Source organism: Actinomadura sp. 3N508, from assembly GCF_044326375.1.
Lineage (GTDB): Bacteria > Actinomycetota > Actinomycetes > Streptosporangiales > Streptosporangiaceae > Spirillospora.
Genome location: NZ_JBIRAX010000008.1, coordinates 227036 through 282178, shown reverse-complemented (window position 1 = coordinate 282178; position 55143 = coordinate 227036). Strand labels below are relative to the sequence as shown.

57 protein-coding genes and 1 pseudogene (2 of these 58 only partly in view) are annotated in these 55143 nt (G+C 72.5%); 23 read left to right on the top strand and 35 right to left on the bottom strand.

The features are described 5' to 3' along the window. On the top strand, positions 1 to 78 hold the 3' end of the coding sequence (locus ACH34S_RS27810) for a hypothetical protein (RefSeq protein ID WP_395955747.1). Its footprint begins 99 nt before the window's first position; only the last 78 of its 177 coding nucleotides appear in the window; its start codon lies beyond the left edge, outside the window; it ends in the stop codon at positions 76 to 78. A gap of 82 nt (positions 79 to 160) precedes the next feature. Here ACH34S_RS27810 and ACH34S_RS27805 read toward each other — a convergent pair whose 3' ends face one another. Further along, positions 161 to 1126, bottom strand: coding sequence for a DMT family transporter (locus ACH34S_RS27805; RefSeq protein WP_395955746.1), 966 nt, complete (start codon positions 1124 to 1126; stop codon positions 161 to 163). Positions 1127 to 1154: 28 nt separating this feature from the next. On the opposite strand from ACH34S_RS27805, the gene ACH34S_RS27800 reads away from it, so the two are divergent. Beyond that, positions 1155 to 2552 carry a PLP-dependent aminotransferase family protein gene (locus ACH34S_RS27800; protein ID WP_395955745.1) on the top strand — a complete coding sequence of 466 codons (1398 nt, stop codon included), beginning with the start codon at positions 1155 to 1157 and terminating at the stop codon, positions 2550 to 2552. Here ACH34S_RS27800 and ACH34S_RS27795 read toward each other — a convergent pair. Further along, positions 2535 to 2909: a VOC family protein gene (locus tag ACH34S_RS27795; RefSeq protein ID WP_395955744.1), complete on the bottom strand. Its 375-nt coding sequence runs from the start codon at positions 2907 to 2909 to the stop codon at positions 2535 to 2537. The genes ACH34S_RS27800 and ACH34S_RS27795 overlap by 18 nt on opposite strands. Further along, positions 2906 to 3193 (bottom strand): hypothetical protein, encoded by a 288-nt coding sequence (locus ACH34S_RS27790; RefSeq protein ID WP_395955743.1) that lies wholly within the window; start codon positions 3191 to 3193, stop codon positions 2906 to 2908. Before ACH34S_RS27790 ends, ACH34S_RS27795 begins: the two co-directional genes overlap by 4 nt. 126 nt (positions 3194 to 3319) lie before the next feature. Here ACH34S_RS27790 and ACH34S_RS27785 point away from each other — a divergent pair, with 126 nt between their 5' ends. The 4 genes from ACH34S_RS27785 to ACH34S_RS27770 are packed head-to-tail and all read left to right on the top strand — an operon-like array spanning position 3320 to position 7094. Beyond that, a complete protein-coding gene (locus ACH34S_RS27785; protein WP_395955742.1) occupies positions 3320 to 3877 on the top strand; it encodes a CGNR zinc finger domain-containing protein in 558 nt (185 codons plus the stop codon). Positions 3878 to 3935: 58 nt separating this feature from the next. Continuing rightward, positions 3936 to 4484 carry a GNAT family N-acetyltransferase gene (locus ACH34S_RS27780; RefSeq protein ID WP_395955741.1) on the top strand — a complete coding sequence of 183 codons (549 nt, stop codon included), beginning with the start codon at positions 3936 to 3938 and terminating at the stop codon, positions 4482 to 4484. 56 nt (positions 4485 to 4540) lie between these two features. After that, the gene (locus tag ACH34S_RS27775) at positions 4541 to 6193 is read left to right on the top strand and encodes an MFS transporter (RefSeq protein WP_395955740.1); all 1653 of its coding nucleotides are present in this window, start codon (positions 4541 to 4543) and stop codon (positions 6191 to 6193) included. A gap of 34 nt (positions 6194 to 6227) precedes the next feature. Next, positions 6228 to 7094, top strand: a complete 867-nt coding sequence (locus ACH34S_RS27770; protein WP_395955739.1) for a 1,4-dihydroxy-2-naphthoate polyprenyltransferase — start codon at positions 6228 to 6230, stop codon at positions 7092 to 7094. Here the strand turns inward: ACH34S_RS27770 and ACH34S_RS27765 are convergent. Together ACH34S_RS27765 and ACH34S_RS27760 are read right to left on the bottom strand one after the other, a co-directional pair. Next, entirely contained in the window at positions 7058 to 8077 is a 1020-nt protein-coding gene (locus tag ACH34S_RS27765; protein WP_395955738.1) for a hypothetical protein, read from the bottom strand. The genes ACH34S_RS27770 and ACH34S_RS27765 overlap by 37 nt on opposite strands. Before the next feature lie 90 nt (positions 8078 to 8167). After that, complete coding sequence (locus ACH34S_RS27760; protein WP_395955737.1) at positions 8168 to 8863, bottom strand: uracil-DNA glycosylase; 696 nt, start codon at positions 8861 to 8863, stop codon at positions 8168 to 8170. Between the two features lie 112 nt (positions 8864 to 8975). On the opposite strand from ACH34S_RS27760, the gene modA reads away from it, so the two are divergent. The 3 genes from modA to ACH34S_RS27745 all read left to right on the top strand — a co-directional run bounded on the left by modA (position 8976) and on the right by ACH34S_RS27745 (position 11483). Further along, a complete protein-coding gene (gene modA, locus ACH34S_RS27755) occupies positions 8976 to 9746 on the top strand; it encodes a molybdate ABC transporter substrate-binding protein (protein ID WP_395955736.1) in 771 nt (256 codons plus the stop codon). 121 nt (positions 9747 to 9867) lie between these two features. After that, positions 9868 to 10536 (top strand): Uma2 family endonuclease, encoded by a 669-nt coding sequence (locus ACH34S_RS27750; protein WP_395955735.1) that lies wholly within the window; start codon positions 9868 to 9870, stop codon positions 10534 to 10536. Between the two features lie 74 nt (positions 10537 to 10610). Beyond that, positions 10611 to 11483 (top strand): sigma-70 family RNA polymerase sigma factor, encoded by an 873-nt coding sequence (locus tag ACH34S_RS27745; RefSeq protein WP_395955734.1) that lies wholly within the window; start codon positions 10611 to 10613, stop codon positions 11481 to 11483. Here ACH34S_RS27745 and ACH34S_RS27740 read toward each other — a convergent pair. The 16 genes from ACH34S_RS27740 to rimP form a co-directional block, all read right to left on the bottom strand. After that, positions 11467 to 11928: a GNAT family N-acetyltransferase gene (locus ACH34S_RS27740; protein WP_395955733.1), complete on the bottom strand. Its 462-nt coding sequence runs from the start codon at positions 11926 to 11928 to the stop codon at positions 11467 to 11469. The two genes, ACH34S_RS27745 and ACH34S_RS27740, sit on opposite strands and share 17 nt — an antisense overlap. Next, positions 11925 to 12662, bottom strand: coding sequence for a 4-hydroxy-tetrahydrodipicolinate reductase (gene dapB / locus ACH34S_RS27735; protein WP_395955732.1), 738 nt, complete (start codon positions 12660 to 12662; stop codon positions 11925 to 11927). Before dapB ends, ACH34S_RS27740 begins: the two co-directional genes overlap by 4 nt. 35 nt (positions 12663 to 12697) lie before the next feature. Next, positions 12698 to 13363 (bottom strand): FMN-dependent NADH-azoreductase, encoded by a 666-nt coding sequence (locus ACH34S_RS27730; protein ID WP_395955731.1) that lies wholly within the window; start codon positions 13361 to 13363, stop codon positions 12698 to 12700. A 70-nt stretch (positions 13364 to 13433) separates the two neighbouring features. Further along, positions 13434 to 14753: a M16 family metallopeptidase gene (locus ACH34S_RS27725; RefSeq protein ID WP_395955730.1), complete on the bottom strand. Its 1320-nt coding sequence runs from the start codon at positions 14751 to 14753 to the stop codon at positions 13434 to 13436. Between the two features lie 81 nt (positions 14754 to 14834). Beyond that, positions 14835 to 17171 (bottom strand): polyribonucleotide nucleotidyltransferase, encoded by a 2337-nt coding sequence (locus tag ACH34S_RS27720; RefSeq protein WP_395955882.1) that lies wholly within the window; start codon positions 17169 to 17171, stop codon positions 14835 to 14837. 402 nt (positions 17172 to 17573) lie between these two features. Continuing rightward, entirely contained in the window at positions 17574 to 17843 is a 270-nt protein-coding gene (gene rpsO / locus ACH34S_RS27715; protein ID WP_067884254.1) for a 30S ribosomal protein S15, read from the bottom strand. A gap of 261 nt (positions 17844 to 18104) precedes the next feature. After that, positions 18105 to 19049, bottom strand: coding sequence for a bifunctional riboflavin kinase/FAD synthetase (locus tag ACH34S_RS27710; protein WP_395955729.1), 945 nt, complete (start codon positions 19047 to 19049; stop codon positions 18105 to 18107). A 156-nt stretch (positions 19050 to 19205) separates the two neighbouring features. Further along, the gene (locus ACH34S_RS27705) at positions 19206 to 19874 is read right to left on the bottom strand and encodes a hemolysin III family protein (RefSeq protein ID WP_395955728.1); all 669 of its coding nucleotides are present in this window, start codon (positions 19872 to 19874) and stop codon (positions 19206 to 19208) included. 121 nt (positions 19875 to 19995) lie between these two features. Next, the gene (gene truB, locus ACH34S_RS27700) at positions 19996 to 20868 is read right to left on the bottom strand and encodes a tRNA pseudouridine(55) synthase TruB (RefSeq protein WP_395955727.1); all 873 of its coding nucleotides are present in this window, start codon (positions 20866 to 20868) and stop codon (positions 19996 to 19998) included. 45 nt (positions 20869 to 20913) lie between these two features. Then, the gene (locus tag ACH34S_RS27695; RefSeq protein WP_395955726.1) at positions 20914 to 22158 is read right to left on the bottom strand and encodes a bifunctional oligoribonuclease/PAP phosphatase NrnA; all 1245 of its coding nucleotides are present in this window, start codon (positions 22156 to 22158) and stop codon (positions 20914 to 20916) included. Next, positions 22155 to 22694 (bottom strand): 30S ribosome-binding factor RbfA, encoded by a 540-nt coding sequence (rbfA, locus tag ACH34S_RS27690; RefSeq protein ID WP_395955725.1) that lies wholly within the window; start codon positions 22692 to 22694, stop codon positions 22155 to 22157. Before rbfA ends, ACH34S_RS27695 begins: the two co-directional genes overlap by 4 nt. Before the next feature lie 178 nt (positions 22695 to 22872). Then, positions 22873 to 23181 carry a DUF503 domain-containing protein gene (locus ACH34S_RS27685; protein WP_395955724.1) on the bottom strand — a complete coding sequence of 103 codons (309 nt, stop codon included), beginning with the start codon at positions 23179 to 23181 and terminating at the stop codon, positions 22873 to 22875. Positions 23182 to 23411: 230 nt separating this feature from the next. Further along, on the bottom strand, positions 23412 to 26498 hold the full coding sequence (gene infB / locus ACH34S_RS27680) for a translation initiation factor IF-2 (protein WP_395955723.1): 3087 nt from the start codon (positions 26496 to 26498) through the stop codon (positions 23412 to 23414). Positions 26499 to 26632: 134 nt separating this feature from the next. Continuing rightward, positions 26633 to 26917: a YlxR family protein gene (locus ACH34S_RS27675; protein ID WP_395955722.1), complete on the bottom strand. Its 285-nt coding sequence runs from the start codon at positions 26915 to 26917 to the stop codon at positions 26633 to 26635. Positions 26918 to 26921: 4 nt separating this feature from the next. Then, on the bottom strand, positions 26922 to 28052 hold the full coding sequence (gene nusA / locus ACH34S_RS27670; RefSeq protein WP_395955881.1) for a transcription termination factor NusA: 1131 nt from the start codon (positions 28050 to 28052) through the stop codon (positions 26922 to 26924). Positions 28053 to 28077: 25 nt separating this feature from the next. Next, positions 28078 to 28827, bottom strand: a complete 750-nt coding sequence (rimP, locus tag ACH34S_RS27665; RefSeq protein ID WP_395955721.1) for a ribosome maturation factor RimP — start codon at positions 28825 to 28827, stop codon at positions 28078 to 28080. A 263-nt stretch (positions 28828 to 29090) separates the two neighbouring features. Between rimP and ACH34S_RS27660 the strand changes: the two genes are divergently transcribed. The 3 genes from ACH34S_RS27660 to ACH34S_RS27650 all read left to right on the top strand — a co-directional run bounded on the left by ACH34S_RS27660 (position 29091) and on the right by ACH34S_RS27650 (position 31681). Continuing rightward, positions 29091 to 30098 carry a ferritin-like domain-containing protein gene (locus ACH34S_RS27660; protein WP_395955720.1) on the top strand — a complete coding sequence of 336 codons (1008 nt, stop codon included), beginning with the start codon at positions 29091 to 29093 and terminating at the stop codon, positions 30096 to 30098. 86 nt (positions 30099 to 30184) lie between these two features. Beyond that, positions 30185 to 30514, top strand: a complete 330-nt coding sequence (locus ACH34S_RS27655; RefSeq protein ID WP_395955719.1) for a hypothetical protein — start codon at positions 30185 to 30187, stop codon at positions 30512 to 30514. A gap of 111 nt (positions 30515 to 30625) precedes the next feature. Then, complete coding sequence (locus ACH34S_RS27650) at positions 30626 to 31681, top strand: TRM11 family SAM-dependent methyltransferase (RefSeq protein WP_395955718.1); 1056 nt, start codon at positions 30626 to 30628, stop codon at positions 31679 to 31681. A 13-nt stretch (positions 31682 to 31694) separates the two neighbouring features. On the opposite strand, the gene ACH34S_RS27645 is transcribed toward ACH34S_RS27650, so the two are convergent. Beyond that, positions 31695 to 32396, bottom strand: a complete 702-nt coding sequence (locus ACH34S_RS27645) for an HAD family hydrolase (RefSeq protein ID WP_395955717.1) — start codon at positions 32394 to 32396, stop codon at positions 31695 to 31697. A 125-nt stretch (positions 32397 to 32521) separates the two neighbouring features. Between ACH34S_RS27645 and ACH34S_RS27640 the strand changes: the two genes are divergently transcribed. Then, positions 32522 to 32791 (top strand): hypothetical protein, encoded by a 270-nt coding sequence (locus ACH34S_RS27640; protein WP_132178241.1) that lies wholly within the window; start codon positions 32522 to 32524, stop codon positions 32789 to 32791. 16 nt (positions 32792 to 32807) lie between these two features. Here the strand turns inward: ACH34S_RS27640 and ACH34S_RS27635 are convergent, their stop codons facing one another. From ACH34S_RS27635 to ACH34S_RS27610, 6 genes are all read right to left on the bottom strand, one after another. Continuing rightward, positions 32808 to 34034 (bottom strand): ROK family protein, encoded by a 1227-nt coding sequence (locus tag ACH34S_RS27635; RefSeq protein WP_395955880.1) that lies wholly within the window; start codon positions 34032 to 34034, stop codon positions 32808 to 32810. After that, on the bottom strand, positions 34034 to 34807 hold the full coding sequence (locus tag ACH34S_RS27630) for an ATP-binding cassette domain-containing protein (RefSeq protein ID WP_395955879.1): 774 nt from the start codon (positions 34805 to 34807) through the stop codon (positions 34034 to 34036). Before ACH34S_RS27630 ends, ACH34S_RS27635 begins: the two co-directional genes overlap by 1 nt. 176 nt (positions 34808 to 34983) lie before the next feature. Further along, positions 34984 to 36276 carry a sugar ABC transporter permease gene (locus ACH34S_RS27625; protein WP_395955716.1) on the bottom strand — a complete coding sequence of 431 codons (1293 nt, stop codon included), beginning with the start codon at positions 36274 to 36276 and terminating at the stop codon, positions 34984 to 34986. Between the two features lie 13 nt (positions 36277 to 36289). Next, the gene (locus tag ACH34S_RS27620) at positions 36290 to 37075 is read right to left on the bottom strand and encodes an ATP-binding cassette domain-containing protein (RefSeq protein WP_395955715.1); all 786 of its coding nucleotides are present in this window, start codon (positions 37073 to 37075) and stop codon (positions 36290 to 36292) included. A gap of 132 nt (positions 37076 to 37207) precedes the next feature. Further along, positions 37208 to 38287 (bottom strand): sugar ABC transporter substrate-binding protein, encoded by a 1080-nt coding sequence (locus ACH34S_RS27615; RefSeq protein WP_395955714.1) that lies wholly within the window; start codon positions 38285 to 38287, stop codon positions 37208 to 37210. 504 nt (positions 38288 to 38791) lie between these two features. Then, on the bottom strand, positions 38792 to 39088 hold the full coding sequence (locus ACH34S_RS27610) for a hypothetical protein (protein WP_395955713.1): 297 nt from the start codon (positions 39086 to 39088) through the stop codon (positions 38792 to 38794). Positions 39089 to 39312: 224 nt separating this feature from the next. On the opposite strand from ACH34S_RS27610, the gene ACH34S_RS27605 reads away from it, so the two are divergent. Beyond that, positions 39313 to 40014, top strand: coding sequence for a hypothetical protein (locus tag ACH34S_RS27605; RefSeq protein ID WP_395955712.1), 702 nt, complete (start codon positions 39313 to 39315; stop codon positions 40012 to 40014). Between the two features lie 54 nt (positions 40015 to 40068). After that, positions 40069 to 42600: a M14 family zinc carboxypeptidase gene (locus ACH34S_RS27600; protein ID WP_395955711.1), complete on the top strand. Its 2532-nt coding sequence runs from the start codon at positions 40069 to 40071 to the stop codon at positions 42598 to 42600. Positions 42601 to 42657: 57 nt separating this feature from the next. Here ACH34S_RS27600 and ACH34S_RS27595 read toward each other — a convergent pair whose 3' ends face one another. Next, positions 42658 to 43332 carry a peptidyl-tRNA hydrolase gene (locus ACH34S_RS27595; RefSeq protein WP_395955710.1) on the bottom strand — a complete coding sequence of 225 codons (675 nt, stop codon included), beginning with the start codon at positions 43330 to 43332 and terminating at the stop codon, positions 42658 to 42660. Between the two features lie 153 nt (positions 43333 to 43485). Here ACH34S_RS27595 and ACH34S_RS27590 point away from each other — a divergent pair, with 153 nt between their 5' ends. Together ACH34S_RS27590 and ACH34S_RS27585 are read left to right on the top strand one after the other, a co-directional pair. Beyond that, on the top strand, positions 43486 to 44556 hold the full coding sequence (locus ACH34S_RS27590; RefSeq protein WP_395955709.1) for a hypothetical protein: 1071 nt from the start codon (positions 43486 to 43488) through the stop codon (positions 44554 to 44556). 101 nt (positions 44557 to 44657) lie between these two features. Further along, entirely contained in the window at positions 44658 to 45491 is an 834-nt protein-coding gene (locus tag ACH34S_RS27585) for an SAM-dependent methyltransferase (RefSeq protein WP_395955708.1), read from the top strand. A 25-nt stretch (positions 45492 to 45516) separates the two neighbouring features. Here ACH34S_RS27585 and ACH34S_RS27580 read toward each other — a convergent pair whose 3' ends face one another. Then, complete coding sequence (locus tag ACH34S_RS27580) at positions 45517 to 46101, bottom strand: HAD family hydrolase (protein ID WP_395955707.1); 585 nt, start codon at positions 46099 to 46101, stop codon at positions 45517 to 45519. 115 nt (positions 46102 to 46216) lie between these two features. Between ACH34S_RS27580 and ACH34S_RS27575 the strand changes: the two genes are divergently transcribed. Beyond that, the gene (locus ACH34S_RS27575; RefSeq protein WP_395955706.1) at positions 46217 to 46885 is read left to right on the top strand and encodes a TetR/AcrR family transcriptional regulator; all 669 of its coding nucleotides are present in this window, start codon (positions 46217 to 46219) and stop codon (positions 46883 to 46885) included. Between the two features lie 17 nt (positions 46886 to 46902). Here ACH34S_RS27575 and ACH34S_RS27570 read toward each other — a convergent pair whose 3' ends face one another. Then, on the bottom strand, positions 46903 to 49038 hold the full coding sequence (locus tag ACH34S_RS27570; protein ID WP_395955705.1) for an MMPL family transporter: 2136 nt from the start codon (positions 49036 to 49038) through the stop codon (positions 46903 to 46905). Positions 49039 to 49320: 282 nt separating this feature from the next. On the opposite strand from ACH34S_RS27570, the gene ACH34S_RS27565 reads away from it, so the two are divergent. Then, entirely contained in the window at positions 49321 to 49551 is a 231-nt protein-coding gene (locus ACH34S_RS27565) for a hypothetical protein (RefSeq protein WP_395955704.1), read from the top strand. Here the strand turns inward: ACH34S_RS27565 and ACH34S_RS27560 are convergent. From ACH34S_RS27560 to ACH34S_RS27550, 3 genes are all read right to left on the bottom strand, one after another. Beyond that, a complete protein-coding gene (locus ACH34S_RS27560) occupies positions 49526 to 50197 on the bottom strand; it encodes a response regulator (RefSeq protein ID WP_395955703.1) in 672 nt (223 codons plus the stop codon). The two genes, ACH34S_RS27565 and ACH34S_RS27560, sit on opposite strands and share 26 nt — an antisense overlap. Positions 50198 to 50506: 309 nt before the next feature. Next, positions 50507 to 50806 (bottom strand): Dabb family protein, encoded by a 300-nt coding sequence (locus ACH34S_RS27555; RefSeq protein ID WP_395955702.1) that lies wholly within the window; start codon positions 50804 to 50806, stop codon positions 50507 to 50509. 40 nt (positions 50807 to 50846) lie between these two features. After that, a complete protein-coding gene (locus ACH34S_RS27550; protein WP_395955878.1) occupies positions 50847 to 51302 on the bottom strand; it encodes a flavodoxin family protein in 456 nt (151 codons plus the stop codon). A gap of 107 nt (positions 51303 to 51409) precedes the next feature. On the opposite strand from ACH34S_RS27550, the gene ACH34S_RS27545 reads away from it, so the two are divergent. The 3 genes and pseudogenes from ACH34S_RS27545 (at position 51410) to ACH34S_RS27535 (ending at position 53806) form a co-directional block, all read left to right on the top strand. Continuing rightward, entirely contained in the window at positions 51410 to 53140 is a 1731-nt protein-coding gene (locus tag ACH34S_RS27545; protein WP_395955701.1) for a bifunctional lysylphosphatidylglycerol flippase/synthetase MprF, read from the top strand. A gap of 37 nt (positions 53141 to 53177) precedes the next feature. Continuing rightward, positions 53178 to 53429 (top strand): annotated as a pseudogene (locus tag ACH34S_RS27540) (serine hydrolase domain-containing protein); the annotation flags it as partial. Next, positions 53399 to 53806 (top strand): serine hydrolase, encoded by a 408-nt coding sequence (locus tag ACH34S_RS27535; protein ID WP_395955700.1) that lies wholly within the window; start codon positions 53399 to 53401, stop codon positions 53804 to 53806. The pseudogene ACH34S_RS27540 and the gene ACH34S_RS27535, both read left to right, overlap by 31 nt. Before the next feature lies 1 nt (position 53807). Here the strand turns inward: ACH34S_RS27535 and ACH34S_RS27530 are convergent, their stop codons facing one another. Next, complete coding sequence (locus ACH34S_RS27530; RefSeq protein WP_395955699.1) at positions 53808 to 54554, bottom strand: SDR family NAD(P)-dependent oxidoreductase; 747 nt, start codon at positions 54552 to 54554, stop codon at positions 53808 to 53810. A 91-nt stretch (positions 54555 to 54645) separates the two neighbouring features. Between ACH34S_RS27530 and nfi the strand changes: the two genes are divergently transcribed. Further along, positions 54646 to 55143, top strand: partial view of a deoxyribonuclease V gene (gene nfi / locus ACH34S_RS27525; RefSeq protein WP_395955698.1) — the 5' portion only. Its footprint extends 183 nt past the window's final position; 498 of the gene's 681 nt are visible here — the first part of the coding sequence; the start codon lies at positions 54646 to 54648; the stop codon falls past the right edge of the window.

Below are 55143 nucleotides of genomic sequence, written 5' to 3'. Positions count from 1 at the left end.
GCCGCTCCGCAGTTCGCGATCCCCATCGGGGTGGGCGTGGGGGTCGTCACCCTGCTCGCCCAGATCGTGAAGGACTGACGCGAGACTCGGGGATGAAGTCTTCGGGGTCGGCAGGGTGACCTCGACCCCGGAGACGCAGGTCTCCGGACGGTGCCCGGAGTCATCGGCGCGTGGCGCTCCCTTGTTCCAGCGTGTGTGGTGGGCGCGCGTCCGTCGCCGCCGTCGTCCGGACGGCGTCCGGTGACCGGTCGACGCGGGTGCGCTGGGTGAGGGCCACGCAGACCAGCACGGCGACGGCGGCCAGCGCGGTCGTGGCGTCGATCCGCTCGCCGAGGAGGAGCCCCGACCAGAGCAGGGTCATGACCGGCTGGGCGAGCTGGACCTGGCTAGCGCGCGCGATCCCGGCCCGCGCCAGGCCCTCGTACCAGGCGAAGAAGCCGATGTAGGCGGAGAAGGCGGCCACGTAGGCGAAGCCGAGGGTGGCGCGTCCCGTCCAGTCGGGGCCGGTCGTGGCGAGCAGCCAGATCGTCACCGGGACGGTGATCGGCGCGGCCAGCACGAGTGCCCAGGAGATGACGCGCCAGCCCGCCATGTCGCGGGCGAGGCGCGCGCCTTCGGTGTAGCCCGCCGCGCAGGTGACCAGCGCGCCGAACAGCAGCAGGTCGGCGGCCGTGAAATGGCCCGCGCCGCGGATCAGCGCGAACCCGGTGACGCAGACCGTCCCGGCCGCGCCCGCCAGCCAGAACGCGCCGGAGGGCCGCTCCCCCGCGCGCAGCACGCCGAACACGGCGGTGACGGCGGGCAGCAGCCCGACCACGACGGCCGAGTGCGCGGACGAGGCGCCGTGGTCGAGCGCGAGCGTGGAGAGCACGGGGAACCCGAAGATGACGCCGCCGACGACGACCGCGAACCCGGCCAGCTGGTCGCGGCGCGGGAGGGGCGCCCGCACCAGTAGCAGTACGGCGGCGGCGAGGACGCTCGCGGCGGCGGCGCGGCCGACGCCGATGAGGTACGGGTCGAGCCCGTCCAGCCCCAGGACCGTGCTGGGGAGGGTGAGGGAGTAGATCAGGACGCCGATGGCGGCGAGCCAGAGACCCCGCCCCGAGCCGGTGTCCGCTATCGGCATGGCGGCAGTAGCGCTATCCTGAGCCTTCATGAAACACGATAGCAGTGTTGCGGCGCTGGCCGATTCGCTGCGGGCCGACGTCCACCGGATGAGCCCCGGGGAGCGGCTCCCGTCCAGCCGGAGCCTGGTCGAGCGGCACCGGGTCAGCCCGGTGACGGTGTCGCGGGCGCTGGCCGTGCTGGCGGCCGAGGGCCTCGTCGTGACGCGGCCGGGCAGCGGCGCGTTCGCCGCCGGTCGCCGCCCGGCCGCGGCCGCCGCGGAACCGGCCGATCTCGGCTGGCAGGCGGTGGCGCTCGGCGACCGGTCGGTCGACGCGGCTGGGATCACGTGGCTGCTCACGCCGCCGCCGGAGGGCGTGATCGCGCTCAGCGGCGGCTACCTGCACCCGACGCTCCAGCCGGCGCGGCCTCTCGCGGCGGCGATGGCGCGGGCGGCCCGGCGCCCGGACGCCTGGGAGATGCCCCGGCTCGGCGGCATGCCCGAGCTGCGCGCCTGGTTCGCCCGGACGGTCGGCGGCGCCGTCTCCCCCGCCGACGTGGTGATCACCAGCGGCGGGCAGCAGTCGCTGACGACGGTCCTGCGGGCGCTGCTCCCGCCGGACGCCCCGCTGCTGGTCGAGTCGCCGACGTATCTGGGCGTCCTCGCGGTCGCGCGGGCGAGCGGGCTGCATCCGGTGCCCGTCCCGGTGGACGCGGACGGCGTCCGTCCCGACCTGCTCGCCGAGGCGTTCGCGATGACCGGGGCGCGCGCCCTCTACAGCCAGCCGACCTTCCACAACCCGACCGGCACCGTGCTGAGCGGCGAGCGGCGCGGGCAGGTGCTGGAGGTGGCGCGGGCCGCGGGCGCGTTCGTGATCGAGGACGACTTCGCCCGGCATCTCGGCATCGCCTCGCCCCCGCCGCCGCTGATCGCGCAGGACGCCGACGGGCGGGTCGTGCACATCGCGTCCCTGACCAAGGCCACCGCGCCGAGCCTGCGGGTCGCGGCGGTCATCGCGCGCGGCCCGGTCGCCGAGCGGATCCGCGCGACGCAGCTCGTGGAGGAGTTCTTCCCGGCCAGGCCGCTGCAGGAGGCGCTGCTCGAACTGGTCAGCTCGCCGGGCTGGCCGCGGCATCTGAGCGCCGTCCGCGCGGCGCTGCGGTCGCGCCGCGACGCGCTGCTGACCGCGTTCGCCCGCGACCTGCCCGAGCTGCGCGTGAACCGTCCGGACGGCAGCCTGCACGTATGGGCACGGCTGCCCGGCGGCGTGGACGACACCGCGTTGGCAGAGGCCGCCCTGCGCGCCGGTGTGCTGGTCAGCGCAGGGCGGCCGTTCTTCCCCGCCGAAGCCCCCGCCCCGTACCTGCGAATCAGCTACGGGACGGCGGCCTCGGAGCCGGAACTGGCGGAGGGTGTCCGGCGCCTCAGCTCAGTCCTTCATTCCTGAAGCGGTACAGAAGCAGAATTCGTTACCCTCCGGGTCGCGCCAGACCTGGAAGGGCGTCCGCGGGTTCCCCATCGGCTCGCCCGCGGGCCTCCCGCCGAGCCGCCGCGCCCGCTCCCCCGCCGCGTGGATGTCGGGGACGTCCAGGTCGAGGTGGACCCGGTTCTTGATCGCCTTCGGCTCTGGGACGAGCTGGAACGCCAGCACCGGGCCGTCGCCCGCGAGCGGCTCCAGATCGAGCCAGTCGTCGTCGCGCGAGGTCGTCTTCATGCCGAGGAGCCCGCCCCAGAAGGCCGCCATGGCGTCGAGGTCGGTGCAGTCGAACACGACGGTGGTCACGGCCGGCTTGATGCCGCTCATCGGACTCCCCCGGCCGTCCGCAGCGCGTGCGCCGTCTGGAAGGAGCGCGCGGCGGCCCGCCTGCATCCGGCCACGGGCGAGGCCGGGTGGCGGCGGTGCCGCCGGGTGCCGAACCGGTCGGGCACCCCGTCGAGGAGCCAGCGGCGGATCCGTCCGGCGCGTCCGGCCGACCGGGCGTGGGCGATGAGGGTCGCCTCGACGATGTCGGCCTGCAGCCGGGCGTACTCACGCTGGGCCCATGCGTGCCGCGTGGCGGGCCGGGCGAGGTACGGCAGCGCGTTCATGATCGTCCTCCCGTGGATTGACACCACCTAAACACTAACGCTGGTGTCGCGGAGTTGCAACCGGTAAACTGAGTATGCCGGTGTCGGACGTTGGTAGACTGCGCGCGCGAACAGGCAGGAGGGGTGATGGCCGAGGCTCAGGACGACCCCGCGACGCTGCTCAGGGACTTCGTCAACACGCTGAACGTCGAGGCCGCCGAGGACGAGCTCGCGACGCCGGAACTGCTCGCCGCATGGCTGGCCGGGCGCGGGCTCGTCCCGGCGGGGGCGCGGGCGTCCGGAACCGACCTGACCACCGCCATCGCGCTCCGCGAGGGCCTGCGCGAGGCCCTGTCGGCACACCATGGGTCCGCGCACCACGGGCCGCGCGGCGCCGGCTTCCCCGAAGAGCTGGACGACGCCCTCGCCGCCCTGCCCCTGCGGGTCACGCTCACCGGGGCGCGGCCGGGCCTCGTCCCCCTGGATCCGCCCGGCACGGCCGCCGCCGGGCTGGCCCGCCTCGCCGCGGCGATCATGGACTCGGTCGCCGCCGGGTCCTGGCCCCGGCTGAAGGCCTGCCAGGAGGACACCTGCCGCTGGGCGTTCCTGGACACGTCCAAGAACCGGTCCCGCGCCTGGTGCTCGATGAGCGTCTGCGGGAACCGCACCAAGACCCGCGCCTACCGGGCCCGCCGCCGGACCTGACCGCGTGCCCGGGGCCTAGGGTGGGCGATGATCCCGGACGGAGAGGACGTGCCACCCCATGGCCGATGCCGGAGTGCGGCCCGCACGGCGGGCGGACGCCGCCGCCGTCGCCGACATCCAGGTGCGGGCCTGGCGGCAGGGCTACCGCGATCTGCTGCCCGCCGGCGTCCTCGCCGAGGTGACCGGGCCCGCCGCGCTTGAGGTGTGGCGCGAGAAGTGGACGGAGGCGGCCATCGCGCCGCCGAGCCCGCGGCACCGGCTGCTCGTCGCCGTGGCGTCCGACCTTGTCGTCGGGTTCGCCGCGCACGCCCCCGCCGAAGATCCGGACCTCGACCCGGCCGACACCGCCGAGCTGATCACGCTGCTGGTCGACCCGCTGCACGCCCGCGCCGGGCACGGCAGCCGGCTGCTCGCCGCGACCGTCGACCTGCTCCGCGAGGACGGCTTCGCCACCCTGATCGCCTGGACGTTCGAGGACGACGAGGTCACCCGCACGTTCCTCGGCTCGGCCGGCTGGGCCCCCGACGGGACGGCCCGGACGCTCGACATGGGCGACCCCGTCCGCCAGATCCGCCTGCACACCGACATCACCGACAACACGGGCTGACCGGTTGACCAGGGGGCGGTGCGGAGCGCGGGCGCCCCGCCCATATCTTTGAAGCCGTGCCCGAGTCCACCTCCCTGACGCCGCCGCGCGTGCCCGCGCCCGCGGAGCCCGCCGCCGGACGGCGCCGCTGGCTCGGCATGGTCGTCATCAGCCTGGGCGTCTCGCTGATCGTGGTGGACGCGACGATCGTGGGCGTCCTGCTCCCGCGGATGGTCACCGACCTGGGCCTCACGACCACCGGCGCCGAATGGTTCACCTCGATCTACGCGCTGGTGTTCGCCGCGCTGCTGATCCCGTTCGGGCGCGCGGGCGACCTGTTCGGGCGGCGGCGGATGTTCGTGCTCGGCGTGACGGTGTTCACGGCGGCGAGCGTGGGCGCCGCGCTCGCGGGCGGCGGCGCGGCGCTGATCGGCGCACGCGCGCTCCAGGGCGTCGGCGCCTCGATGGTCCTGCCGGCGACGCTGTCGACGGTGAACGCCGTCTTCACCGGGCGAGACCGGGCCGTCGCGTTCGGGATCTGGGGCTCGATGATCAGCGGCATGGCGGCGCTCGGGCCGCTCGCCGGCGGCGCGCTCGCCACCGGCGGCGGCTGGCGCTGGGCCTTCGGGATCAACCTGCCGCTCGGCGTCGCGCTGATCGCGGGCGCGCTGTGGCTGCTGCCCGAGACCCGGCAGCCGCGTCCCCTACAAGCGCGTCGCGATGTCGACTGGCCGGGCGGGCTGCTGTCCACGCTCGGCCTCGGCGCGCTGGTGTTCGGGATCATCGAGGGCCAGACGTACGGCTGGTGGGTTCCGACGCGCCCGTTCTCGCCGGCCGGGTTCGACTGGCCGGAGCCGGGGCTCTCGCCCGTGCCGATCGTCCTGGCCCTGGGGGCGGTGCTGCTCGCGGCGCTGGTGGTCGTCGAACGGTCCAGGGCGGCGGCCGGACGCTCCGTCCTGCTCGACCTCGGCCTGTTCCGCATCCCGAACTTCCGCCGCGGGAACCTCGCGTCCGCCCTGATCAACGTCGGCGAGCTGGGGCTGCTGTTCGTCCTGCCGCTGTTCCTGCTCGGCGTGCACGGCACGAACCCGCTGGAGATCAGCGTCGCGATCCTGCCGCTGGCCGTAGGCGCGTTCCTGTCCGGCGGGTACGCGGGCAACCTCGCCAACCGGCGCGGAGCGCACCGGGTCGTGCAGATCGGCATGGCGCTGGAGGTCGGCGCGGTCCTCGCGCTGGGCGTCACGGTGTCCGCGTCCACCGGCGGGCTCGGGCTCGCGCCGTGGATGCTGCTGTACGGGCTGGGCCTCGGCCTGACGTCGGCGCAGCTGACGAACGTGTCGCTGGCGGACGTCCCGCAGGCGCAGGCGGGCCAGGCGTCCGGCACCCAGTCCACGGCCCGCCAGGTCGGCGCCGCGCTCGGCATCGCCGCCATCGGGACGGTGTTCGCCACGAGCCTCGGCCACGCCATGACCGACCGGCTCGCCGGCTCCGCGCTGCCCCCGCAGGAGCGCGCCGCCGTCGCCCACGACCTGCGCGAGAGCGCCGGAACCTACGGACGCGAGCTGCACGGCACGCCCGCACGGGCCGTCGAGGCCCGCGCCGCCGACGAGAGCCTCGCCGTCGCGACCAGAAATGCCGCCCTCACCACCGCCGCGATCCTGGCCCTGGGGCTCGCCGTGTCGATGCGGCTGCGCCCCGCCGGTGATCATCGGGAAGAATCGAAGGGATAGTCCCCCTGTCGCCCCACGAGAACGAGCGGTAACTGTGGCCACGCTCTCCCAATGGGTCGCCGGATCCCGGCCCCGCACCCTGCCCGCGTCCCTCGTCCCGGTCGTCGTCGGCACCGGCGTCGCCGCCGGTGCGGGCGGCGCGGTCTGGTGGCGCGCCGTGCTCGCCGCGATCGTCGCGCTCGTCCTGCAGATCGGCGTGAACTACTCCAACGACTACAGCGACGGCGTCCGCGGCACCGACGAGGACCGCGTCGGCCCGCTCCGCCTCGTCGGATCGAAGGTCGCGCCGCCGAAGCAGGTCCTCGCCGCCGCGCTCGGCTGCTTCCTCGCCGCCGCCGTCGCCGGGCTCGTCCTCGCCGCCGTGACGACCTGGTGGCTGCTGCTCGTCGGCGCGTTCGCGATCCTCGCGGCCTGGTTCTACACGGGCGGCAAGACCCCGTACGGGTACCGCGCGCTGGGCGAGGTGTCGGTGTTCGTGTTCTTCGGCCTCGTCGCCGTCGTCGGGACGGTGTACGTCCAGGTCGAGGGCCTGCCGTGGGAGGCGTGGGCGGCGGCGGTGCCGATCGGGATGCTGGCCTGCGGGCTGCTCGTCGCGAACAACCTGCGCGACATCCCCACCGACCGCGAGGCCGGGAAGCGGACCCTCGCCGTCGTGCTCGGCGACCGCTGGACGCGCATGCTGTACGCGGCGTGCACCGCGCTGCCGTTCATGATCGTCCTGGTGCTGGCGGCGCCGCATCCGTGGGCGCTGCTCGCGCTGCTCGCCGCGCCGCTGTCGCTCCCGCCGACGCAGAAGGTGCTGGGCGGTGCGACCGGCCCCGCCCTGATCCCCGTGCTGGGCGAGACCGGCCGGCTCCAGATCGTCTACGGCGTCCTGCTGGCGGTGGGCCTCGCGCTCTGAGCGTCGTCCGCGTCCCGCTCGGCGAGCAGGACGGCACCGGTGACGCCCATGAGAAGCCCGGCGAGCAGCCCGCAGAGCGTCGTCAGGTTGAGCGCGCTGGAGGAGCCCGAGTCGAGGAACTCCGGCTGGCTGAGCAGCGTGATCAGCCGGTAGAACGACCACGCGAACGTGGCGCCCGCGCCGATCCACGCGCACGCCAGCGGCACCGCGAACCGCTCCGGGCGGCCCGCCCGCCGGACGATCGCGAGCAGCGCCACGGCCCCCGCCAGCGCCAGCAGGCCCATCACGCCGTCGGCGAGCTGCTGGACCGCGCCCCGGTTCTCGAGCTCTCCGGCGCGGATCCCGGCCGTCCCGCCGAACGCCCAGTAGAGCTGCACGGCCGCGAAGGCGACGGCGAACACCACCGCGGTCCTTGCCAAAAGCACCTGCAGCGCATGCGTCGCGCCCTTGGCGACCTCCTTGGTACGGGCGGCGAAAACGTCCGGCCACCTTCCCCGCGCGTACAGCACGAAGGCCGTGAGCAGCCCGATCCCCTGCAACGTGAAGCCCGTGTACACGACGCCGAACACCCATCCCTGCATCGCGCTGTCTGACGCAGTGAGCGGCTCGGACGAGAACAACGTCTGCACCAGAGCACCGAGCGGGACGGCCAGCGCGATCGGCGCGAGGAGCCCGGCCCCGATCCACATCGGCGTCAGCACCAGCCACGCCGGGATGCGCAGGCCCCAGCGGAACGTGAACGCCAGGACGATCAGCACGGCGATCGCGTCCATCCCCATGGTGATCGCGTTGCCCACGTAGAGCGCGGAGTCCTTGGCCGCCTCCGTGTCGTTCCACCCGACCGTGCTGCCGGACAACCATGCGATCTTGAGGCTGAGGTAGGGGACGCACGCCGCGACGGTCGCCGCGCACACCCCCAGCCGCAGCCGCCCGAGCCGGGCGCCCGTGACAGGCGCCCGCCCAGCGAGAACTGAAACCGTCATGCCCCGACGATGGCGCGGACCGGCCCCGCGCCACTTCCCGCCACCGGGTGAAACCGCCCCCCTGCTTCCCCCGCAGGAGTGAGGGGTGCCTCAGCCGTCCTGCGCGGCGGCCGCCCCCCAGTTGATCTCGGGACGGCCCGCATCGACAAGGGCCTTGTTCACGGCGCTGAACGGCCGCGTCCCGAAGAACTTCTTGGCGCTCAGCGGGCTCGGGTGCGCCGACTCGATCACGGTGTGCTGCGCGCCGGTGATGAGCCGGGCCTTCTTGCGGGCGTAGGCGCCCCAGAGCACGAACACCACACGCTCGGTCTTGTCGTTCAGCGCGCGGATCGCGGCGTCGGTGAAGTCTTCCCAGCCCTTGCCCGCGTGCGAGCCCGCCTCGCCGCCGCGCACGGTCAGCACCGCGTTCAGCAGCAGCACCCCCTGGTCGGCCCAGCGGGTGAGGTCACCGGACGTCGCGACCGGCACCTCCAGGTCGGTCGCCAGCTCCTTGTAGATGTTGCGCAGCGACGGCGGCAGCCGGACGCCGTCGCGCACGCTGAAACTGAGCCCGTGCGCCTGGCCGGGCCCGTGGTAGGGGTCCTGGCCGAGGATCAGGACGCGGGCACTGTCGAACGGGCAGTGCCGGAACGCGCTGAACAGGTCGTCCTGCGGCGGGTAGACGGTCTGGGCGGCGTACTCCCCCGCGACGAACGCTCCCAGTGCGGCGGTGGCGATCGGGTCGAGCAGCGGGTCGAGCCGCTCCCGCCAGTCGCCGGGCAGCATTTCCATCAGGTCGAGCGACATCGTCGGGCCTCCGAGGACGTGATCTCCGGTCGCGGCAAACATTAGTGCGCGGCACTGACACGCCAGGCCGAATCCCGGGAGCGCATCCCCCGCAACCGTAGGATGAAGCCATATGCCCGATTCCCCCCGTCGGCGGCGGTTCCGCGCGTCCGCCCTGCTCATCGCGCTCGCCGTCCCCGGCCTGGGCACGGGCTGCGGCGGCTCGTCCGGCCCGGCGACGCTCACCGTCCTGGCCGCCTCGTCCCTGACGGAGGTGTCCGACGAGCTCGGCAGGGCGTACGCCCAGGAGAACCCAAGCGTCAAGCTCCGTTTCGAGTACGGCGCCGCACCCGACATGGCCGACCGGCTGTCCGACCACGATCCGGCCGACGTCCTGCTGGCGGCGGACACCGTCAGCATCAACGAGGTCAAGGAGCAGTTGGCGGGACCGCCCCGGATCGTCGCGCAGACCTCGCTGACCATCGCCGTCGGCCCCGGCAACCCGCGGCGCATCCTCCGCCTCAGCGATCTGACCCGGCGCGGCCTGCGGATCGTGGTCGGCGCCGGGACGGTCCCGGTGGGCCGCTACACCCGGCAGGCGTTCACGAAGGCGGGCCTGACCGTCCGGTGGAGCTCGGAGGAGATCAGCGCGCGGGCCGTCCTGGACCGGGTGCGCTCCGGCGAGGCGGACGCGGGCATCGTCTACGTCACCGACCTGCGCTCGGCGGGCGTCGCGGCGAGCAGCGTCCCCATCCCGGCGGACGCGAACGTCACCGCGACCTTCCCCGCGGCGACCGTCCAGGACAGCGACCACAAGGACGCCGCGACCGCCTTCATCTCCTGGCTGACCACCCCACCCGCACAAGCCCTGTTCAACAAGCACGGCTTCGCCACCCCCCACTGACCAGCGCACACGCACTTCCGCGATCGGCGGCCCCGGAACGCGATCACCGAATCCGGGTACGCTGGCTACTCACGGTCCTTTAAGGTGACGGGAGCCGAACGTGATGGAGGAATCACCCAAAGTGAACACTCTTGCCGTTGTTCACCACCACCGCGAGCTCCCCGACACCCCCTACAACCTCTGGATGCAGGACGAACTCGCCGACGTACTCGATCTTCCCCACGACGGCACCCGAGTCGAGATCATCGGTGGGGAGATCATCGTGTCACCAGGGCCGGACATGGCTCACAACTTCATCGTTCAGGACATCGCCGACGCCATCGCGGCGGCGCGCAGCCAGAACCCCGGGTTCCGGTGGCGCTGCGTCTCGGCCCAGGACCTGGATCTGAGCGATATCCACGACGGGTACATACCGGACCTGTGCGTTCTCGACAAGGGGATCGCCGACCAGGCGCGACGTGCACAGCTCAAGAAGGCCCGTCCAGAGCATCTCCAGCTCGCGCTCGAGGTGACCTCTCCCAGCACCGTGCACGAGGACCGGCTCCCTGGCAAGCGGAGGGTCAAGCCGACCAAATGGAGCGGCTACGCCCGGGTGGGCATCCCGTACTACCTGCTGGTCGACCGTGACCCAAAGGCAGCCCGGACCACGCTCTTCTCCGACCCCGACACGTCCAAGGGCGTGTACTCGGCCTCGGTGAGCTGGGAATTCGGGGAGGCCGTCAAGCTGCCTGAGCCGTTCGGGCTGGAGATCCCCACGGACATCTGGGAGCCATGGCAGCAGGGCGGCTGAGCCGTCCGGGCAGTGTCACATCTCGTTCGCGTGCTTCGTCAGTGTTATGACGTGGGCCGGCGAGAGGGGTGTCGATGGACGGGCGCGAGTTCCTCGCGGACGAGTTCGAGAAGCACCGTGTGCATCTCAGGGCGGTCGCCTACCGGATGCTCGGTTCGCTCGCGGAGGCGGACGACGCCGTCCAGGAATCGTGGTTCCGGCTCAGCCGCTCCGACGCCGGCGCCATCGAGAACCTGGGCGGCTGGCTGACCACCGTCGTCGGGCGCGTGTGCCTCGACATGCTGCGCTCCCGCACCGCGCGTCGCGAGGACCCGCTTGAGGAGCGCCTCCCGGACCCGGTCATCGGCCCCGCGTCCGGGCTCGACCCAGAGCATGAGGCGCTGATGGCCGACTCGGTCGGGCTGGCGCTGCTGGTGGTGCTCCAGTCGCTCACGCCCGCCGAGCGGCTCGCGTTCGTCCTGCACGACACCTTCGGGATCCCGTTCGATGACATCGCCCCGATCGTCGGGCGCTCCCCCGCCGCCGCGCGCCAGCTCGCCAGCCGGGCCCGCCGCCGGGTTCGGGGCGCCGCGCCCACCCCCGAACGCGACCCGGCCCGCCAGCGCGAGGTCGTCCAGGCGTTCCAGGCCGCGGCGCAGGGCGGCGACTTCGAGGCCCTCGTCGCCGTCCTGGACCCCGACGTCGTCCTGCGCGCCGACATCGGCGCCGCCGAACTGACCGTGGTGCACGGCGCGGAGGCGGTCGCCGGTCAGGCGCTCCTGTTCCGCGGAGTCGGCGGCAAGGCCCGCCCGGCGCTGGTCAACGGCGCCGCCGGGGTGGTCGGCGTCGCGGCCGGACGCGCGCGGTCCGTCCTGTCCTTCACGGTCGTGAACGGCAGGATCGCCGCCATCGACATCCTCGCCGACCCCGCCCGCCTGGCCTCCCTCGACCTCACCGCCCTGGACTGACCGGCTGTGGGAGGGAGCGGTGGAAGAGGACCCGGGGGGCTGGGCCGTCGTGGGACGGGGCGTGCGTGGTGGTGAAGCCCATGGCCTTGTGGAAGGCGATCGAGCCGGTGTTCTGCGGGGACGTGAGCGCTCGGACGGCCGTGCGGCCATCGGCGGCGGCCAGGGCGAAGAAGGTTTCGTAGAGGCGGCGGGCCAGGCCCGCACCGCGATGGGCCGGGTTCACGCCCACGAAGTGGATGTAGGCGGTGTCGGGCTGGGACGGTGACAAGAAGCCGACGAGGAAGCCCGCCAGGTCGTCCCCGGATTCGGCGACGAGGCTGGTGCGGTGGAAGTGGTCGAGGAAGAGGCGGGGCAGGATGCCGTGAATCTCCCGGCCCCACCAGTCGTCCACGACGGCGATGATGCGGTCGTAGTCGGACGGTGCGGCCGGGCGGACGCCGATCACAGGCCGAGGAGGGACTCGATGCCTAGGGTGAGGCGGTCGAGGCCGGGGATGCGGCGGACGGCGAGGAGCACGCCCGGCATGAACGACGCGCGGTCCATCGAGTCGTGCCGGATGGTGAACAGCTCGCCGTGGCCGCCGAGGACGACCTGCTGGTGGGCGACGGCGCCCGACAGGCGGACGGCGTGCACGCGGACGCCGTCCACGTCGGCGCCGCGGGCCCCGTCCACCTCGGACGTGGTGGCGTCCGGGGAGGCGGACACGCCGGCCTCGGCGCGGGCCGCGGCGACCAGCTCGGCGGTGCGGTAGGCGGTGCCGGACGGGGCGTCCGCCTTGTTCGGGTGGTGCGTCTCGACGATCTCGACGGACTCGAAGAACGGGGCCGCCTTCTGCGCGAAGTGCATCATCAGCACCGCGCCGATGCCGAAGTTCGGCGCGATGATGACGTTGCCGGACGATTCGTCGGTCAGCCAGGAGCGGACGGTGTCGAGCCGGGACGGGTCGAACCCGGTGGTGCCGACGACCGCGTGCAGGCCGTGCTCGACGCACCACTGGAGGTTGTCCATGACGACGGCGGGGTGGGTGAAGTCGACGACGACCTCGGCGGCGGTCAGCGCGTCGCGCGGGTCGTCCTGGTCGACGGCGGCGACCAGTTCCATGTCGTCGGCCCCTTGCACGGCGCGGCACACCTCGGCCCCCATGCGCCCCTTCGCGCCCAGCACCCCGACCTTGATCACGTGTTCCTCCCGGTAGACGTGGGCCGAGCCTATCGTCAGAAGCGCTTGCCGAGTTCGCGTGCCTCGGCGTGCGCGGCGCGGCGGCCGGTCTCGGCGTCGGCGGTGGCGAGGTTGGGGCGGAACGTGACGGTGCTGATGTCGGTGATCCCGGCCCAGCGCAGCCAGCCGTCCAGGAACGGCATCTGGTGGTCGGCGCCGAACGCGGGCGGACGGCCCTCGCCGTACACGGCACTGGTGTAAAGGACGGCCGCCTTCTTGCCCTGGAGGAGGCCCGTGTAGCCCTCGGCGGGGTCGAAGCTGAAGACCCACCCAGGCTGCGAGACGACGTCGATGAACTGCTTGAGGATGTACGGGACGCTCGTGTTCCACATCGGCACGCTGAACAGGTAGCGGTCATAGGAGTCGAAGCGCTCGAAGACGCGGCGCGCGGCCTGCCAGGCGTCGGCCTGCTCGCCGGTCGGCTCGTCGCCCGCGAACACGGCCATCTTGGCGGCGGCCGCGGCGGGGCCGAACTCGGGGAGCGTGCCGTCCCACAGGTCGTGGTGGTCGACCAGGTCATGGTTGCCAACAGGGTCGCCGTGGGTCTCGCGGTAGGCGTCCAGGAACGCATCGGCAAGCGCCAGAGACTCGGACGCGACACTGCGGGGGGACGCGGAAATGTGCAGCAGGCGGGACATGAGGGGGTCCTCTCCGGAAGGCATGCGGACTAGAGTCCGATTACTCCTGTGGATAGTAGCGGACTCTAGTCCGGTTAGCAACCGGGGGTGGACGTCAGGCGGCGAACTCGCGGTCTCCTACCGGGCCGATGACCGTCAGGGCCTGGGGGCCGGTGAGGATCTCGGTGGCGATGGCGCGGACGTCGTCCAGGGTGACGGCCTCGATGCGGGCCAGGACCTCGTCCACGGGCAGCAGCGACTCGTACACGAGCTCGCTCTTGCCGATGCGGCTCATGCGGGAGCCGGTGTCCTCCAGGCCGAGGACCATCGCGCCGCGCAGCTGGCCCTTGCCGCGCTCCAGCTCCTCGGCGGTGAGGCCGGCGCCGGCGGCCTTGTGCAGCTCGTCGCGGCAGATGGACAGGACCTCCTCCGCCTTGGCGGGCTGGCAGCCCGCGTAGACGCCGAAGATGCCGGAGTCGGCGTACTGGGCGGTGTAGCTGTACACCGAGTACGCCAGGCCGCGCTTCTCCCGGATCTCCTGGAACAGGCGGGACGACATGCCGCCGCCGAGCGCCGCGTTCAGGACGCCGAGCGCGAAGCGCCGGTCGTCGGTGCGCGACACCCCGGCACCGCCGAGGATGATGTGGGCCTGCTCGGTGTCCTTGTCGATCACTGCGGTGCGCGGGTCGATCGGCGCGGGGGCCCCGTCCAGGCGGGGCGCGGCGGGGGCGGCGTCGCCGGTCAGGTGCTCGGCGAACGCGCGGGAGACCAGCTTGACGACCTCGTCGTGGTCGATGTTGCCCGCCACCGACACCACCAGCTGGGACGGGACGTAGTGCTGCCGGTAGTAGCCGTGGATGCGGTCGCGGGACAGCGCGTTGATCGAGTCCTCGGTGCCGAGGATGGGGCGTCCGAGAGGGGTGTCGCCGTAGAGGGCGGTGGCGAACTCGTCGTGGATCAGGTCGCCGGGGTCGTCGTCGCGCATGTGGATCTCTTCGAGGATCACGCCGCGTTCGGCCTCGACGTCCTCGGGGCGGTTCACCGACTCCGCGACCATGTCGGACACGACGTCCACGGCGAGGGGGAGGTCGGAGTCCAGGACCCGCGCGTAGTAGCAGGTGTACTCCTTGGCGGTGAACGCGTTGAGGTCGCCGCCGACCGCGTCGATCGTCGCGGAGATCTCCAGCGCGGACCGCCGCCTCGTGCCCTTGAACAGCACGTGCTCCAGGTAGTGGCTGGCGCCGGCGTCGGCGGGTGCCTCGTCGCGGGACCCGACCGCCGACCAGATGCCGAACGCGGCGGACCGCACGGTCGGCATCGTCTCGGTGATGATCCGCAGCCCGCCGGGCAGGACGGTGCGGCGCACCGCGCCGGCCCCGTCGGTGTGGATCGTGATGGTGGTGCCGGGCTCCTGCGCCCTCGCCGGCAGGGTCACGTGTCGCTCACATTCCGTCATTGAAAACATCCGGCCGGGCGGCCCCGCGGGGGGGCGGGCGGCCGGTCATGGGCCTTGAGATCAGGAGTTGCGCTGGCCGGAGTCGTCGCCGCGGCGGGTCCGGCGGCGGCGCGGGCGGCGCTCGCCGTCGTCGTCGCGGCGCTCCCGGCGCTCGCCGTCGCCCTCGTCACCGTTGGACGCGGACGCGGGGGCGCCGCCGTCACCGGAGTCGGCGCGGTCGGCGGCCTCGCGCTCGATCACCTCGACCGGCACCAGCGACAGCTTGCCGCGCTGGTCGATCTCGGTGACCTCCACCTGGATCTTCTCGCCGACGCCCATCACGTCCTCGACGTTCTCGATCCGGGCGCCGCCGTGCAGCTTGCGGATCTGCGAGACGTGCAGCAGGCCGTCCTTGCCGGGCAGCAGCGACACGAACGCGCCGAACGTCGTGGTCTTGACGACGGTGCCGAGGTAGCGCTCGCCGATCTCCGGCATGTGCGGGTTCGCGATCGAGTTGATCGCCTGCCGCGCGGCCTCGGCGGACGGGCCGTCGGTGGCGCCGACGTAGATCGTGCCGTCGTCCTCGATCGTGATGTCGGCGCCGGTGTCGTCCTGGATCGAGTTGATCATCTTGCCCTTGGGGCCGATGACCTCGCCGATCTTGTCGACCGGGACCTTGATCGTGATGATCCGCGGCGCGTACGGGCTCATCTCGGCGGGTGCCTCGATGGCCTCCTGCATCACGTCCAGGATCGCCAGGCGGGCGCCCTTGGCCTGCTTCAGCGCGGCGGCCAGCACGGAGGCGGGGATGCCGTCTAGCTTGGTGTCGAGCTGCAGCGCGGTGATCAGGTCGCGGGTGCCGGCGACCTTGAAGTCCATGTCGCCGAAGGCGTCCTCGGCGCCGAGGATGTCGGTCAGCGTGACGTACTCGTCGCCCTCGTTGATCAGGCCCATCGCGATGCCCGCCACCATCTGCTTCAGCGGGACGCCCGCGTCCAGCAGCGACATGGTGGACGCGCACACCGAGCCCATCGAGGTGGACCCGTTCGACCCGAGCGCCTCCGACACCTGCCGGATCGCGTACGGGAACTCCTCGCGGGTCGGCAGCACCGGGAGGAGGGCGCGCTCGGCGAGGGCGCCGTGCCCGATCTCGCGGCGCTTCGGCGAACCGACGCGGCCCGTCTCGCCGGTGGAGTACGGCGGGAAGTTGTAGTTGTGCATGTAGCGCTTGGTGCGCTCGGGGTTGAGCGTGTCGATCATCTGCTCCATGCGGAGCATGTTCAGCGTCGTCACGCCGAGGATCTGCGTCTCGCCGCGCTCGAAGATCGCCGAGCCGTGCACCCGCGGGATGACGTGCGCCTCGGCGGTCAGCTGGCGGATGTCCTTCGGGCCGCGGCCGTCGATGCGCAGCCCGTCGCGGATGACCCGCTCGCGGACCAGCTTCTTGGTGACGGCGCGGTAGGCGGCGGAGACCTCCTTCTCGCGGCCCTCGAAGGTCTCGGCGAGCTTCTCCACCACGCCGGCCTTGAGCTCGTCGAGCCGGGACTCGCGCTCCTGCTTGCCGGCGATCGTGAGCGCCTGCGCCAGGTCTTCGGACACGGCGTCGGTGACGGCGGCGAGCACGTCGTCCTGGTAGTCCAGGAAGATCGGGTACTCGGCGGTCTCCTTGGCGGCGACGGCGGCGAGGTCGCTCTGCGCCTTGCACAGCGCCTTGATGAACGGCTTGGCCGCCTCAAGGCCCTCCGCGACGGTCTCCTCGGTCGGCGCGGCGGCGCCCTCGCCGACGAGCTTGATGGTGTCGCGGGTGGACTCGGCCTCCACCATCATGATCGCGACATCGCCGTCCGGCAGGACGCGGCCCGCGACGACCATGTCGAAGGTGGCCCGCTCCAGTTCGGGGTGGGTCGGGAAGCCGACCCACTGGCCCTCGATCAGCGCGACGCGGACGCCGCCGATCGGCCCGGAGAACGGCAGCCCGGCCAGCTGCGTGGACATCGACGCGGCGTTGATCGCGACGACGTCGTACAGGTGGTCGGGGTGCAGCGCCATGATCGTCTCGACGACCTGGATCTCGTTGCGCAGGCCCTTGGTGAACGACGGGCGCAGCGGCCGGTCGATCAGCCGGCAGGTGAGGATCGCGTCCTCGGACGGGCGGCCCTCGCGGCGGAAGAACGAGCCGGGGATGCGCCCCGCCGCGTACATCCGCTCCTCGACGTCGACGGTCAGCGGGAAGAAGTCGAGGTTGTCCTTCGGCTTCTTGGACGCGGTCGTCGCCGACAGCACCATCGTGTCGTCGTCGAGATAGGCGACGGCGGAGCCGGCCGCCTGGCGGGCCAGCCGGCCCGTCTCGAAGCGGATGGTGCGGGTGCCGAACGTGCCGTTGTCGATCACGGCCTCGGTGCTCTGCGCGCCATCGATGCGCACGGCTTCTGTCACGGGAAACCTCCTTAAGGTTTCATGTCGGTCCTCGCGGCCGTTTCCCGTGGTCTTGCACGCTGCCGGTCTTCGATCGAAGCGCCCGGATCGAGAGCCCCGCCGGTGCGCGGCGGAACGGATCCGGAAGCCACTACCGAGGACCGGCCCGCACCAGCGGTGTCCGCGAGGCTTTGTCTGTAGTTTTACGGCCGGCTCCGCGCCCCCGTGTGCCGGGGTCGGCGGGCGGCCGGTGCGGCCGGGTGCCCGGCCCGTCCGGCGGGGCCCTGCCCGTGTGAGCAGGCCCCTGGGCGGGCCCCGGGCGCGTCCGGACGAGACGTCGCGCCCCGTCCGGCCAGCGGGCCCAAAAAGGAAGGGAGCGGCCCGGCGGGCCACTCCCTCACCGTGCTAGCGGCGCAGGCCGAGTCGCTCGATCAGCTGCCGGTAGCGGTTGATGTCCTTGTTGGAGAGGTACTTCAGGAGCCGGCGACGACGGCCGACCAGCAGCAGGAGGCCGCGGCGGCTGTGGTGGTCGTGCTTGTGCTCCTTGAGGTGCTCGGTCAGATCGTTGATCCGACGCGTGAGCAGCGCGACCTGGACTTCCGGCGATCCGGTGTCACCCTCAGTGGTCGCGTACTCCGAGATGATCTTGTTCTTGGTGGCGGTGTCGAGCGACACGTGGCTCCTTCGATGCGATCGTCACCCGCAGATCCGGGGCCCGGCGGGCGCGCGGGTCCGCATGGTGCGTTTTAAGAGAGTGGCGGGCCGCATGAGGGTGCAGCCAGCCGCGCCGGGGCCCTTCCCGGCGACTATTCACCGTACCATGCCGGAAACCCACCCGGTTACGAAGCGGAAAGCCCTGCTATCGCAGGGTACGCACTTTCCAGGGTGTTCTGGCCGGGTTGCGGCCGAGGTCGCGGCCCGGGTCGCGGCCGGGTTCTACTCGGCGGTGACCTCGCGGGCGCGGGCCACGTCCCGGTGCATCTCCTCGATCAGCGCCTCGACCGAGTCGAACTTCAGCGTGTCGCGGATACGGTCGGTGAAGTCGACGGCCATGTGCTCGCCGTACAGGTCGAGGTCGTCACGGTCCAGCGCGTACGCCTCGACGGTCCGCTCCCCCGCGCCCTCGAACGTCGGGTTGGTGCCGATGGAGATCGCCGCCGGCCAGCGGAAGGCGGGATAGCGCTCGGAGTCGCAGACCAGCCAGCCCGCGTAGACGCCGTCGGCGGGGATCGCGGTGTGCGGCAGCGTCTCCAGGTTGGCGGTGGGGAAGCCGAGCGCGCGGCCGCGCTGGTGCCCGCGCACGACGACGCCCTCCACGCGGTGCGGGCGGCCGAGCGCCCCCGCCGCGGACTCGACGTCGCCCGCGTCCAGCCGCTCGCGGATGTAGGTGGAGGAGATCGTGCCGCCGTTCGCCACCAGCGGCATGCCCTCGGTGGTGAAGTCGTACTTCTCGCCCAGCTCCCGCAGCAGCGCGACGTCGCCCTTGGCCTTGTGCCCGAACCGGAAGTCCTCGCCGACGATGACGTGGGCCGCGTGCAGCCGGTCGACCAGCACCGACTGGACGAACTCCTCCGGCGGCACCCGCGACAGCGCCGGCGTGAACGGCACCACGACGACCGCGTCGGTGCCGAGCCCCTCCAGCAGCTCGATCCGGCGCTTGGTGCTCGCCAGCAGCGGTGGATGGGTTCCAGGCCGGACGACCTCGTCCGGGTGCGGGTCGAAGGTGATCACCACGGACCGCAGGCCGCGGCGGCGGGCCTCCTCGGCCGCCGTGCCGACGATCCGCTGGTGGCCGCGGTGAACGCCGTCGAACACCCCGATGGTGACCACCGAGCGGCCCCAGTCCGCGGGAACCTCGTCGAGGCCATTCCAGCGCCGCACCATGCTCTCCCTGCGTAGGACGTGCCCTGCCCGGTCGTGTGGCCGCCCGGTTTTTGCTGCCGTCCTAAGAGTGCCATGTACGAGCCGCAGGGGTGGCAACCGGGTTCGGACGGACCGGGCGGACGGGACGGACGGGGCAGGGCGTGCGGACCGGTTTCAGGCGGATTGGTAGACGACCAGGGAGACCGCGACGTACTGGAGGATGTAGGCCGCGAGGGTGCAGGCGTGGAAGACCTCGTGGAACCCGAACCAGCGCGGCGACGGGTCGGGGCGGCGCAGCCCGTAGACGATCCCGCCGACGCTGTAGCAGACGCCGCCGATCGCGACCATGACGCAGGCCGCGACGCCCGCGCCGTCGAGGAACTGCGGCAGGAACAGCACCGCGACCCAGCCGAGGACGATGTAGAGGGTCACGTAGAGCGCGCGCGGGGCGCCGATCCAGGTGGTCCGGAAGACGACGCCGGCGATGGCGCCCGTCCAGACGATGGTGAGGACGGCGACGCGGACGCCGCCGTCCAGCGCGAGGACGGCGAACGGCGTGTACGTGCCCGCGATGATCAGGTAGATGTTGGCGTGGTCGAAGCGGCGCAGGACCTCCAGCAGCCGGTGCGAGGTCTGCCGGTGGTAGGTGCCTGAGATCCCGAACAGCATCCCCGATGCCGCGACGTAGATCGCCGACGCGAGCCGCGCCTGCGTGCTCGGGCCGAGCGCGACCAGCACGAGCCCGGCGACGAGCACCGCGGGGAACGCGCCGATGTGCAGCCAGCCGCGCAGCCGCGGACGTGTCGGGGACGTCACCTGCGCGCCGTCGTTCACGGTGGTCATCGGAACCTCCTCACCAACAACCTACGGAATCGTAGGTTACGCCACCGTAGGTTGGAATGCACCGCTTTCCCCTCGTGATCATCGCCACGCGCGGTGGGTTCTGTCCAGGTCGGGCGGCTGATCAGGAGGTGAACACGGCGAGCGGCTTGGCGAGGTTCCCCTGCTCCTCGACGAGTGCCAGCAGCGTCCCGTCGGGCGCGAAGACGCCGATCGGGCCGGGGCCGAGCCCGGCGGCCTTGAGGCGTCCGCCGTGGGCGACCTTGCGGGCGTCGTCGTCCGAGACGTCCCGGCGCGGGAACACGGCGGCGACCGCCTCGCCCATCGGCAGGATCTCCGTCTTCTCGGCGAGCTGGTCGAGCGTCCGCGCCATGCCGAGGTCGTAGGGACCGACGCGGGTGCGGCGCAGCGCCGTCAGATGGCCGCCGCAGCCGAGGGACGCGCCCAGGTCACGGGCCAGCGCGCGGATGTAGGTGCCTGACGAGCACGTGATCGACGCCTCGATGTCGATCACGTCGTCGTGCCGCCGGACCTCCAGCACCGCGAAGTCGTGCACGGTCACCGGACGCGCCTCGAGCTCGACCTCCTCGCCCTTGCGGGCCATCTTGTAGGCCCGCTCGCCGTTCACCTTGATGGCGCTGACCTGCGGTGGAACCTGCCGGATCGGGCCGGTCAGCGCCGCGATGCCCGCGCGCAGCGCCTCGTCGGTCACGTCCGCGGCGGACGCGGTCGCGGTGACCTCGCCCTCGGCGTCGTCGGTGTTGGTCGACACGCCAAGCCGGATCGTGCCGTCGTACCCCTTCTCGGTCAGCGCCAGATGCCCGAGGAGGCGGGTGGCCTTGCCGACCCCGAGGACGAGGACGCCCGTCGCCATCGGATCGAGCGTGCCCGCGTGCCCGACACGCCGGGTCTTCGCGAGCCGCCGCATCCGGCCGACGACGTCGTGCGACGTCCAGCCGGACGGCTTGTCGACGATGACGAGTCCCGAGTTCTCCACACCCGCTCCGAAAGGTCAAAAGGCCGAAGGGTCAAAAGTCGAAGTTCAGTCGCTCTCGCCGGGGACGCGCAGCGCGGCGCGCAACCGGTCGATGATCCAGGCGGGCTCGCCGCCCATGGTGAACGCGGCGGCCATCCGGTGCCCGCCGCCGCCGAGCTCGACGCAGGCCCGGCCGACGTCGACCGAGCCCTTCGAGCGGGTCGACACGTACCACTCGCCCCGGTCGTTCTCCTTGCACACCACCGCGACCTCGGCCTCGTCGGTGCGCCTGAGCTGGTCGATGACGCCTTCGAGCTGGTCGTAGCCGACGTCGCGAGCATCGCGGTCGGCGCGCGCGATCGTCGTCCAGACCAGGCCGCGGCCGCCCGCCGCGTCGCGCTCCAGCCGGGCCCGCGCCAGCGCGCCCGCGAGGACCTGGAGGTAGCCGAACGGCGCCCGGTCCCACAGCTCCCGGCTGACCGCCTCCGGCCGGACGCCCGCCGTCAGCAGCCGTCCCGCCAGGTCGTGGACCTCGGGCGTCGTGCACGGGTACTTGAACGAGCCGGTGTCGCTCGCCAGCCCGGCGTACAGGCCCTGCGCGATGTCGCGGTCGAGCGGCACGCCGAGCCTGCGGATCAGCTCCTCGACCAGCACCGCAGTGGCGGCGGCGTCCGGGTCGACGAGCCGCACGCCGCCGAAGCCGGTGTTGGACGCGTGATGGTCGAGCACGATCAGCGCCCCGGCCCGCTCGGCCGGGCCCGCGAGCGCGCCGAGCCGCGCCTGCCCGGCCGCGTCCAGCGAGATCATCAGCTCCGGCGCCGCGGGCATCCGCGCGGGCTCGACCAGCAGCTCCTGGCCGGGCAGGAAGCGCAGGATCGCGGGCACGGTGAACGGCTCCCCGAAGGACGCCAGGCACCGCTTGCCCATCGCGCGAAGCGCCTGCGCGAGCGCCAGCATCGAGCCGAGCGCGTCCCCGTCCGGCGCCACATGGCAGGCGAGGCACACCTCCCCCGCCGCGCCGATCAGCTCGACGGCCCGCTCCCACTCCCGCTCCCTGAGCGCCCCGCCCGCACCGGCGGGCGCGGGCGCCTCGAAGACGGGCGATGGTTCGGGCGCCGGGGACGGTTCGAGGGCGGCCCGCGGCTCGATGGCGGCCTGTGGCTCGCTGGGGGCGGTGGGTCCGGCGGGGAGGGCGCCGCCGCGCGGGATGACGTCATGGCCGTTCGCGGAATGCCCGTCCGCGTCAAGCAGCAGGCATTCCTCGTTCCAGCCGGCGCCCGGCGCCGCCGCGCGCCCCTCCGGTCCGCTCACGACGGCGGGCGGCCCGAACGGTCGTCCTCACCGCCGTCCGTGGCGTCGTGCCCGTCGAAGTCCGCGTCGTCGTCCACGTCGTCCTCGTCGAGGTCGTCGAGGTCGTCGTCCTCGGCGGAGGCGGGCTCGCGGTACGGGTTCGCGTCACCGGCCGGGGACGCGTCCTGCGCGGCCTTCGCCACCTCGGCGTCCCTGGCGCGGGCCTTCGCGAGCAGGTCGTCGATGTGCGCCGCGTTCTCCATCAGGGAGTCCATGACGAAGGTGAGGCTTGGCGTGTGCCGGACCCCGGTCTTCCTGCCCACCTCCGACCGGATGACGCCCTTGGCGCTCTCCAGCGCGGCGGCGGTCTCGGCGCGCTCGCCGTCCGACCCGTAGACCGTGTAGTACACGGTCGCGTCGCGCAGGTCGTTGGTGATGCGGGTGTCCGTCACGGTCACGAAGCCGAGCCGCGGATCCTTGATCCGCCTCTCCAGCATCTCGGCCACGATCTGCTGGATGCGGTCGGCGAGCTTGCGCGCCCGAGCTGCGTCCACCATGATCGCACTCCCTTTCTATGGTCTGACGACCCTTCCATGGTCTAACGATGACCTGGCCCGCGCTCCGTTTCGGCACAGCTCAGTCCTCGTCGCTTCATTGTGGGGGGACGACCCCCCATACCCCCCGTGACGACCGCCGTCGTCTTCCATTCCGCCGGCGCTCCATTCCAGACGCCGGTCAGTCGTCGTCGTTGAACAGCCGTTGCCTCGCGGACAGCAGCTCTATCTCCGGGCGTCCGGCCACGAACCGTTCGCACTGCTCGAGCACCTGGGTGCAGTTCGCGGCGCTGCCGGACACCACCGCCACCCCGATCTCCGCCCTGCGGTACAGGTCGTTGCCGCCGGTCTCGGCGGCCGCCACCCCCGGGAAGTGCTTGTGCACGTCGGCGAGGATCGGCCGCAGGACCGACCGCTTCTGCTTGAGCGAGCGGACGTCCCCCAGCAGCAGGTCGAGTGTCAGGGCACCCACGTACACCTGGTCGATCACCTCGGGATCTTCAGAAGATGGAACGACGGAGGTCACCCGCCGTGTTCCCGGCGGCACCCTGAAGCGGGATGAGCCGGACATGCCAGACGCCAGGCTAGAAGATCCGCCTGGCGCCGTGTCACCGAATGAACGATCACATCGCCCACTACCGGAATACCGCCGGGTTCACCGGCGATGCCGGGACGCGGGGACGTCCGTGCGGACGTCCCCGCGTCCCGGTCGCGAGTCCTCTAGTCGCGGGGCTTCTCCCGCATCTCGAAGCACTCGATGACATCTCCGAGCTTGATGTCGTTGTAGCCCACGCCGATACCGCACTCGAAGCCCTCGCGGACCTCGGTCGCGTCGTCCTTGAAGCGGCGCAGCGACGACACCGTGAGGTTGTCGGAGACCACGACGCCGTCGCGGACGAGGCGGGCCTTCGCGTTGCGCTGGATGACCCCCGAGGTGACCATCGAGCCGGCGACGCTGCCGATCCGCGGCACCTTGAAGATCTCGCGGATCTCCGCGGTACCGAGCTGGACCTCCTCGAACTCCGGCTTGAGCATGCCCTTGAGGGCCGCCTCGATCTCCTCGATCGCCTGGTAGATGATCGAGTAGTACCGGATGTCGACGCCCTCGCGGTCGGCCAGCTCCTGCGCGTTGCGCTCGGGCCGCACGTTGAAGCCGATGATGACCGCGCCCTCGGACGCCAGCGAGAGGTTGACGTCGTCCTGCGTGATCGCGCCGACGCCGCGGCGGATGATCCGGAGGTTGACCTCCTCGCCCACGTCGATCTTGAGGAGGGAGTCTTCCAGCGCCTCGACGGAACCGGACACGTCGCCCTTGAGGATGAGCAGCAGCTCCTGCCGCTCGCCGCGCTCCAGGTCCTTGAACAGCTCTTCGAGGGAGCTGCTCTTGCGGCTCTTGAGCAGTTCGGCGTTGCGCTTGCGCGCGACCCGCTTGTCGGCGATCTGCCGGGCGACGCGGTCGTCCTCGACGACGAGGAAGTTGTCGCCCGCGCCGGGCACGGCCGCGAGGCCGAGCACCTGCACCGGACGCGACGGCCCCGCCTCATCGACCGGCTCGAAGTTCTCGTCGAGCATCGCCCGGACGCGGCCGTGCGCCACGCCGCAGACGATCGAGTCGCCGACCTTGAGCGTGCCGCGCTGCACCAGCACGGTCGCCACGGCGCCCCGGCCCTTGTCCAGGTGGGCCTCGATGGCCGAGCCCTGGGCGGGCATGTCGGGGTTGGCCTTCAGGTCGAGCTCGGCGTCGGCGGTCAGGACGATCGCCTCCAGCAGCCCGCCGATGTTGACCCCCTGCTTGGCGGACACGTCGACGAACTGGGTGGAGCCGCCGAACTCCTCGGCGACCAGGCCGTACTCGGTGAGCTGCGCCCGCACCCGGTTCGGGTCGGCGCCCTCGACGTCGATCTTGTTGACCGCGACGACGATCGGGACCCCCGCCGCGGTGGCGTGGTCGATCGCCTCGGTGGTCTGCGGCTTGACGCCGTCGTCCGCGGCGACCACCAGCACCACCAGGTCGGTGGTGTCGGCACCGCGGGCACGCATGGCGGTGAACGCCTCGTGACCCGGGGTGTCGATGAAGGTGATCTTGCGCTCTTCGCCGTCGACCTCGGTCTCGACCTGGTAGGCGCCGATGTGCTGGGTGATGCCGCCGGCCTCGCCCGCCTGGACGTTGGCGCTGCGGACGGCGTCCAGCAGCTTGGTCTTGCCGTGGTCGACGTGACCCATGACGGTGACCACCGGCGGACGGGACTGGAGGTTCTCCTCGCCGCCCTCGTCCTCGCCGTACTCGATGTCGAACGACTCGAGCAGCGCGCGGTCTTCGTCTTCGGGGCTGACGACCTGGACGTCGAAGTCCAGCTCCAGCCCCAGCGCCATCAGGTCGTCGGGGTCGACGGACTGGGTCGCGGTGACCATCTTGCCGAGATGCATCATGATCGCGACGAGCGACGCCGGGTTGGCGCCGATCTTCTCGGCGAAGTCGGTCAGGGTCGCGCCCTGCGGCAGCCGGATGGTCTTGCCGTTGCCGCGCGGAGCGGAGACGCCGCCGGCGGCGGGCGCCTGCATGTTCTCGAACTCTTGACGACGCGCCCGCTTCGACTTGCGGCCACGTGCGGGACGTCCGCCGGGACGGCCGAAGGCGCCCTGCGTGCCGCCACGGCCGCGACCGCCGCCACCTGGACGGGGACCGCCGAAGCCGCCCGGACGTCCGCCGCCACCGCCGCCACCGGCGCCGGTGCGGGGACCGCCGAAGCCGCCGCCGCCACCGGGACGACCGCCGCCACCGGGACCGCGACCGCCGCCGCCCGGACCGCGGCCACCGCCGCCGCCACCGGGGCCACGGCCACCGCCGCCGCCACCGGGGCCGCCGCGCCCAGGGGCACCGCCACCGGAAGGCCGCGAGGACGGCATGTTCATCGGGCTCGGACGCGGGCCACCCGGACGGGGCGGCATGCTTCCGCCACCCGGACGCGGGCCGCCGGCACCGGCGGGACCGCCCGGACGCGGACCACCGGGACGCGGACCACCCGGAGCGCCGCCGCCGGGACGGTCGCCACCGGGGCGGTCACCGGCCTGGCGCGGCCCGGGACGCGGGCCCGGCTTGGGCGCCTGGCCCATGCCGCTGGCATTCGAGCTGAACGGGTTGTTGCCCGGACGCGGACCGCCTGGGCCGCGACCGCCGCCGCCACCCTGGCGGGGGCCGGGACGCGGGCCCGGCTTCGGGCCGCCCGGCGTGCGGGGACCCGGCTTCGGGCCGCCCGGCCCGCCCGGACCGCGGGATTCGCGGGTCTCGCGGGTCTCGGCACCGGGACCGGCGGGACCGGACGCGGGCGGGGCGCTCGGGCCCTGCGCCGCGGGCGCGTCCACCGGCGTGCTCGGCACCGGCGGGACCGCCGGACGCGGCGGGCCCGGCCTCGGGCCGCCACCGGGGCCGCCCTGACCACCCTGACCGCCTGGACCGCCCTGGCCGCCGCCCGGTGCACCCGGGGCCGGCTTGGGCGTGGCGGGACGCGGCGCGGCGGGACGCGGGGCCTGCTGCCGCGCGCCCTGAGAATCGGAGGCGCCGCCGGAGGGACCCGGACGCGGCGCGGCGGGACGCGGACCCGAAGAACGGTTCGGAGCCGCCCGCTTGTCCCCCTGCTTGGAGGACGACGAATTTGAGAAGGCTTCCTTAAGCCTGCGTTCGACCGGCGCCTCGATCGTTGAGGACGCCGACCTTACGAACTCGCCCATTTCCTTGAGCTTGGCCATGACGACCTTGCTCTCTACACCGAACTCCTTGGCGAGTTCGTACACCCGGACCTTGGCCACTGCACTCCCTACTCGGTCCGGGGGTGCGGCCTCCGGACCGTAGCTAACTTGCCGTACTCATCGCGGCGTGCTCATCGAGCGCTCATAGCAATCTCGACCTGCTTCCGACTAGACGTCGCTTACCATCGGCCATATCAGCCATCCTGCTGCCGCACGGCGTGTGCCGCAAGCCGGGCCCGCAGCGCACCGGCGTCGAGCGGCCCCGGAAGGCGAAACGCCCTGGGGAACGCCCGACGTCGCTCTGCGAGCTCGAGACATCCCGGATCGGGGTGCAGATGCGCGCCCCTTCCCGGCAGCCGCCCACGCGGGTCGGGGACGATGACGCCCTCGACCACCACCAGGCGCAGCAGGTCGGACTTGACCGAACGAACCCGACAGCCCACACACGTGCGAACAGGGGCCGTACGGCCACGTGTCATGAGTCTACCGTGCCGACGCGTCGGCGGGACCTGTCGCATGCGCTCCTGGCGTAGAAGGTCCAGATTCGCCGGGCTCGGCGGGCTTGGCCGCCGTCCGTCCGGGCGTGCCCGTTTCGCCGGAACCGGCTGTTCCGCCTGGGGTGTCCGGGGCGGCGGCCTGTCCAGGGTCGGCCGCCCGTTCGGGTTCGGTGTCGGATCTGATGTCGATCCGCCAGCCGGTGAGCCGGGCGGCGAGCCGGGCGTTCTGGCCCTCCTTGCCGATCGCGAGGGACAGCTGGTAGTCGGGCACGATCACCCGGGCGACCCGGGCGTCGGCGTCGACCACCTCGACATGGGAAACCCGCGCGGGCGACAGCGCATTCCCGACGAACTCCGCGGGGTCTTCCGACCAGTCCACGATGTCGATCTTCTCGCCGTGCAGCTCGGCCATCACGTTGCGGACGCGGCTGCCGAGCGGGCCGATGCAGGCGCCCTTGGCGTTCACCCCGGCCTTCCGCGAGCGGACCGCGATCTTGGTGCGGTGGCCGGCCTCGCGGGCGATCGCGGCGATCTCCACGGTGCCGTCCGCGATCTCCGGGACCTCCAGCGCGAACAGCTTGCGGACGAGGTTCGGGTGCGTCCGCGACAGCTGGATCGACGGGCCGCGGTGGCCCTTGCGGACCTGCACGACGTAGGCGCGCAGCCGCTCGCCGTGCTCGTACTGCTCGCCGGGCACCTGCTCCTGCGGCGGCAGCACGGCCTCGATCTTGCCGAGGTCGACCAGCACGTTCCGCGGGTCCTTGCCCTGCTGGATGATGCCGCTGACGATGTCGCCCTCGCGCCCGGCGTACTCGCCGAAGGTCAGCTCGTCCTCGGCGTCGCGGAGGCGCTGCAGGATGACCTGCTTGGCGGTGGTGGCCGCGATGCGCCCGAACCCCGTCGGGGTGTCGTCGTACTCCCCGACGGCCTCGCCGGCCTCGTCGGTCTCGGTCGCCCAGACGGTGACGTGGCCGCTCTGGCGGTCCAGCTCGACGCGGGCCTTGGCCGCCGCGCCCTCCGTCCGGTGGTAGGCGATCAGCAGTGCGTCTTCGATGGCCTTCACGGCCACGTCGAGCGAGATGTCCTTCTCGCTCTCCAGGCCCCGCAAGGCGGTCATGTCGATGTCCACGAGGTTCCCCCCTCTAGTCCGGCTCAGCCGGAGAACGCGTTCCCTCGGCCGTGCCCGCAGGGTGTTTGAACTCCACCTGCACGCGGCCGCGCCCCAGCTCGCCCAGGCCGAACCGGCGCCGGACGGTCTCGCCCTTCTGGGGGGACGACCCCCCAGACCCCCCGGAGGGGGGTGTGGACGCAGCGGCCTTCGACCCGGCCTTTCCCGGCCCGGCCGATGTCGGCCCAGCGGACTTGCCGCCCTTGGCCCCGGCTCCCTTGTGCCGGCGCTTCTGGACGACGTCGATCTCCACGGCCTCGTCGTCGGCCGCGATCACGCGGCCTTCGATCTGGCCTCCCTCGGTCAGCGGTGCGACGACCAGCCGGCCGACGGCACGGCGCCAGTGCCGCGGCTCGGTGAGGGGGCGGTCGACGCCCGGGGAGGTCACCTCCAGCACGTACGGCGAGGTCCCCATGACATCGGTGGCGTCGAGCAGCTCGGAGACCGTCTCGCTGATCGCGGCGATGTCGTCGAGGCTGACGCCGTGGTCGCCGTCGACGACGACGCGCACGAGGCGGCGCCGTCCGGCGGGCCGGACATCGACCTCCTCCAGGTCGAAGCCCGCCTCGCCCACGGCGGGAGTGAGCAGCCTGGTCAGCTCGGCGGCGGCGTCGGCACGCGCCGGACGCCCCTGGCGCGCCGGGGCGTGCTCGAGTTCGTCGTGCTCACGCCTGCCCTGGCCGCGCCCCCCTTGAGCGCGGCCACCGCGGGACTCGACGCTCATGGGACCCTCCTCCTGTTGTGCCGCCTGCGGGGTACCCCCGCGTGCGCGGTGTATCCGCCTGCGGGACGTACCGCCTGCGATCGCGGATTTCGCCGCTCGTACCTTGACACCTCAAGACTATCGACAGCCGGGGACCGCAGCGGTTTTTCGATCGGCTCACCGGCGCGGCGGATATGGAATGCTTGAGCTGGCCCGATGGACGAGTCCCGGGCCCCGGGCCGCTGAGGGCCGCCGCCACCACTTCACCGGGTGAGGAGACTCCCTTGCCAGAGGCCGTGTCGCGCCCGCCCGAATCCGAGCCGTACCTGCCGGGATCCATTTCGCGGCGGGCTCTGCTGGGGCGGGGGGCCGCGCTGGGGGCTGGCGTGCTCGTCCTGCCGTGGCTCGCCGGCTGTACGGCGGAGGCGGCGGCACCGCACGCGGACCTGCCGGCGCTGGTCGGGGCGATCGCGTCCGAGCAGAACCTGATCGCGACCTATGAGGCGGCGCGGTCGGTGAACGCGTCGCTGGCCGGACGGCTCGATTCCGTCCTGGCCCATCATCGGGAGCATCTCGCCGTTCTGAAGCGGCATTACGTGCCGGGTTCGGGCGATCGGGCCGATGAGGGCGGCGCCATTCCCCCTCCCACCGCCTCGCCTGTTCCCCGGGGCTCCGGGGTCCTCGTGGTGTTGCGGGAGGCGGAGGAGCGCGCCGCGGAGCAGCGCAGGGCCGAGGCGGCCAAGGCGGCGCCGGGGCTGGCCCAGCTGCTGGCGAGCATCGGCGCGTGCGAGGCGGGCCACGCGATGCGGGTGAAGGGGCAGGCTCCGGTGGTGCGGTCGAAGTCCGGTGCCGAGGCCGTTCAGACGGCGCTTGCCGTCGAGCATGCGGCGGTGTACGGGTACGGGGTGCTCGGTGCCCGGCTGCAGGGGCCGCTCAGGCAGACCGCGAAGGCCGTCTGGAACGCCCACCGGGCCCAGCGCGACGCGCTGATCTCGCTCCTGTCCGGCACGCCGGTCGCGGCGGCGACCGTCTACAAGCTGCCGGTCAAGGTCGCCTCGGCGCGCAGCGCGGCCCAGCTCGCGGCGGTCCTGGAGGACGATCTGGTCCCTGCCTATGTCGGTCTCGCCGGTGTGTCCGCCCCTGACCTGCGGGCGTTCGCCGCCGACAGCGCGCAGCGGGCCATGGCGCGGTCGGCGGCCTGGCGCACCAAGGCGGGCGGCGCGGCGCCGCGGAACGCGTTCCCGGGGCTGCCGTCCACGGCGCTCTTCCCGCGCCCAGAAGTGGGTGAGTGATCTTCCGCACGGTGGGAACGAATCGCCCGGTTTATCGCGTTCATCCCTTTACATGGGGATGACTCGGGGGAGGAGTCCAGACCGGCATGACCACCATTCCTCAGGGAAGCGCCCTCGACGAACTCCGGGCCGCCTACCACGAACAGCTGAACCAGCTCGCCGCCGAGCGGGACGCCGCCCGGCGCCAGGCGCGCAGGGCCCAGGCCCAGGCCGATGTGGCGCGGGCGGATCTCGCCAGCCTGAAGAGCCGCGTCCATGAGCTGCTGAACGCCGCGGCGCGGCACCTTCCTGAGCTTCCGGCCGTTGAGGCTCCGAAGGATTCGGGGGCGCAGCGGGCCCTTCCCGCCGCGCCCGCCGCCGTCGTCGATTCCGAGGATTCCGAAGACTCGGCAGAACGTCCGGCGCGAGCCGCCTGACCCGGGAGGAACGGCCCGCACAAGGGCCGTCGGAGCCCGCCGGGGACACCGTTCCCGGCGGGCTCCGCCGTCCGGGACGAGGCCGCCGGGCGAGGCTGTAAGGTCGGGCGAATGACCGCGTACGGCCTTCTCGTCTCCCCCTCGCACAACCGGGTCTACGCCCAGGCCGCCGCCGGGCTGGTGAAGGCGGAGCTGACGGTGTTCAGCGAGCGGGCGCTGGGCGGGCGCGTCCGCGACATCGAGGAGACCGCGATCGGCGGCGTCCCGTACGTGACGTTCTCCGCCGACGAGCTGACGGACCAGGACGTCCGCCTGCTGTCGAACCTGTCGTCGCTGTACGCGCTGTTCCAGATCGAGGGCGGGCTGCTCCGTCCCGTCGAGCTCCAGCCGCTCGACCTGTTCGGCAGCGACCTCCTCACCATCCAGAAGTACTCCGGCAAGACGAACGAGTACTTCACCAAGCTGCTGCTGAACGTCACCGCGATGGCGACCGACTCCCCCATGGACCTCGTCGCCGGACGTCCGCGCGTCCTCGACCCCATGTGCGGCCGCGGCACGACCCTCAACCAGGCGATGATGTACGGCCTGGACGCCGCCGGAATCGACATCGACGGCAAGGACTTCGACGCCTACGCGGCCTTCATCAAGACCTGGCTGAAGAACAACCGGGTCAAGCATCAGGCCGAGGTCACCAACATCAGGCGGGAGAAGGCCGTCCTCGGACGCCGCCTGCACGTGACCCTGGGCGCGTCCAAGGAGCGCTACAAGAGCGGCGAGACGATGGAGATCACCGTCGTGAACGCCGATTCGCTCGACGCCGGGAAGTTCTTCCGGCCGGGTTCCTTCGACCTGATCGTGACGGACGCGCCGTACGGCGTGCAGCACGGGAGCCGTCCCAGAGGACAGCAAGGGCGGAAGGGCAAGCCGCAGTTGTCGCGCAGCCCGGTCGAGCTCCTCACGGCGGCCGTTCCCGAATGGGTCGGGCTGCTGCGCTCGGGCGGTGCCATCGGCATCTCGTGGAACACCTACGTGGGGCGCCGTGAGGAGCTCGCGGACGTCCTCGCGTCCAGCGGGCTGGACGTCCAGGACTCCGGCGCCTACCGCGGCTTCCGCCACCGCGTCGACCAGGCCATCACCCGCGACCTCATCACCGCCCGCAAGCCCTGACCCCCGCTCCGGGTCATGGAGCGTGCCAGCGTTCGATGTGCGGGAGCAGCTCGTCCAGGCCGTGGATGAGGGCGTCGGGCGGCGTGAGGCCGGGACGCTCGAAGGCGTGGGTGGTCTGGTGCCGGATCTGGACGGCGCGCAGCCCGGCGGACTTGGCGCCGTGGATGTCGTCGTACGGGCGGTCGCCGACGTAGACGCACGAGGCGGGATCGGTGGCGCCGACGGCGTCCATGGCGGCGCGGAACGCCTCGGCATGCGGTTTCGTCCAGGGGATCTCGCTGGAGTAGACGGCGCCGTCGAGCAGGTGCAGGACGTCGTCGCGGGCGAAGATCCGCTCGTGCAGGTCGCGCGACCAGATGGTGTTGGACAGGACGCCGACGCTGATGCCGCGCTCGCGGAGGGCGTTGAACAGGCCGGGGACGGCGGGGTCGGTGTGGGTGTGCGGCGTCCAGGTCTCGAAGTGGGTGGCGAGCAGCGGCTCGGTGGACTCGACGCCGGCGATCTCGAAGACCTCGGCGAGGGTGGCGCTGCGGTGCTCCTCGTAACCGCGGCGGACCAGCTCCAGTTCCGCCTCGGCCAGCGCCGCCGCGGCCTTCTCGACGTCGTCCGGGGGAAGGTGGGCGGTGCAGATCGCGCGCCACATGTCGGCCAGCTCGATGTCGTGCCACGGGGTCAGCGTGCCGCCCCAATCGAAGATCACAGCTTGTACGCCCATGCTCCGGATCGTAACCACCCGTCCGGCATGGGTGATCCCCCGTGACCGCGACACTTCGGGAGTAGAGCGGCCGTCAGCGGGGATACCGGACCGATCAGCGGAAACCGACGCGAACCGGAGGAACCATGAGGGCGCGCAAGCCCGGTGAGGCCAGGGACTTCCGCGACGACATCGACGACATGGGCGACAACACCCAGGACGAGCAGATCGGCCTGACGGAGGAGTACGTCACCGACCCGCCCGAGGAGTTGGAGATCGAGGAGCCGCGGCAGAGCAGGGACGGGCTGGGGATCACCGAGTACGAGCGGCAGGAGGCCCGGGAGGACGACGACGAGCGGCCCCACCCGGACACGCCCGCCGAGTCCGACGCCGTCAACCCCACCCGGAGACCGTGATCCCGGACCGGCCCGATCAGACGCGGCTGTCTTCGGGCGCCTTGAGGCGGGCCAGCACCTGGAGGGGGTCGGCCAGGACTTCGGCGAAGGCGAATTCGGCCGCGCCCACCAGCGTGGTGTCGTCGCCGAGTGCGGCGGTGCGGAGTTTCACCTTCTCGCGGGGGGCGGCCAGGGCCCCGGTGGCGAGGACGCTGCGGACCTGCGCGGCGGCGCCCAGGTAGATGTCGCGGAGCGTCCCGCCGAAGACGACGAGGCCGGGGTTGAAGATGTTGACGAGGTTGGCGACGCCGAAGCCGAGCCAGGTGCCGACACGCTGCAGCGCCTCGCGCGCGACGATGTCGCCGGCGTCGGCGGACGCGACGATGTCGCGGACGGCGTCGCGCCCCGGCTGGCCCGGGATCTCCTCGCGGCCCGCGTGGGCGAGGAGCGTCCGCTCCCCCACCTCCGCCTCCAGGCAGCCCTTGGAGCCGCAGGCGCAGGGCCGTCCGCCCGGGTTGACGATCATGTGGCCGATCTCGCCGCCGTAGCCCTCGTCCCCGACGAGCAACCGGCCGTGCGCGATGATGCCGCCGCCGACGCCGACGTCGCCGTGCAGGTAGATCAGGTTGTCGGAGCTGACGCCCGCGCCGCGCTCGTGTTCGGCGAGCGCGCCGAGGTTCGCGTCGTTGCAGACGGAGACGGGGACGCCGAGGCCGAGGCGGCGCGACAGCAGGTCGCCCAGCCGCAGGTCGCCGACATCGAGGTTGGGGCCGAACATGATGGTGTCGTCGGAGCGGCGGACGGTGCCGGGGAACCCGACGGCGGCGCCGACGCAGACGGCGTCGCGCTCGGCCTTGCGGACCAGGGAGCGCGCCCCGGCGCCGAGCACGCCGATCAGGTCGGCCGGATCGGAGTCGCGGGCCCGGACGCCCTCGCGCCGGTCGAGGATCACGCCGCCGAGCCCCACCCGCGCGACGACGAGCCGGTCGACGCCGACCTCGAACGCGAGCACGTAGACGCGGGTGGACTCGGGCCGGACGACCAGGGACGGGCGTCCGGCGCGCCGTCCGGGGCCGCGGGGCAGTTCCTCGCGGACGAGCCCGGCGGCGGTGAGGTCGGCGGTCAGCGCCATGATCGTGCTGCGGTTGAGGCCGAGGGTCTCGGCGAGCGTGGCCCGGGACGCGGGCCCGCGCAGATGGACGAAGCGCAGCAGCGTCCCGAGGTTGTGCCGCCGGATGTCCTCCTGAGACGGCCCGCCCTTCATCATCGGCCCAGTCCAGGTCGGCCCAGGCCCAGGTCGCCGCTGGTGCCCGAGGTGATCAGCTCCACGATCTGGCGGTGCGTGACGTCGGCGGTGGCGACCTGGGCGGCCATCCGGCCGAGGTACAGCGCGGCGATCCGGTCGGAGACCGCGAACACGTCGTTCATGTTGTGCGAGATCAGCACGACGGCGAGGCCCCGGTCGGCGAGCCGCCGGACGATCTCCAGCACCTGCTGGGTCTGCGCGACGCCGAGCGCGGCGGCGGGCTCGTCCAGCACCACGACCTTGCTGTCCCACAGGACGGCGCGGGCGATCGCGACGGTCTGCCGCTGCCCGCCGGACAGCGTCGAGATCCGCCGCCGGACGGACCCGATCGTCCGGACGGACAGGCCCGACAGCGTCCGGCGGGCCATCTCCTCCATCGTGTCCTCGTCGAGCGCGAGGCCGCGGCGCCGCTCCCGGCCGAGGAAGAGGTTCTCGACGATGTCGAGGTTCTCGCAGAGCGCGAGGTCCTGGTGGACGATCTCGATCCCGAGCCGGGTGGCGTCGCGGGGGCTGGAGACGCGCACCGGGCGGCCCTCGAAGCGGAACTCGCCCGCGTCGAACGGGTGGATGCCGCCGATGCATCTGACCAGGGTCGTCTTCCCGGCGCCGTTGTCGCCGACGAGCGCGGTGACCTCGCCCGGATACGCGGAGAACGCGACGTCGTGCAGCACCTTCACGGAACCGAAGCTCTTGTCGATGCCGCGCAGATCCAGAGCTGGCGTCACTGACATGCCGAGGGGCTCCCACCGTGCCGCACCGCCGCCGCGCGCCAGGCGGTCGTGATCCGTGAGCGTATCAGCAGCGTTCCACGGCCCGGAACCGTCGTCCGGACGGCCCCAGACGGGCGGCGGCGGGGAACCGGCGGCGCGGGCCGCCGGGTCCCGTCCGTTCGCGGCCGGGTGCACGGTCATCTCCCCGTGCTCGACCGCCGGCGCCTCGCCAGCGCGTCGATGCTCGCGGCGAGCAGCAGCACCACGCCGGTGATCAGGTAGCTGAGGTAGGCGCTGGTGCCGAGCAGCCCGAGCCCGTTGTCGATGAGCGCGATGACGAGCCCGCCGAGGACGGCGTCGCGCGCCTTGCCGCGCCCGCCGAACAGGCTCGTCCCGCCGATGACGGCGGCGCCGACCGCGTACAGCAGCGTGTTCCCGCCGCCCGCGCTGGTCGCGACGGAGTTGAGCCGGGACGCGGCGACGATGCCGCTGACTGCCGCCAGCCCGGACGCGATCATGAAGACGGAGATCCGGATCCGGGTGACGTTGATGCCCGCCCGGCGGGCCGCCTCGGAGTTGCCGCCGACCGCGTAGATGTGCCGCCCGTAGGCGGTCCGGCCGAGCACGAACGTGCAGACGATCAGCAGCGCGCCGACCAGCGGCACGCCCCACGGGATGCCGCCGAGCGTGATCAGGGGGCTGGGCGCGCGGTCCAGGCTGAGCACGTAGGTGCTGATCAGCAGGGCCGCGGCGACGACGGCGCACTGCGCGAGGACGAACTCGATCGGCTTGGAGTGCAGGTGCCGGACGTGCTGGCGCCGCCACCGCAGCAGCTGCGTCGCGGTGTACCCGGCAACGCAGACGCCGGCGAGGGCCCAGCCGAGCCAGATCGGCATGTTCTTGTTGGACAGCGCCACGATGACGTCGTCGCGGACGGGCACCGTCCCGCCCTCGCCGATCAGCCGCAGCGTGACGCCCTGCAGGCCGAGGAAGAACGCGAGCGTGACGACGAACGACGGGATGCGCAGCACGGACACGAGCCAGCCGATCGCCGTGCCGATGACGATGCCGATCGCGATGCCGCTCAGCACGGCGGTGTACCAGGGCTGCCCGGCGTCGGTGATGAGCTTGGCGAGCACCGCCGCGCACAGCCCGCTGGCGACGCCCGCGGCGAGGTCGATCTCGCCGAGGAGCAGGACGAACACCAGGCCCATCGCGAGGATCGTGATGGGCATCGCCTGCACGGACAGGTTCGCCATGTTCCCCGTGCTGAGGAACGTGCCGGGTTTCAGCACGGTGAACAGCGCGACCAGGGAGACCAGGCCGAGGACGGCGGGCAGCGCGCCGAGCTCGCCCGCCTTGATCCGGTGCCAGTAGTCCAGCAGCGCGGACGCCATGTCGTGCTCGCGCCGGTCGGTCGCGAAGTCCGCGTCCGCGAGGGTCATGGCCTTGGCGCCCTTGGTGAGGTCGTCCGGGATGTCGGTGGACACCTGCGTCCTCCCTTCAGATGTTCTCGGCGGCGGTCTGCGGCGCGAGGCCGAGATCGCCGGAACGGCCGGCGGTGATGAGTTCCACGACCTGGCCGGGCGTGACGTCGGCGCGTGCGACGTCCGCCGCGACGCGGCCGAGGTAGAGGGCGGTGATGCGGTCGGCCACCTCGAACACGTCGTTCATGTTGTGCGAGATGAGCACGACGGCGTGGCCGGTGTCGGCGAGCCGCCGGACGAGGTCGAGGACCTGCCGGGTCTGCGCGACGCCGAGCGCGGCGGTGGGCTCGTCCAGGATGACGACCTTCGACTCCCACAGCGCGGCCTTCGCGATCGCGACGGTCTGCCGCTGCCCGCCGGACAGGCTCGCGACCTGCTGCCGGACGGACCTGACCGTGCGGATCGACAGCCGCGCGAGCGTCTCCCGGGCGGCCTCCTCCATGGACGGCTCGTCCAGCACGAGGCCCTTGCGGCGCTCGCGGCCGAGGAACATGTTCTGCACGATGTCCAGATTGTCGGCCAGCGCGAGGTCCTGGTAGACGACCTCGATGCCGAGTTCGGACGCGGCGCGCGGGCCGTCGACGGTGACCGGGCGCCCGTCGAACTCGATCTCCCCTGAGTCGAAGGGGTGGATCCCGGCGATGCACTTGATCAGCGTGGACTTGCCCGCGCCGTTGTCGCCGACGAGGGCCATCACCTCGCCGAGCCGCACCGTGAAGTCGACGTCGTGCAGCACATGGACGGCGCCGAAGCTCTTGTTGAGCCCGGTCAGGCGGAGGACGGGGTCTCCGTTGTCTGCCACGTGTTTCCTTCCGCTTCCGTGTCTGCGTGGCGGGCGGGTGGTGCTCGTGGCGGGCCCCTGCGTCCCCGGCTTCCGGGTGGGCCGGGACGTCCCCAGTGGATCGGGGCCCGCCACGAGGTCAGGACGGGCGCGCTACCGGATGCCCGCGTCCGCGCACTTGGCGGCGTAGGCGCCCTTGCAGAGGTCCGCCTTCTTGATGAAGCCGTCGTCGACGACCTGCTTGACGTTGTCCTTGAAGACGGGGATGGGGGTGAGCAGCACCGACGGGACGTCCCGCTTGCCGGTCGGGTCGTTGACCGTCCCGTTCGTCTCGCCCTTCTGGCCCTTGATCAGGGACACGGCGAGCTTGGCGACGGCGTCGGCCTCCTGCTTGACGGGCTTGTAGACCGTCATGCACTGATTGCCGTCCAGGATGTTCTGCAGGCCCTCCAGTGTCGCGTCCTGCCCGGTGACCGCGACCTGACCGGCCTCCTTGTTCTTCTTGAGGATCGACACGACCGCGCCGCCGAGCGCGTCGTTGGCGGCGACCACGCCGTTGATCTTGCCCTGCTGCTCGGTCCACATCTGCTCGAAGATCGTCGCGGCCCGGTCGGCCTTCCACTCCGGGACGGCCTGCTCGGCGACCTTCGTGTAGATCGTCGCCTTGTCGAGGACGCTGTGCGCGCCCTGCGAGAACAGCGTCGCGTTGTTGTCGGTCGGCGCGCCGTTCAGGTAGACGATGTTCGACTTCTTCTCACCGAGGCACTTCTGCAGGCCCTTGCCGAGCTCCTCGCCGACCTTCACGTTGTCGAACGAGACGTAGTAGTCGGCGACGCCGCCGAGCGTGAGCCGGTCGTAGTCGATGGTCTTGACGCCCTGCGCCTGCGCCTTGCGCTGGACGGCCGCCGCGGAGTTGGAGTCGAGACCGTCCACGATCAGGACGGTGACGCCGCTGGTGAGCATCTGGTCGGCGATCGTCTGGAAGCGCTGCGCCGAGCCTTCGGCGTTCTGGATGTCGTAGCCGACGCCCGCCGCCTTGAACGCCTGCTCCAGGTAGGGCCGGTCGAAGCTCTCGTACCGGACGGACGACGTCGTGTCGGGCAGGATCACGCCGACCTTGCCCTTGGCCGCTTCGGAGCCGCCGCCGGACTCGCCGGAGTCGTCCCCGCACGCGGTGAGGGTGAGCGCCGCGGCCGCCGTGAGGGCCGTCAGGCTGAGGATCCCCTTGCGCATAGCCCGGGTCCTTTCTGGGGGTGGCCGCGCCGTGCCGCGGCCGGGGGGGGTGAGGCCGAGATGCCGGTGTCCCCGAGGCCACCGGCGGGAATGTTGTGCCCCGCAACATATGTCGGGCTTGTCCGTCGCGCCAGACCCAGTTCCCGCCCGATTTGTTGTTGGCGGTAACAATCATGTAACGCGAGATCACTGGGGGCGTTGCTCTCGCACGTGAGCCCGATACGCCTCCGCCGGCACCGGGCGCGGCAGGTCAGGAATGTTCGGCGCGTCAACATTCACCACGCCTGTCGCCGGGGTGCGGGAGGGGCGAGATTAGCCGGGACGGCGAGCCCGGCCGGCGAGATCAGCGGGCAGCGGGAGCGGCCGGCAGCACCGGCGGCGGGCCGGCACAATCAGCAGGCCGCGCAGGCGGCCAGCAGCGCTGGCGGTAGGCACAGCGCGAGCGGCAGGCAGCGCAGCACGGCGAGTGGTGCGGGCGGGGTGCCGATGAGCGGGTGAGCGGGGTCAGCGGATGGCGAGGACCCGGGCGATCCGGGCGGCCGCGGTGGGCGCGTCGTCGGCGGGCGCGATGCGCTCGGCCCAGGACCACCAGTACCACCAGCCGTCCGCGGCCTGCTCCGCCAGGACGTTCTCGGTCAGCGCGGACACGTCCGGGTTCAGCACATGCAGGACGGGCGGCTGGTCGCGGGGCTGGACGATCCGCACCCGGAACCCTCGCTCGACCAGTTCGCCGCCGAGCTCTTCCAGAAGTTCGATCCGCGTCCTCGACGGCGCGGTTGTTCCCGTATCGTCAGGCGTCATCCTCGGTTCCTCACGGCAGTTCCTCACGGACTCCGCGCGGCCCGACGGGATCCCAGCCTCCCGCTTCGTCCGCCCGTGTGCAAGCACCACCGATCCCGCCGGCCGGGCCGGGCCCGTTCAGGCGCCCGCACGGGGCGCGGCGAGCGGCGCGCGTTTCGGACGTCGGCAGGCGGCTATCCGGGATATCTTGCGCATAGCAGATGAACAGGACTTGGGGGCGAAGTATGACGCTGGGCCCGGATCCAGCCGCCGACCCGGACGCCACTCCGATCTTCGGTGTTCCGGCGGGCGCCGCCCCGGGAGCCGCCCCGGGGCCCGCCGTCCCGAACCCCGGACAGGCGCCCCCGCCGCCGGCCCGGCCGCGCGCCGGCGCGCGGACCTGGCACCGGTTCCACTACGCGGTCGGCGTGTTCCTCATCGCCTACGGCCTGACGGCGCTGCTGACCGGGTTCCTGCTGTGGAGCGACCGGCAGGACGAGGTCGGCGGATACTTCGACTCCGGCCCGGCGACGGGCATCCTCGTCCTGGTGAAGCTGGTCGAGGCGGTGCTCGTCCTGCTCGCGCTGGCCGGGGTGGTGCTGCGCCGCGACCTCCTGCTCGTCCCGGCGACGGCCGGGTGGATGGCGGGGTTCGCGATGTTCGCCGTCCTGGACGTGTTCACCGGCAGGTGGGGCGGGCTCCTCCAGCACCTGCTCTACCTGGCGGGATTCGTCGTCCTGCTGTTCCTGTCGTACGGGCTGAGCGCGAAGGCCCAGCTCGCGAGCGCACCGCGGCCGGACGGCGGCGACGCCGCGCCCGGCGACCCGCCGGACGGCTCGTCCAGCGGCCCGCACCGGCTCACCCGGACGCAGGAGTTCGCCCTCCAGGCCATCAACCGGGCCGCCGCGCTGACCGGCCCCCGGCCCCGCCCCGACAGACACGACTGATCTTGGCAACAGTTGCCCTTGGTGGTGCTTCCGGACGGTGCGACGTTGTGGCTCATGAGAGCCCGAAAACTGGTGTCACCCCTGGTGGTGGCGGTGTCCCTGGCGGTCGCGGCGGCGCTGACGGCGCCCGCCGTGCCCGCCGCCGCGCAACCCCCGATGGCCCCGTCCGGATGCGATCCGACGCAGACCGAGCCGGTCTACCGGGGCAAGGTCCCCTCCCCCGAGCAGGTCCTCGGCTTCGAGCTCGGTGAGCGGCAGGCCACCACCGCCGAGTCCGACAAGTACCTGGAGACGGTCGCCGCGAAGAGCGAGCGGGTGATCTCCGGGACGCTGGCCAGGACGCCGCAGGGCCGTCCGCTGAAGTACGCGATCGCGGGACGTCCCGAGCTGATGTCCAAGGCCGGGCTGGCCAAGGTCCGGCGGGAGGCGGGGCAGCTGCGCGACCCGCGCACGCCGGAGGCGCTGGCCAAGCGGATCACCGAGCGGGGCGTCCCGATCCTGTGGGTGAGCGGGAACGTCCACGGGAACGAGCCGAGCGGCACCGACGCGGCGCTCAAGGTGCTGCGCGACCTCGGCGACCGCACCGACTGCGCCGCCACGGCGATCCTGGACAACGCGCTCGTCATCGTCCTGCCGACGCAGAACCCGGACGGCCGGGAGGCGAACACGCGGCAGAACGCCTACGGCTTCGACATGAACCGCGACTGGTTCGCGCGGACGCAGCCGGAGACCGACGGCAAGCTGGCGATGCTGAACGAGTACCCGCCCGCGCTCTACATCGACGCGCACGAGATGGGCGGGACGTCGTACTTCTTCCCGCCGAACGCCGACCCGATCTACCACGAGACGCCGGAGCAGGCGGTCGGCTGGATCAACGACCTGTACGGCGCGGCGATGGCGGCCGAGTTCACGCGGCAGGGCATCGACTACTTCAACCGCGACGTCTACGACCTCTTCTACCAGGGCTACGGCGACACGGTCCCGACCAGCGCGTTCCACGCCGCCGGGATGACGTTCGAGAAGGGCGGCGCGAGCCCGTACCCGGACCGGGTGAAGGAGCAGTACCTCACCCAGTGGGTGACGCTGTCGGCCGCGGCCCGCGACCGGCACCGGATCCTGAGCCAGTGGCGGCAGATGACGGTGGACGCCTACGCGCAGGGCAAGGCGGGGAAGCTGGAGCCCAACCAGGTCTACAACCCGCCGAACCAGGTCGACCGGCAGGTGCCCGACCGTCCGGTGCGGAACTACTTCCTGCGGGACGACGACCCGGCCAAGCACGACGAGGTGCGTACCGTCGTCCGGCGGCTCCAGCGGATGGGCGTGGACGTGAAGAGGCTCGTCCGGCCGCTGACCGTCCCCGACTTCAAGGCGTACGGGCAGCCCGAGGCGAAGGCGACGCTTCCCGCGGGCACGTACTGGATCTCCATGGCGCAGGGCCAGAAGCACTGGATCCAGGCGATGCTGAACGAGGACTCCTACACCCCGTTCCCGTACTTCTACGACGTGACGGCGTGGAGCCTGCCGCTGCTGGGGAACGTGTCGGGAGGGTCGTCCGGGGTCGTCCTGCACCCGAAGGCCGCCCCGGTGAAGACGCTGCCGGCGCCGCGTCCGGGCCATGACGGCAAGGCGCCGAAGCTCGGCATCCTGCAGCTGTCGGCGACGTCGTCGGCGACCCGCCAGTCGGCCGGCTGGCTGCGGCACCGCCTCGACCGCGACTGGAAGCTGCCGTTCACGCTGCTGACCCCGGCGGACGTGGCCGCGGGCAAGCTGTCCGGCGTGGAGGTCCTCCTGACGCCGGACGGGCCGTCCAAGCCCGCCTACGACGCGCTCGGCGACACGGGCCGGGCCGCGCTCCAGCAGTGGACGCGGGACGGCGGCCGCTACATCGGCTGGCAGGGCGGCACGGAGCTGGCGGCGCTGCTCGGCCTGACGACCGCGACGCTGACGGAGCCCACATCCGACATTCCCGGCACGCTGTTCCGCGTGAAGCTGGACGGGACGAGCCCGCTCTCCGCGAACGTCGGCGCCACGGCCTGGAACTTCACCTCCTACGACCCGGTGATGAAGGCGTCCAGCGGCGTGGTCGTGTCATATCCGGCGGCGGACTCGCCCGATTGGTTCGTGTCCGGGTTCGAGCAGGGCGCGGCCGAGCTGGGCGGCACCGCGGCGGTCGTGGACCAGCCCGTCGGCGCGGGACGCTCCGTGCTGTTCGCGGCGGAGCCGAACTTCCGCGCGTTCACCGACGGGACGGCCACGCTGCTCTACAACGCGATCCTCGGTCCGGACCCGTCCGGCGCCAAGGCCCCGCAGGCGGGCGCCGCCGCGAAGGCGGCGGAGCGGGCGGCGGCGCTGCCGTCGTACGAGTCGCCGATCCGCGTCTCGGTGAAGGCGGCCGACGCGGCGAAGACCGCGTCGATCCTGCGGTCGGTCGGCACGGCCTGGGCCGAGCGGCGTAGCGGCGACGTCGTCCACTACGTGATCGACAACCCGCAGGGCCTGTCGGCCGATCATCACCCGTTCGCGGGACGGCTCCCGTCCCTCATCCGGAAGGCGGGGATTCACCCGGTCGCGGTCACCCTTCCCTGACCAGACGAGCTGAACGGCGTGCCGGGCTGCGGGGGCCACCCGGCACGCCGCCCACTTTTACTTACGCACGATCCAGGCGACTGCGGTCATCGTGCCGGGCGGAACCTCGGTGAACCCGCCGTCACGGACCGCCACCGTCGCCTTCTTCACGCACTGCTTCCACGGAACGTCCCTGGTCAGGTGGACGCGAGACCCTCCGTCCACCCACGCCGCCACGTCCTTCCGCCGCCCCTGGCGCAGCAGCAGTTGCGCCGCGTGCCCGCACTGGGCGGCGGCCTTCCCGGTAGTGATCGTCACATCCGGGTTGATCGCGATGACCGCGTACGGCGGCTCAGGCGCCGGTCCCGGCTCCTCCGCCTCCACCAGATCGAGCCCCGCGACCTGCAGCTTCGACAGCGCTGAAGGAACGTCCGCCACCGGACCGGGCGGGAACGCGCGCACCTGCGCGCCCGCGTGCTCGACGGTCACGCCGGGCAGCGCCTCCGCCTCCGGCCACCGCACGCCCCGCGCCCGCCGCGTCACCTTCCGGATCCGGCGCGCCTCCCATTCCCGGACGCCGTCGTGCCACTCCCCGTCCGGGTCCGTCGCCCGCGGGTCGGTCAGCAGCCGGACGACGGCGGTCGCCGCCGCCTCGCAGACCGCGGTGTGATCGGGCGGGCCGGCCTTCTCGGCGCGCACCACCAGCTGCATCGCCCAGGGAGGATCGTCGTGGGGATCGTAATCGGGTCGCACGCGTGGAGTATTCCAAACCCGGCGCGGCTTTCCGGACAGGGATGTGGGTACGGCAACTTGTGCCGTCCCCCGGACGTCTTTCCTGTTACGGGCCGAACGGACCCCCGCCGGAGACGGCGGGGGGTGGCGGAGCAGTCGGGTCGGAGGTCGCCGGTGACCAGTGGCGCGTTCAACGACTCCATACCGGGAGTCGGGACCTACTTCGTGGGGATCGATGTCGCCCCGGGACGGTACCGATGCGACGACGGCAAGGGCGGCTGGTGGGTCCGCTTCACCGGCCCCGGCGGAGGCGACCCGGTCGGCTCGTGGCCGCTGCCCGCCGGCCCCACGGAGATCGAGATCGCGCGGACCGACTTCGCGTTCGAGACGCACGTGTCCACCTACTGGCGCCGGATCGCGCCGCCGCGCGCCCCCGAGGACGGCGCGCCCGCCGAGCCCCGTCCCGTCGCCGACCCGGCACTGCGCGCCGAGCTCGACACGCTCGTCGCGCGCCGCAGGCCGCTGCTGTGGCTGACGCCGCTGACGGTCCTCGGCCTCGGCCTGCTCGGCTGGCCGTTGCTCGGCTCGCTCTGGCTGATCGCCCTCGGCATGCTCGCCGTCCTGGTCGCGCTCGGCACCCCGTCGGTGTCGCTCGACCTGCGGCGCGCCCGCGAGCTCGATCGTCGCCGCGACCGCTTCCTCATCCCGGAGGACTTCGACGAGGAGGGCCGCGCTCTGCTGGCGCGCGTCCAGGCGGCGGTCGACACCGTCCAGGACTCCGCCGTCAACCGGGAGGGCCTGCTGGACGCGGTCGACAACGCCGTCACGCTGCCGCGCCAGGAATGGGAGATCGCGCAGGTGCTGGCCCGGCAGTCGAAGCTGCGCGCCGACCAGGCGGAGATGGAGGACGCCGCGACGCTCCCCGAGGTCGCGTCGGCGCTGCGCCCGCTGCGCGACAAGCTCGACATCTCCGTCGCGGCCGTGACCCGCCGCGTCGAGGCCCTCGAACGCTACGCCGAGCGCGCCAAGGAGGCGGACGAGGTGCTGCGCGCCCAGCGGCACCTGGAGACGATCGCGGAGAAGGCGCACGAGTACGACGAGCTGCTCGCCGACACCGTCCGCGACGACCTGGCCCTCCCCGCGATCGAGCGCCTGACCGAACAGAGCGACGAACTCGTCCGCACCCTCCGCGACCGCCTCACAAAGGCCGCCGAAGCCGCCCAAGAGCTTCCTCCGCCGTCCTAGCCGCTTTGTTCTTGAGCGGCGAGGCCAAACCACAACAAAAGCATTATGGTCAGGTCTAGGGTAATTAGCGGCGTTTTGACACGAGCCTTTCGGAGGGCGCCATGTCGGAGGAGCGCGGGTCGCCGCCGGTCGCGACGATCGATGAGACGAGGCCGCACCAGGCCCGGCTGTGGAATCACTGGCTCGGCGGCAAGGACACCTATCCGATCGACCGCGAGATCGGGGACAAGATCGCGGCGGTGTATCCGGAGATCGCGGACGTGGCGCGGCACTCGCGGGCGCTCCTGGTCCGCGTCGTGCACTTCATGACAGGGCAGGGCATCCGGCAGTTCCTCGACATCGGGACCGGCCTGCCCGGCGTCGACAACACCCACGAGGTGGCGCAGCGCGACGTCCCGGACTCGCGGGTCGTGTACGTCGACAACGACCCGCTGGTCGTGATGCACGCCCGCGCGCTGCTGTCCAGCGCCCCGACCGGGGCCTGCTCCTACATCGAGGCGGACGTCCGCGAGCCGGAGGCGATCATCGAGCGGGCCTCGTCCATCCTCGATCTCACCGAGCCGGTCGGGCTGCTGATGCTCGGGATCATCGGCAACGTGGCGGACGAGGACGACCCGCCCGGCATCGTCCGCCGCCTCGTCGGCGCGCTGCCGTCCGGCAGCCTGGTGGCGATCAACGACGGGACGAACGTCCTCGGTGTCGACGAGTGGACGCCCGCCGAGGCGACCGCGCGGGGCGAGGCGCTCCGCCTGTGCGCGGAGGCCGGCACGGTGCCCTACCACGCCCGGACCCCGGAGTACATCGAGGCGCTGTTCGAGGGCCTGGAGCTGGTCGAGCCCGGCGTCGTGTCGACCCCGCTGTGGCGTCCCGACTTCGCGGAGATCGGTGACCCCGCCCCCATCGACTCGTTCGGCGGCGTCGCCCGCAAGCCCTGACCGCCATCCCACGTTCCCTGCGTGTTTAGAGAATGGCGCGGATCTGGGTTGGGGACGTGAAGAGTTCGGCCTGCATTCCCGCTTTCCGGGCGGCGATCACGTTGCGTTCGGTGTCGTCGAAGAAGAGGACGTCGGAGGGGCGGACGCCTAGGCGGGCGGCGCAGATCTCGTAGGCGCGGGGGTCGGGTTTGGCGACTCCGATGCGGCACGAGTAGGTGAGCGTGTCGAAGCGGGAGAGCCAGTCGCCGTGGCGGGCCTCGAAGCGGGGGACGAGGTCGCCGATGATGTTCGACAGGAGGCCGAGGGTGCGGCCCCGGTCGGCGAGTTCGTGGACGAGGGCGACCATGGTGTCGTCGACGTCCGTCCAGCTGTCGAGGTCGGCCTCGATCAGGGCGGGGACGTCGGGGAACGCGACGCCGAGGACGTCCGCGACGACCGCCCAGTAGTCGGCGCTCTCCTGGCCCGCGTCGTAGGCGGGGCGGCACGACCAGTAGGCGTCCCAGAACGGCGTCCCCCCGACGCCGGCGACCTCCTCGATCCGCCGCACGGCCGCGGCGGTCTGCGTGCGGGCGATCACTCCGTACAGGTCGAAAACGATCACATCGGGCATGCCCACGAGCCTATGCGGGATGTGCCGCGCTCGAACGTAGCAAGCGCTTGATCCGTGCGCGTAGGCTGGTCTCGGCGAACGAGCAGGCGACCGGGCGAGACGGCATAATGAGGGGGTGACGACGACGAGCGCCGAATCCGGACGATCCAGGCCCCGCGCGGCCCGCGAGAGCGGTGCCCGGCGCCGCGGCAAGGGATCGGCTCCCCTCGCGTCGGAACGGCGCGAGCATCTGGTGCGGCTGGCCGCGGAACTGTTCGCCGAGAAGGGATTCCAGGCGACCACGGTCCGCAACATCGCCGACGAGGCGGGCATCCAGTCGGGCAGCCTTTACCACCACTTCGACTCCAAGGAGTCGATCGCCGACGAGATCCTGTCGAGTTTCTTCAGCGAGATCATGTCGGCCTATCGGGCGGTGCTCGACCGGAGCGAGAATCCGCGCGACACCATCGCCGGGTTCGTCCGGGTGGCGTTCGGCACCCTGGAGCCGCATCGGGCCGCCGTCACGGTCATGCAGAACGACTGGAACTACCTCAGGGGAATGGACCGCTTCGCCTATCTCACCAAGTCCGAGGACGAGGTCGAGAAAATGTGGGTGGACACCCTCAGGGCGGGTCAGGAGAAGGGCCTCTTCCGCGCCGACCTCGACCCGAAGCTCACCTACCGGATGATCCGCGACACCATCTGGGTGGCGGTCCGCTGGTTCCGTCCGGGCGGCCGGCTGAACGCCGAGGGCCTCGCCGAGCATTACCTCAAGGTGATGTTCGACGGCATCAACCTGCACTAGGCCCCCGGCGTCCGGGGTCAGATTCTTACGCCGTCCTGGTGCGATTCCGCGGCGGCGGTGGGGCGGGACGGCAGGAGGCGCGCCAGCGGGCGCGGGAGCCACCAGTTCGCCTCGCCGAACAGTTCCATCAGCGCCGGGACGAGCAACAGCCGCACGATCGTCGCGTCGATCAGGATCGCGACGCCGAGGCCGAGGCCCATCTGCTTGACGGCGACGTCCGCGCCGAGCAGCACCGACAGGAACACCATCACCATGATCGCCGCGGCGGCCGTGATGACGCGGGCCGTCCGGGAGAGCCCCAGCGCCACCGCCTCGCGGGTGCGGACACCCGACTCGTACGTCTCCCGGATGCGGGAGACGAGGAACACCTCGTAGTCCATGGAGAGCCCGAACAGGATCGGGAACATCATCAGCGGCACCCAGGTCGTCACCGGCATGTCGGTCGGGAACCCGAGCAGGCTCCCGGCCCACCCCCACTGGACGACGGCCGTCAGCACCCCGTACGCCGCCGCGATCGACAGCAGGTTCATGAGCGCGGCCTGCAGCGCCACCGTCACCGACCGGACGAGCGCGACGAGCAGCAGCAGCGACAGCCCGACGACGACGGCGATCAGCCACGGCAGCCGGGTGCTGACGTCGTCGGCGAAGTCGATCGCGCCCGCGTTCGGGCCGCCGACGTAGGTCTGCGCGCCGGTCCCGGCCATGGCGCCGGGGATGACGTCGTCGCGCAGCTCGTGGACCAGTTTCGGCGTCGCCTCGTCCTGCGCCCCCGTGGTCGGGAACGCCATGACGATGGTCGCGGCGCCGTCCTTGCTGGTGTACGGCGGCTGGACGGCGGCGATGCCGGGGGTCGCGCGGACGGCCGCGGCGAGCCGCCCGGCGTCCGCGGCGTTCCCGCCCTCGGTGACGAGGACGAGCGGCGCGGACGTGCCGGGCCCGAAGCCCTCCGCCATGATCTGGCTCGCCTTGTACCCGCTGTGGTCGTGCGGCTGGGTGCTGGAGTCGGGCAGGCTCAGCCGCATCGACAGCGCGGGCACGGCCAGCACCAGCAGCACGGCCGACGCGCACAGCCCCGCGATGACCGGGTGCGCCTGGACGACCCGCGCCCACCGCTCGGCCAGCGGGCGGCCCCGGGTCTTGCCGAACCCGGGCACGCGGAGGCGGTCGATGGAGCGGCCGGCGAAGCCGAGCAGGGCGGGCAGCAGCGTCACGGCGCCGAGCATCGTCATCAGCACGGCGGTGGCGGCCGCGACCGCGACGGCGTTGAGCAGGCTCTGCTGCATGACGAACAGGCCCATCAGCGCGATCACCACGGTGGTGCCGGCGAACAGCACGGCGCGTCCGGCGGTCGTGACGGCGGTGACGGTCGCCTCCTCCGGATCCTTCCCCGCGTGCAGTTCCTCCCGGTAGCGGGTGACGATGAACAGCGCGTAGTCGATGCCGACACCGAGGCCGATCAGCGCGGCCACGATGGGCGCGAACGACGGCGCGGGCAGCGCGTGCCCGAGCAGCATGATCAGCGCGAGCCCGGAGCCGATGCCGAACAGCGCGGTCAGGATCGGCAGCCCCATCGCCAGCACCGACCCGAACGCGACGAGCAGGATGACGACGGCGGCGAGCACGCCGATCGCCTCCGAAGGACCGCCGCCGGGCGTCTCGGCGAGGTCCACGGCGGCGCCTTCGAGCTGGATCTGGACGGGCCCGGTGTCGCTGCGCACATCGTCGAGCAGCGCGGTCACGTCCGCCTTGGGCATGTCGTCGGACGGGACGTCGAGGTTGCCGGTCGCGAACGCCGTCCTGCCGTCCTGCGAGATCTGCCCAGGCGTCTCGAACGGCGACGACACCGACGCCACGTGCGGCGTCTTCGCCAGCCGGTCGATCGCCTCCTGCACCTTCGGTTTTGCCGCCGGGCCGTTCACGCCGCCCTCCGCGCGCACCGCCAGCGTGATCGAGTCGCCGCTCTGGTCCGGGAAGTGCTCCTCCAGCAGGTCGGACGCCTTGGCCGATCCCGAGTCCCCGCCGGTGAAGTCGTTCAGCGGCTCGGCGGCGAAGCCGAACCCGAGCACCATCACCGCGATCGTCCCGACGATCCAGCCCGCCACCGTGGCGCGCCGCCTCCGGTAACAGAACCGGGCGAGCCTGGCCAATCTCATGAGAACCACCCTCGTGTGCGTGTCGCCCTGGACCGGATGACGGCCGGGCGGCGGGGAATGTGACGGCAGGCTCCAGCGTTCCCCCTGACCTGGCGCGACACATCGGGCGGACGGTGTCATTCGCCACCGCGGTCTACATCCGTTGGAGTACATCCGGCGCGGTATCCCACGGTGCGAGGCCCCTAGCCCCCATAGTGTGCTTAGTCACTAATTGCCGAGTAGGGGTGACGCCTTGGCCCGTGGGAACGCCGTTGCTGGAGATATCACCTGGGGGTGGTGGGCATGACGGCTCAGCGGGGCCCCGCCGGGCGCGACGAGCCCACGCCCGCGGCCCTGCGCGCCGCCACGGCGCGCGGCCTTCAGGAGCAGTTCCCCGGAATACGCGTCTGGTACGGCGAGTCGACCGGATCGTGGTGGGCCATGGTGCCACTGCGCACCGGCCCGCGGCTGCTGGAGGCGCCGACCCCGCAGGAGCTCCGCGAGGAGATCATGAGCCTGCGGCGCCGGGCGTGACCAGCCCCGACTCGTAGGCCAGCACGACCAGCTGCGCCCTGTCCCGCGCGCCGAGCTTGCCCATGGCCCGGCTGACGTGCGTCTTCACGGTGAGCGGGCTGAGCTGCAGCCGCGCCGCGATCTCGCCGTTGGACAGCCCGCGCCCGACCAGCCGGACGACCTCGCGCTCGCGACCGGTGAGCCCGCCGAGCGGCACCGCCGGCCGGGCCGGGTCGGGGCGCCGCGCGACGAACCCCTCGATGACGGCGCGGGTCACGGCGGGCGCGAGCAGCGACTCACCGCCCGCGACGACCCGCACGGCGCGCAGCAGCTCGTCCGGCTCGATGTCCTTCACCAGGAACCCGGACGCGCCCGCCCGCAGCGCCAGGTACACGTAGTCGTCGTCGGTGTAGGTGGTGAGGACCACGACCCGCACGTCCGCCAGCGCGGGGTCGGCCACGATCCGGCGGGTGGCGGTGAGCCCGTCGACCTCGGGCATCCGCATGTCCATGAGGACGACGTCCGGCCGCAGCTCGCGGGCCAGCTCGACCGCCTCGCCGCCGTGCTCGGCCTCCCCGACCACCTGGATGCCGTCGCCCCCGGCGAGCAGCGACCGGAACCCGGCCCGCACCAGCGACTGATCGTCGGCGAGCACCACCCGGATCACGAACACACCTCGCCTGGGACGTTGCGCGGCAGGCGGGTCCTGTCGGCGTGGGGCGGTGTGCGGGGCGGGGTGTCGTCGGTGCCGGCGGTCACGTCCGCCACGGTACGACGGCCGGGGCGTCCGCGCGTGGACGACTCCGTCGCGGAATGGCCGGGCCTTGCGGGTTCCTCGCCCGTTGCGCCCGCCGGGGACGGGGCGCGATCCGTCCCCGGAGGGCGTCTTCGGTGACGGTAACCCGAAAAACGTTCGGACACAAGCGCTTGTTAGGTTTCCGTGGCGGGGAGTGACCGGCGGCGCGCCCGGCCGCGCTCATGTCGCGTACTGGATGGACGCGCGCTCCGCCGTGATCGGCGTGATGTACCGCTCGACCACCGCCCGGTGCGACGGGTGGTCGCGATAGGCCAGGTAGCCGTCGCGGTCGGCGAAGTCGGCGACCAGGACGAAGTCGTAGGCGGCGGGGTTCACGCCCGCGTCGGCGCCCAGGCTGTACTCCCGGATCTCCGGGATCACGGCGGGCAGTTCGCGCAGCCGCGCCGCGACCTCGTCCTGCTGGCCGGTCGTCGTCCCCTCGGCCCACCTGAACATCACCACATGCCGGAAACCGTTCATGGCGGCACGGTACCGGGGTCCGCCCCGAAGATCGCAGACCCTAGACCTCGCCGAGTTCGGCCGCCGTGACCGCGCCGAGCTCCCAGCACGCGTCGAGATCGGCCTTGGACGGCTCCCCCACCACGACCACGGGCGGCTGGACGCCCTTCCACTTCAGCCCGGTCGTGATCGACTCCAGCGCCCGCAGGCCGCCGGTCGCGTCGTTGTTGCCGTGCAGGAACGCCCCGAACGGGCGGCGGACGGTCTCCTCCAGGCACGGGTAGTAGATCTGGTCGAAGAAGTGCTTGAGCGCCCCGGAGAGGTATCCGAGGTTGACGGGCGAGCCGAGGAGGTAGCCGTCGGCCTCCAGGACGTCCACGGCGGTGGCCGCCAGCGCCGCGCGGGACACCACGTCCACGCCCTCGACCTCGTCGGTGGACGCGCCCGCCCGCACCGCCTCGAACATCGCCTGGACGGACGGCGACGGCGTGTGGTGGACGATCAGCAGCCTCTTCACCCTCACGAGCCTAACTCTGGGACGGATGGGGCTCACGTGGTAGAAGATCCGGTTCGGGGAATGACGTCCAAAGGATCTTGGTAGTGGGCACAGCGGAGGTGTCCTCAGTGCAAGCAGGCGATTCATCCCGGAGGCCCGCCCCTTCGGCGGTTCGTCCCGGCGGGGCGCGGCCGGGCGGGGCGCGGCCGGGCGAGGCGCGGCCGGGCGGGGCGCGGCCGGGCGGGGCGCGGCCGGTGTGGCCGCTCGCCGCCGTGACGCTGGCCGTCGCCGTGCTGGTCGCGGCACCGGCTCCGGCCGCGTCCCCGGCATGGCTCGACCGCCTGTCCTGGGTGGTCGTCGGCGGCCCGTTCGCCCCCGTGCACGCCGTGCCCCTCGGCCTGGCCCTCGCGCTAGTCGCCCGTGGCGTCCTGCTGCGCCGCCGCGCCGCCTGGTACGTGCTGGTCCTGCTGATCGTCCTCGCGCTCCTGGCCGCCCTGACCGGCGCCGATCCGGCGTGGCGGCTGCCGCTGCTCGCCGCCGGGCTCGGCGCGCTGTGGCTGGAACGCGGCCGGTTCACGGTCCGCCCGCATCCCGACCGCGTCCGCGCGGCCGTGCGGACCGGGGCGCTCCTCGTCGTCGCCGCGGTCGCCGGATCGCTGCTGTTCGGCGGCGTGTCGGTCCGGTCGGTCGGCCAGGTCGCCGCCGGTCTCGGCGCGACCGGCGCGCCCATCGACGGCGCGGCGTGGCTGCCGGACGTCCTCGCCATCGCCGGGGCCGCCGGGCTCCTCGTCCTGATCGTCACGCTCCTGTCCCCCGACCCGCCGCCCGCGCCCGGCGACGAGCCGGACCGCGCCCGCGTCGCCGCGCTCGTCGCGCACCCCGGCTCCGACACCCTCGCCCCGTTCGCGCTGCGCCGCGACAAGGCGTACGTGTTCAGCGCGGACGGGCGGGCCGTGATCGGGTACCGGGTGCTGTTCGGCGTCGCCGTCGCGGGCGGCGACCCGGTCGGCGACCCCGCCGCGCACGCCGACGCGGTCAGGGCGTTCCGCGCCCTGTGCCGGACGGCCGGCTGGCGTCCCGCCGTCCTCGGCGCGAGCGACGCCGTCCTGCCCGCGTGGGGCCGGGCCCGCTCGATCGGCTACGGCGACGAGGTCCTGATCAGGCCGCGCGAGTTCACGCTGTCGGGACGGCAGATGCGCAACGTCCGGCAGGCGGTCAAGCGGACCGTCAACGCGGGCGTCACGTCCGAGATCGTCCCGGAACGCGACCTCCCGCCGGGCCTGCGGGACCGGCTGCTGGACGTCGCGTCCCGCTCCCTCGGCGGCGCGCCCGAGCGCGGCTTCACCATGAACCTGGACGAGCTGCTCACCGGCCACCACCCGGGAACGATCGTCGCGATCGCCTACGACGCGCACCGGGAGCCCATCGCCTTCCAGCGGTACGTCACCGCGGGCGAGGGCCTCAGCCTGGACGCGATGCGCCGCAGCCCCGGCGGCCCGAACGGCGTCAACGAGCGCCTCATCGTCGAGATGATCGAGTACGCGGCGGAGCGCGGCCACGGCGTCGTCTCCCTGAACTTCGCCGCGTTCCGCGAACTGCTGGACGCCGCGGAACGCACCGTCCTGGAGCGGGTCGGCTACCGTGCCCTGCGCCTCCTCGACCCGTGGATCGCGGTCGAGTCGCTCTACCTCTTCAACAAGAAGTTCAGGCCGTCCTACAAGCCGCGCCACGTGGTCTTCCGCTCCTGGTTCGACATCGCCTGGCTGGCCGCCGCGCTCCTCACCCTGGAGTTCGCCCGGACGCGCCCGTCCCGGCGAGCCGAGGAGCCCGTCACCGAACCGGCCCACCACCTCGGGTGAACCGGCGTCACGGTTCTCCTGCACCAAGGCGGTCACGGCGACCGCCGCGCTGCTGCTCGCCGAGCGCGGCGCCTACGAGATGGACGGCCCGGTGACGGACTGGTGGCCCGAGTTCGGCGCCGCCGGCAAGGACGGCACGACGGCCGCGCATTTGCTCTCGCACCAGGCCGGGCTGCCCGCGTTCGCGCGTCCCGTCCAGGCGGAGGAGGCGGCGGACCCGGTGGCCCTCGCCGCCGAACTGGCCGCGCAGGCGCCGGAGTGGACGCCCGGCGAGGCCCACGGGTACCACCCGCTGACGTACGGCTGGCTTGCGGGCGAGACCGTCCGGCGCCACTCCGGCAGGACGGTCACCTCCTGGCCGGGCGGATCCTGCGCCCCGACACCCTGCGGGACGCGATCCGCCCCCGCGCCAGCGGCCCCGACCGGACGATGCTCGTCGACAGCACGTTCGGCCTCGGCTTCATGCGTCCCGCCCAGACGTTCGCCACGCCCGAGGCCGCGCGGAGGTCGGCGTTCGGGCATGCCGGCGCGGGCGGGTCCATCGGCCTCGCCGATCCCGACGCCGGTCTCGCCCTCGCCTACCTGCCGAACCTGATGAGCCACCCGGCCGCCGGCGACCTGCGCGCCTACCGCCTCACCGAGGCGGCCTACGCATCTGTGGGCTGAGCTACTGCATGGTGATGCCGCCGCTGACCGAGATGGTCTGGCCGGTGATGTACTCGGCGCGGTCGGTGCACAGGAACGCGACGAGCCCGGCGATGTCGTCCGGACGGCCGATGCGCCGCAGCGGGATCTGCCTGACCAGCTTGTCGAGCATCCCGGATTTCTCGTCGGGGGCACGATCGGCGTCGCCGCGGAGCATCGGAGTGTCCGTGGGCCCGGGGCAGACGATGTTGGACGTGACGCCGCCGCGCGCCGCCTCCCGGGCGAGGGTCTTGGCGAGCCCGAACAGCCCTGACTTGGTGGCCGCGTAGGCCGCCTCCCCGCCCCCGCCCGCCCGGGCGCCGTCCGACGAGATGAAGACCAGGCGGCCCCAGCCCCGCTCGGTCATGCCGGGCAGCAGCGCGCGGGTGAGCTGCATGGGGGCGCGCAGGTTGACGCGCCACATGAGGTCCCAGTGCGCGGGGTCGCTGCCGGTGAAGGGCTCGACGATGGCGACGCCCGCGTTGTGGACGAGCACGTCCACGGGCCCGGCGCCCGCGGCGAACGCGTCGATCGATCCGGGGTCGGCGAGGTCGACGCGGGCCGCGACGCCGCCGACCGCGTTCGCGACCTCGCCGGCACCGGCCTCGTCCAGGTCGGCGACGACGACGCGCGCTCCCAGGGCGGCGAGGTCGGCGCAGATCGCGCGTCCCATGCCGCCCGCGCCGCCGGTCACCACCGCCGTGCGGCCGTCCAGTCGCATCCCGTCCATGTGCACCTCCGGGGGGTTTGTCACGTTCCATACTTAACATCCGGCGGTACTGTGCGGGTTCGGAGAGGCGCGATCACGGAGGTGCGCGGGCATGGAGGTGCGTGATCTGCACGCCTGGCCGTCCACCCCGGCCGAGGCCGAGGCGATCCAGGACCGCCTGCGCCCGATGCTGGAGCTGGACGTCCCCGGCCCGGCGAACCCACGCACGGTCGCGGGCTTGGACGTCTCCTATTCAGGCGACGGCACAGGCACACGCTTGGCCGCCGCAGTGGTCGTCCTGAACGCCACAACGCTGCAAGTGGTCGAAGAGTCAGTCGCCGTAGGGACTGCAACGTTCCCCTACGTCCCAGGCCTGTTCGCGTTCCGGGAACTGCCCACGCTGCTGGACGCACTACGCGCCCTCAAGTCGACCCCCGACCTGCTCGTCTGCGACGGGTTCGGCGTCGCGCACCCCCGCCGGTTCGGGCTGGCGTGCCATCTGGGCGTGCTGACCGGCGTGCCGACGATCGGCGTCGGCAAGACCGCGTTCATCGGCACCTACGAGCAGCCGGGCCGGCACCGCGGCGACACGAGCCCGCTCCTGCACGAT

What these genes read in the sequence shown, in the direction of transcription:
- ACH34S_RS27805 (WP_395955746.1), bottom strand. Translation starts at nt 1,126, where the DNA reads ATGCCGATAGCGGACACCGGCTCGGGGCGGGGTCTCTGGCTCGCCGCC.
- ACH34S_RS27650 (WP_395955718.1), top strand. Translation starts at nt 30,626, where the DNA reads ATGACCGCGTACGGCCTTCTCGTCTCCCCCTCGCACAACCGGGTCTAC.
- ACH34S_RS27800 (WP_395955745.1), top strand. Translation starts at nt 1,155, where the DNA reads ATGAAACACGATAGCAGTGTTGCGGCGCTGGCCGATTCGCTGCGGGCC.
- ACH34S_RS27565 (WP_395955704.1), top strand. Translation starts at nt 49,321, where the DNA reads ATGACGGCTCAGCGGGGCCCCGCCGGGCGCGACGAGCCCACGCCCGCG.
- ACH34S_RS27785 (WP_395955742.1), top strand. Translation starts at nt 3,320, where the DNA reads ATGGCCGAGGCTCAGGACGACCCCGCGACGCTGCTCAGGGACTTCGTC.
- modA (WP_395955736.1), top strand. Translation starts at nt 8,976, where the DNA reads ATGCCCGATTCCCCCCGTCGGCGGCGGTTCCGCGCGTCCGCCCTGCTC.
- ACH34S_RS27630 (WP_395955879.1), bottom strand. Translation starts at nt 34,807, where the DNA reads ATGTCAGTGACGCCAGCTCTGGATCTGCGCGGCATCGACAAGAGCTTC.
- ACH34S_RS27580 (WP_395955707.1), bottom strand. Translation starts at nt 46,101, where the DNA reads ATGCCCGATGTGATCGTTTTCGACCTGTACGGAGTGATCGCCCGCACG.
- ACH34S_RS27530 (WP_395955699.1), bottom strand. Translation starts at nt 54,554, where the DNA reads ATGGACGGGATGCGACTGGACGGCCGCACGGCGGTGGTGACCGGCGGC.
- ACH34S_RS27645 (WP_395955717.1), bottom strand. Translation starts at nt 32,396, where the DNA reads ATGGGCGTACAAGCTGTGATCTTCGATTGGGGCGGCACGCTGACCCCG.
- ACH34S_RS27635 (WP_395955880.1), bottom strand. Translation starts at nt 34,034, where the DNA reads ATGAAGGGCGGGCCGTCTCAGGAGGACATCCGGCGGCACAACCTCGGG.
- ACH34S_RS27790 (WP_395955743.1), bottom strand. Translation starts at nt 3,193, where the DNA reads ATGAACGCGCTGCCGTACCTCGCCCGGCCCGCCACGCGGCACGCATGG.
- ACH34S_RS27570 (WP_395955705.1), bottom strand. Translation starts at nt 49,038, where the DNA reads ATGAGATTGGCCAGGCTCGCCCGGTTCTGTTACCGGAGGCGGCGCGCC.
- ACH34S_RS27555 (WP_395955702.1), bottom strand. Translation starts at nt 50,806, where the DNA reads ATGAACGGTTTCCGGCATGTGGTGATGTTCAGGTGGGCCGAGGGGACG.
- ACH34S_RS27745 (WP_395955734.1), top strand. Translation starts at nt 10,611, where the DNA reads ATGGACGGGCGCGAGTTCCTCGCGGACGAGTTCGAGAAGCACCGTGTG.
- rbfA (WP_395955725.1), bottom strand. Translation starts at nt 22,694, where the DNA reads ATGGTGGACGCAGCTCGGGCGCGCAAGCTCGCCGACCGCATCCAGCAG.
- ACH34S_RS27615 (WP_395955714.1), bottom strand. Translation starts at nt 38,287, where the DNA reads ATGCGCAAGGGGATCCTCAGCCTGACGGCCCTCACGGCGGCCGCGGCG.
- ACH34S_RS27760 (WP_395955737.1), bottom strand. Translation starts at nt 8,863, where the DNA reads ATGTCGCTCGACCTGATGGAAATGCTGCCCGGCGACTGGCGGGAGCGG.
- ACH34S_RS27780 (WP_395955741.1), top strand. Translation starts at nt 3,936, where the DNA reads ATGGCCGATGCCGGAGTGCGGCCCGCACGGCGGGCGGACGCCGCCGCC.
- ACH34S_RS27675 (WP_395955722.1), bottom strand. Translation starts at nt 26,917, where the DNA reads ATGACACGTGGCCGTACGGCCCCTGTTCGCACGTGTGTGGGCTGTCGG.
- ACH34S_RS27730 (WP_395955731.1), bottom strand. Translation starts at nt 13,363, where the DNA reads ATGCCTTCCGGAGAGGACCCCCTCATGTCCCGCCTGCTGCACATTTCC.
- ACH34S_RS27640 (WP_132178241.1), top strand. Translation starts at nt 32,522, where the DNA reads ATGAGGGCGCGCAAGCCCGGTGAGGCCAGGGACTTCCGCGACGACATC.
- ACH34S_RS27705 (WP_395955728.1), bottom strand. Translation starts at nt 19,874, where the DNA reads ATGACCACCGTGAACGACGGCGCGCAGGTGACGTCCCCGACACGTCCG.
- nusA (WP_395955881.1), bottom strand. Translation starts at nt 28,052, where the DNA reads ATGACCGCCTTGCGGGGCCTGGAGAGCGAGAAGGACATCTCGCTCGAC.
- ACH34S_RS27655 (WP_395955719.1), top strand. Translation starts at nt 30,185, where the DNA reads ATGACCACCATTCCTCAGGGAAGCGCCCTCGACGAACTCCGGGCCGCC.
- rimP (WP_395955721.1), bottom strand. Translation starts at nt 28,827, where the DNA reads ATGAGCGTCGAGTCCCGCGGTGGCCGCGCTCAAGGGGGGCGCGGCCAG.
- ACH34S_RS27605 (WP_395955712.1), top strand. Translation starts at nt 39,313, where the DNA reads ATGACGCTGGGCCCGGATCCAGCCGCCGACCCGGACGCCACTCCGATC.
- ACH34S_RS27585 (WP_395955708.1), top strand. Translation starts at nt 44,658, where the DNA reads ATGTCGGAGGAGCGCGGGTCGCCGCCGGTCGCGACGATCGATGAGACG.
- ACH34S_RS27765 (WP_395955738.1), bottom strand. Translation starts at nt 8,077, where the DNA reads ATGACGGTTTCAGTTCTCGCTGGGCGGGCGCCTGTCACGGGCGCCCGG.
- ACH34S_RS27600 (WP_395955711.1), top strand. Translation starts at nt 40,069, where the DNA reads ATGAGAGCCCGAAAACTGGTGTCACCCCTGGTGGTGGCGGTGTCCCTG.
- ACH34S_RS27610 (WP_395955713.1), bottom strand. Translation starts at nt 39,088, where the DNA reads ATGACGCCTGACGATACGGGAACAACCGCGCCGTCGAGGACGCGGATC.
- ACH34S_RS27795 (WP_395955744.1), bottom strand. Translation starts at nt 2,909, where the DNA reads ATGAGCGGCATCAAGCCGGCCGTGACCACCGTCGTGTTCGACTGCACC.